This is a genomic window from Ruegeria marisflavi, from assembly GCF_025673445.1.
Classification (GTDB): Bacteria; Pseudomonadota; Alphaproteobacteria; order Rhodobacterales; family Rhodobacteraceae; genus Ruegeria_B; species Ruegeria_B marisflavi.
On sequence record NZ_JAOVQN010000001.1, the window covers coordinates 335,234 to 389,410 of the forward strand.

Below are 54,177 nucleotides of genomic sequence, written 5' to 3' on the forward strand. Positions count from 1 at the left end.
ACGCTCGGGGCATTGGTCCTATCCGGCGGTGCGGCCCCTCTTGCTGCGTGCCGGAGAGCTGACGCCGGTGGAAAAGGCCGAGCGTCGGGTGCTGGTTCTGTCTGATCCGGGGCGCGGTGCGGGAGCGATGCAGGCGACCGCGACCATTTATCTGGGATTGCAACTGTTGCTTCCGGGAGAGTCGGCGCCGGCACATCGCCACACGCCGTCGGCCGTGCGGATCGTGGTCGAGGGGCAAGGCGGTTATACCGTGGTCGATGGCGAGCGCCTGGCGATGGAGCCGGGCGATCTGGTGCTGACGCCGGGCGGCGAATGGCACGATCACGGGCATGACGGGGACGAGCCGGTGATCTGGCTCGACGCGCTCGACCTGCCTCTGTTCGTGCAGCTCGAAGGGTCTTATGCGATCGAGGGCGATTTGCAGGCGCAGCGCAACCGCCCCGATGCCAGCCAGGTCGAATACCGGGCCGCCGGGCTGGCCCCGTCGCGACGGCCGGGGCGGGGTGCGCGGCGCTATCCGATGATGCGCTATCCCTGGGCCGCGACCGAGGCGGCGCTGCGCCAGATGGCGGCCTATGGCGAGGGAATTGCCGAACTGGACTATATCAACCCCGAAACCGGAGAGGATGTGTTGCCCGCGCTTGGTTTCACCGCGATGATGCTGACGGACGGACAGGTCGAGGCACCGCCGCTGCGCTCGTGCTCTTCGGCCTTTCACGTGATCGCGGGCTCCGGGCGCTGTGAGATCGACGGGCAGGTCATCGAATGGGGGCCAAAGGACACATTCACCGCCCCGGTCTTTGCCCGCATCCGGCATCAGGCAGAGAGCGAGGCGTTTATGGTCCGAATCCACGACCGGCCGCTGCAAGAGAAACTTGGTTACTACGAGGAACGCGCCACATGAGCGACAGCCTGTTCACCCTGCCCCCGATACCGGGCATCCCGGTCCGCGGCGACAGCGGCACCTATCCGATCGGACGCATATTCTGCGTTGGCCGCAACTATGCCGCCCATGCCGCCGAGATGGGTAACGAAGTGGACCGCGAGGCGCCGTTCTATTTCACCAAATCCCCCGCCAATGCGATCCTGACCGGGGCCACCGTGCCTTATCCGCCGGGTACCGAGAATTTCCATTACGAGATGGAGCTGGCCTTTGCCATCGGCAAGCCGGTGTTCCGTGCCAGCCGGGCCGAGGCTTGGGACGCGGTCTATGCCTATGGCTGCGCGCTGGACATGACCCGGCGCGACCAGCAGATCCGCGAGCGCGACAAAAAACGCCCCTGGGATCTGGGTAAGGATGTCGAGAACGCGGCGGTCTTTGCCCCTCTGACCCGGGTGGCAGACTGGTCGCCCGAAGATGGTAAGCGCATCCATCTCGAAGTGAATGGCGCGGTCAAACAGGACGCCACCCTGTCCGAGCTGATCTGGAAGATTGACGAGATCGTCAGCCACCTGTCGGGCTATTACCATTTGCGTCCCGGCGATCTGGTAATGACGGGCACGCCTGCCGGGGTTGGCCCGGTCGTGGCCGGGGATGTGATCACCGGCGGCATTGACGGGCTGGATCCGATCGCGCTGACGCTTGGGCCGGCAGAGTAGCCTATGATTGCGAGGGCATCCTTGCTGCGGTTGAAAAGAATGGTGGGCGGGTCGCTGATTCCAGCCTGTCCAGAGGGACATTAAACATGGCGCCAATCAAGTGATGAGCCAGATCGCATCCAAAAGCACGCTGGCCTATTAGTGACGATCCAAAATGCAATGGTACGGACCATGTCGGAAGAAAAGTGGTACGATTCGATCAAGCTGTTTTTTGGCGGCGCCCGTCTGATCGGGGCCTTTTGAGAGGAGTGTAGCAATATATTGCAAGTATGATAGTAATGAGCATTATATTGCTTAGAGAGGGTCAAAGGGAGGATAACATGACCTATCGGAGAAAGATTCTGGGTCTGATCGGTGGTGCTGCGGTTGCGGCTCTGGCGACCGGGTTCGGCGCCGGCACCGCGCTGGCGCAAGAGGTTACGCTGAAGCTGCACCAGTTCCTGCCGGCGCAGGCAAATGTGCCGAAACTGGTGCTGGATGTCTGGGCGGACAATGTCGAGAAGGATTCGGGCGGCCGCATCAAGGTCGAGCGCTATCCCTCGATGCAACTCGGCGGCAAGCCGCCGGAGCTGATGGACCAGGCCATAGACGGTGTGGCCGACGTGGTCTGGACTGTGGTCGGCTATACGCCGGGCCGCTTCCCCTCGACCGAGGTGTTCGAACTACCCTTCATGATGACCAATGCCCGTGCGGTCAGCCGTGCCTATTGGGAGATGTTCGAAAAACACATGAAGGACACCGAGTTTAAGGATGTGCACATTCTGGGCACCTGGGTTCACGGGCCCGGCATGATCCATACCAAGGATCCGGTGGAAAAACCCGAGGACCTGCAAGGCATGAAGATCCGCGGCGGTTCGCGATCGGTCAACTCGCTGCTGACCAAACTGGGCGCGACCCCGGTCGGCATGCCGGTTCCCGCCGTTCCCGAAGGACTCAGCAAGGGTGTAATCGACGGCACAACCATTCCGTGGGAAGTCACCACGGCATTGAAGGTTCCGGAACTGGTGGAGAACCACACCGAGTTCTCCGGAAAGGCGCTCTATACCCTGACTTTCGTTCTGGCGATGAACAAGGCCAAGTACGACAGCCTGCCGGATGATCTGAAAGCCGCTGTCGACAAGAACTCGGGTCTTGATTTCTCGGTGTTTGCGGGCGGCACACAGGCCGATTCCGATGGGCCAGCCCGCAAGGTTGCCGAAGACCTGGGCAACAACATCATCACCATCGACGAGGCCGGGGTGGCCGAATGGCGCGCGCTGGCACAGCCCATTTATGATGAGTGGGTCGCCGACATGAACAGCAAGGGCATCGACGGTCAGGCGCTGATCGACGAAGCGCAGATGCTGATCGAGAAGTACACACCGGATTACGCGAACTGATCCGGAGAAGAACCGACCCCGCGGCACGCAGCTGCTGCGGGATCCCCTTTCGGCGAAAGACGAAAAGAACAGATGCACAAGCTGATGATGGGGCTGGCCAAGGCCATGGCCATTTTGGGTGGGATCGTGCTCAGCGCCCTGATCATGCTGACCTGCGTGTCCATTCTGGGCCGTCTGCTCAACGGTGCGTTTCACGGCAGTTTCATGACCGGGATCGCGCCGGAATTTTCTCACTGGATGATCCAGCTGGGCGTGGGTCCGGTGAACGGCGATTTTGAACTTGTCGAGGCAGGGGTTGCCTTTGCGATCTTCTGCTTCCTGCCGTTCTGTCAGATTACCGCTGGCCACGCATCTGTCGACATCCTGACGAATTCTTTTTCTCAGGGCGTGAACCGGTTCTTGCGCATGGTCACTGAGACCGTGTTCGCCGCCGTCCTGATCCTGATCGCGTGGAAACTGGGCGACGGGATGATCAGTAAACGAAGTTACGGCGAGACGACCCTGCTATTGGAATTCCCGATATGGTGGGCCTATGCGCTGAGTTTTCTCGCCTCTCTGGCTGCGGCCGTGGTCGGCTGTTACATGGCTGGCGTGCGTTTAGTCGAGTTCTTCACCGGGCGCGTGATCGTCTGGGATGGTGTGGAGACAGGCCATTGACCACGCTTGAAATCGGGATCGCGTCGTTCCCTGCCCTGATGGTTCTGATCTTTCTGCGCGTGCCGATCGGGCTTGCCATGTTCCTTGTCGGCCTGATTGGGCTGGTGCTGGTGACCGACGGAACTCAGGTCGCTTTTGCCCGGTTGAAGAACGAGACCTATACGACCTTTTCCAGCTACTCGCTGACCATCGTGCCGATGTTCCTGCTGATGGGCCATTTCGCCACCCTTGGCGGTATGTCGAACGCCCTGTTCAAGGCGGCCGAAGGCTGGCTGGGCCACCGCAAGGGTGGTGTTGCCATGGCCGCCATTGGTGCCTGCGCGGGGTTTGGCGCGATCTGTGGATCGTCGCTGGCCACTGCGGCCACCATGGGCCGTGTCGCCCTGCCAGAGTTGCGGCAGTATGGCTATGCCGGCGGGTTTTCTACCGCCACGCTGGCCGCAGGCGGTACGCTGGGAATCCTGATCCCGCCATCGGTAGTGCTGGTGATCTATGCCATTCTGACCGAACAGAACATTGCCAAGCTGTTTCTCGCGGCTTTCATTCCCGGAATCATGGCGGCGGTCGGCTACCTGATCGCTATCTCTGTCTACGTGCGGCTCTACCCCGAAAGCGCGGGCACCCGGCCACCCGTTCCCTATTCCGAACGGTTTGCCGCTTTGGTCCAGGTCTGGCCAGTTCTTCTGGTGTTTGGTCTTGTTGTCGGCGGTATCTACCTTGGCTGGTTCACACCAACCGAAGGTGCCGCCGTCGGTGCGCTGGGGACCGGCGTGATTGCTTGGCTGAACGGCGGCTTGACGCGGGCCTCGCTGACCGAAAGCTTTCTGGTGACAGCGCGTTCTACAGCAATGATCTTTTTCATCGTGCTGGGTGCGGCCTTTTACAACGGGTTCCTTGCCCTGACCCAGGTGCCGCAGGAACTCTCGAACTTCGTGGTCAGTCAGGGATACAGCCCGTGGACGGTACTGGCGCTGATCCTCGTCTTCTATCTGGTGTTCGGCTGCCTGATGGACAGTCTCAGCATGATCCTGTTGACCATCCCGATCTTCTTTCCGGTGATATCCGCAATGGACTTCGACCTTGTGTCGCTGGCCGCCATGCAGGCCGACGCCGCGATGGAGGTTCTCAAGGCCGGCGTTCCCGAAGAGATGAGCGCTGAGACCCTGGCAGGCATCAAGGATGCCATCGCCAGCGGTGCCGAACTGACTCGCGACCAGATGAAGGAGCTGGGCATCCGCGTCACCCGTGGCATGGCCAACCGGATGGAGGCCGAGCACGTGGCGATCTGGTTCGGCATTCTGGTGCTGATCGTGGTCGAGGTCGGGCTGATCACGCCACCTGTCGGCATGAACCTGTTCATCATCAACGCGATGGATCGGGCGACCCGCATGGTCGATACCTACAAGGCGGTAATGTTCTTTGTCGCGACGGACCTGATCCGTGTTGTCATTCTGGTCGCGTTTCCCGCGATCACACTGTTTCTGCTGGGATAGGTCAGGTCTGCCCCGGCTCTGCGCGACCGGCCTGACCGCAGGCCGCGACGCGGCATGTGGGAGGAGACGATGACGCATTACCTGGCGCATGATGTTCGGCGCGAGGATCGCGCGGATGGCGCGGTCCTGCTGCGATCCGGGCATGAAGCAGTATCGCCTGACCGAAAGACTGCCGATTGGTTGCACCGCTGGGCCGGGCACACGCCCGATGCTGTGTTTCTGGCAGAACGCAGCGGGGCGGGCTGGGCCGAGTTGCGCTATGACGCGGCGCTGGAGCGGGTTCGCGCCGTGGCGGCAGGTCTGCTGGCGCGTGGGCTGATGCCTGGGGATCGTATCCTGATCATCTCGGGCAACAGCGTGAACCATGGAGTGTTGGCGCTTGCGGCGCAGTATGTGGGCCTTGTGCCGGTTCCGGTGGCCGAACAGTACTCGCTGATCCCCGGTGCACTGAAACAGCTACGCTATGTGATCGGGCTGATCGACCCGGCGATGGTTTACGCCGAGGATGGTGCGCAGTTCGCAAATGCGCTGGCGATGGACGAGATAACAGGCCACCGGATCGTTGTCGGACGAAATCCCGGGCCGGGTATGAGCCTTCTTGCCGATCTCGAACGCGAAACCGCCGATATTGATACCGCAGCCAAGGCAGTCGGCCCCGAGACGGTTGCCAAGATCCTGATGACCTCGGGCTCGACCTCGAACCCCAAGGGTGTACTGACCACGCAAAAGATGCTGTGCGCCAACCAGGCACAATACACCCGCGCCTTGCCGTTTTTGTCGGAACGTCCCCCGCGACTGGTTGATTGGCTGCCTTGGAATCACGTCTTTGGCGGATCGAATAATTTCAACCAGATGCTGGCCTTTGGCGGTGCGCTTTACATCGACGGGGGCAAGCCCGCCCCGGCCCTAATCGGCAAGACGTTTGAGAACAACCGCCTGATGAACGGCACCATCGCCTATAACGTACCGGTGGGTTTTGCCCAGCTGCGTGACGAGATGCGTCGGGACCCTGCGTTGAAGCGCCATTTCTTTGCCGATCTCGACATGCTCTTCTATGCGGGCGCATCTCTGCCTGCAGATGTCTGGCGCGACCTGAGCGATATGGCCGCCGAAGTGCGCGACACCCAGCCCCTGATCACCACCTGCTGGGGCATGACCGAAACCGCGCCCGCCTGTATCTTTCAGCATGTACCGGCCAACCTGCCCGGTATCATCGGTGTGCCGCTGACCGGTGTGACGGTCAAGCTTGTTCCGGCAGATGGCGGGGGTCACGAGTTGCGTGTGCAGGGGCCCAACGTCTTCTCCGGCTATCTGGGCAACCCGGAAAAGACAGCCGAGGCCTTTGACGAAGAGGGTTTCTTTCGCACCGGCGACAAGGTTTCGCTGGTTGACGCCGAGGATCCGAACAAGGGGCTTCGGTTCGACGGGCGGATCGCCGAGGAGTTCAAGTTGACTACCGGGATATGGGTGCCTGCCTCCGATCTGCGGCTAGAGGTTCTGGCGGCATTGGCCCCCTTGGCGGCGGATGTGGTCTTGACCGGCGAGGGACGTGGCGAGGTTGGCGCGATGATTGTTCCGTCGCCCGCGCTGGTGCAGGGCCTCGACGCGCGCGATGGCGCTTGTCTTCCTGGGGAACAGGCTGAGGAGATCGCCAAGCGCCTGTCTCGTTTGAATGCGGGTCGTGGCAGCGCCACTACCGTTGCACGCGCCCTGATTCTCTCGGATCCGCCATCAATGGCGGATGGCGAGGTTACTGCCAAAGGAAACCTGAATTTCCGCAAAATCTTGATGCTCCGGGCCGAACTGGTCACCCGATTGCACGAGGATCCGGACGAAGCAGTCATTTTTGTGCATTAAGATGCATAATTTTTGCGAGATGAATAGGCAATATCTTGCATAAATGACTTTTGAATGCATGATGATTGTCTAAGAGGGAGGCGCGCGGGACCGTGGAGGAGAGCCGTCCGCGTGCGGCCTTGGGTATTCACCGGGAGGAGAACGGGATGAGCGGAAACGCCGCGCATTACTTTGTGGATCGGCACATTGACGAAGGGCAGGGCGATCGTCCCGCCTTTCGCGAAGCCGCAGGGAAAAAGCGTCGGATCACTTATGGCGAGCTGGCCACGGAGAGCGGCCGTGTCGCGGGTGCCCTCGCCCGCGCCGGTATCCCGCGCGAGGCGCGCGCCGCGATGCTGGTGTTGGACCAGGTGGAATTTCCGACTTTGTTCTGGGGGTGCCTGAAGGCGGGCGTGGTGCCGGTGCCGCTGAATACATTGCTGGCGACCTCTGTCTACGATGTTATCCTGAACGATAGCCGGGCCAGCATTCTGTTCGTGTCCGAAGAGCTTTGGCCGGTGGTGCAAGCCGCTGCCGAGGCTTCGCCGTATCTGACCCAGGTTGTGGTCATCGGTGCGGCGCCCGAGGGCACGCAGGGTTATGAGGATTTCGTGCGTGACGCCGATATCCTGCCCACGGTTCAAAGCTCGTCCGACGATGTCGCCTTCTGGCTCTACTCCTCGGGGTCGACGGGGCAACCCAAAGGCGTTCGGCATGTGCATGGCAGCCTCAAGGCAACGGCGGATACTTACGGCGCGCAGGTGCTTGGGATAGAGCCCGATGACCTGGTCTTTTCCGCAGCTAAACTGTTCTTTGCCTATGGGCTGGGCAATGGCATGACCTTTCCCATGTCGGTCGGGGCAGAGACGATCCTGTTTAATGGGCGCCCGACGCCAGACGGGGTGCGCGACATCATCGCCGCCCAGCGGCCAACCGTGTTCTGCGGTGTGCCAACACTGTATGCAGCGATGGTCGCAATGCTGGACCGCGAGGGCGTGCCGGATGTGACGTTGCGCCGCTGCATCTCGGCCGGTGAGGCTCTGCCAGAAGAGATCGGACGATCGTGGCGCCGGCAGTGGGGCGTCGACATTCTGGATGGTGTTGGCTCGACCGAGATGCTGCATATCTTTCTGTCGAACGCGCCGGGGGATGTTGTTTATGGCACTTCGGGTCGCGCCGTGCCGGGCTATGAGGTACGGCTGGTCGACGAAAGCGGCGCAGATGTCGGGCCGGGTGGTTTGGGAGAGTTGCTGGTGCGCGGTGCCTCGGCGGCGGACGGCTACTGGAACAAGCGCGACAAGAGCCGCGCCACCTTCGAGGGCGAATGGACCCGCACGGGCGACAAGTACGAGCTGACGCCCGAGGGTCGCTATGTCTATTGCGGGCGTACTGACGACATGTTCAAGGTCTCGGGTATCTGGCTGTCGCCGTTTGAGGTGGAGCAGGCGCTGGTGGCACATCCGGCCGTTCTCGAGGCGGCGGTGGTGGCGGCGCGCGACGCCGATGGACTGGAAAAGCCAAAGGCCTTTATCGTGCTCAAGACGGCAGAGACCGAAGGGCTGGCCGACACGCTGCGCGACTTCGTCAAGGAGAAGGTGGGTAAGTGGAAACACCCCCGTTGGATCGAGTTTGTTGACGACCTGCCCAAGACCGCTACGGGCAAGATTCAGCGGTTCAAATTGCGCCAGGAGGGGTGAGAGATGGAATGGTGTTCTGCGCCAACAGAAAAGCTGCGAGTCAACGGCGCGGCGCTGGAATACGCTTGCTACGGCCCCTTGCCGTCCGAGGCGCCGACAATTGTCCTGTTGCACGAGGGATTGGGCTGCACTGCCCTGTGGCGGGATTTCCCAAGCCGGCTTGCTGAGCGCACCGGGCTTGGCGTACTTGTCTATTCGCGCCAGGGCTATGGCAAGTCCGATCCGGTATCTTTGCCGCGACCGTTGGACTTTCAGACCCGCGAGGCGTTGGATGTCCTGCCTGGGGTTCTGGACGTTACGGGCGTCGATCGCGCCATTCTCTTTGGGCATTCCGACGGGGCGACAATTGCGGCGATCTATGCCGGCAGCGTCGAGGACCGGCGCGTGCGCGGTCTGATCCTTGAGGCGCCGCATTTCTTTACCGAACCGAGCGGGCTGGCTTCGATTGCGGCCGCGCGCGAGGCATATGAAAGCGGCGATTTGAAAGCGAAGATGGCCAAGTACCATCTTGACCCTGACGGAGCCTTCAAGGGTTGGAATGGCGCCTGGCTGGATCCGGGTTTTGCCGCATGGAACGTGGCCGAGGTGATCGACTATTTCCGGGTTCCGATACTGGCCATTCAGGGGCGGCAGGACCAATATGGTACAATGGCGCAGATCGAAGAGATCGAAAACCGCGCTTACTGCCCGGTCGATACGCTGATCCTCGATTGCGAGCATGCGCCGCATCAGGAGTCCCCGGAACCGGTGCTGGATGTGGTGGGCGAGTATTGTGCCCGGCTGATCCGTATTGAGGCCGCCCAGGTCATTCCCGCCTGAACTATGGCGTTGTGTCTGTCATATCCGGCTTATGTCCCCGGTCGGACAGCTCGCCCGCCTGAGGACACGTTTCTCGATTTGCGCAAAAGCGTAACGGCGGGAATGATGGAGGAAGAACTGGCCGCCAGCCCAGCCTGGAGGGCGGGTTGGCAATTCTACGGCGCGGGCTACTTCTGGGAGGCGCATGAAGTCTGGGAACCCGTCTGGATGCAGTTGCCGCCGAATTCCGCCGCGCGTCATATTGCGCAGGCGGCAATCCAACTGGCGAATGCAGAGCTCAAGATGCAGATGGACCGCCCCCGGGCTGCACGGCGTCTCTGTGCTCTGGTCCGGGAACATGCCGGCAGGACAGGGGGAGAACGGGCGATGGGGCTGTGTTCTGACGATCTGGTGGCGCTCGTCGAAAAGGTGGAAAAGCGACTCACAAGTAATGCAAAATAATGCACAAATCGCCTGATCTGTTATGGAGTCTTTTGATTTTTTTAGTAAGGCATTGATATTGAAGAAACAAAAGATGCATTATTTTGCTCAATACCTCTTGCCAAAGCGCATGTGGGCATTAAAATGCACCTCAACCTCAAGTTTTGGAGTCTAACATGACCCACCGTATCGACTTTCAAACCGATCCCTCCCGCTATCGTCATTGGCGCGTGGAGTTCGACGGCGAGATCGCCAATCTCTACATGGATGTGGATGAGCAAGGTGGGTTGTTCCCGGGATATGAGCTGAAGCTCAACTCTTATGACCTCGGGGTTGACATTGAGCTTGCCGATGTTGTCCAGCGGATGCGGTTTGAGCACCCCGAGGTCAAGGTGGTGGTCATGCAATCGGCCAAGGACCGCGTGTTCTGTGCCGGTGCCAATATCCGCATGCTTGGGGGCGCTAGTCACGCGCACAAGGTCAACTTCTGCAAGTTCACCAACGAAACGCGAAACACGTTCGAGGCCGCCGAGGCCGACAGCGGCCAAAAATACATCGCCGCAGTCAAGGGCGCCTGTGCGGGTGGCGGGTACGAGCTGGCTCTGGCTTGCAACTACATCATACTGACCAATGACAGCTCTTCCTCCGTGGCTTTGCCCGAGGTTCCGCTGCTGGCCGTTCTGCCGGGCACCGGTGGGCTGACCCGCGTCACGGACAAGCGCAAGGTGCGTCGCGATCTGGCCGATGTGTTCTGCTCGGTCGAAGAAGGTGTAAAGGGTCAGCGCGCCGTTGATTGGCGGCTGGTGGACGAGATCGCGCCGAATTCGAAGTTTGATGAGGTTGTGCAGGAACGCGCCCGCGAATTCGCCGCAGCCAGCGCCAAGCCTTCTGGTCTGACGGGGATCGAACTTACGCCGCTCGACCGCCGCTTTGACGAGGGCGGTTCGGTCACCTATTCCTCAGTTGAAGTCGCAATCGATCGGGAAGGAGGTCGGGCAACGCTGACCATCACAGGCCCGTCCGATCCGGCTCCGGCCTCGGTGGCGGAATTGCAGGGGCAGGGGGCCCAAGCCTGGATCCTGCGCGCCGCCCGCGAACTGGACGACGCCATCCTGCATCTGCGCCTGAATGAACGTCAGATCGGCACCCTGGTGTTCAAGACGCAAGGTGACCCGACTGCGGTTCTGGCGCACGAAGCGCTTTTGCTGGCCAACCGCGACAACTGGCTGGCCAACGAAATCCTGCAGTATTGGAAGCGCGTCCTGAAGCGTGTGGACATGACTTCGCGCAGCCTGGTCGCCATTGTCGAGCATGGCTCTTGCTTTGCCGGGCCCTTGGCGGAACTGCTCTGGGCCGTGGACCGGTCTTACATGATGCTGGACGAGTTCGAAGGCGACAATCGCCCGCTTGCGACTATCACTCTGAGTGAAGGAAATTTCGGCTCCTACCCGATGGGGAACGACCTGACGCGCTTGCAGACCCGGTTCCTGGGTACTCCGGAAACCGTCGATACCCTGCGTGGCCATGTCGGCGAGGCGCTGGAAGCCGCTGAAGCCGAACAACTGGGCCTGGTGACCTATGCTTATGACGATATTGACTGGGAGGATGAAGTGCGCATCTTCCTGGAAGAGCGCGCGAGTTTCTCGCCCGATGCGATGACGGGGATGGAGGCGAACCTTCGGTTTGCCGGTCCCGAAACGATGGAAACGCGCATCTTTGGCCGCCTGACTGCCTGGCAGAACTGGATCTTCCAGCGCCCGAACGCGGTCGGTCCTGATGGTGCGCTGCAACGCTACGGCACCGGGGTGCGTGGCGACTACAACATGGAACGTGTCTGAGGAGGGAAGCAGATTTTTTCCGAAAATCTGTTGAAAAATCTTTGAAAGATTTTTTCCCGCAAGGAGGAAAGCAATGCTCGACCTGATCAACGTAAGTTACGACACCCAGATCCCCAACAACGTGGGGCTGAGCCAGGACAAGAAAGTGCTGAAGGCGCTGGAGAAATGGCACCCCGGCTATATCAACTGGTGGAACGACCTGATCCCGCAGAATTTCCAGCAAAGCATGGTCTATCTGCGCACCGCCGTTTCGGTGGACCCGAAAGGCTGGGCCAAGTTCGACTATGTGAAGATGCCCGAATACCGTTGGGGCGTGCTGCTGGCGCCGCAGGTTGAAAACCGCACAATTCCCTGTGGAGAGCACTACGGGCAACCTGCCTGGCAGGAAGTGCCGGGTGAGTACCGCAATCTGCTCAAGCGGCTGATCGTGATCCAGGGCGATACAGAGCCGGCCTCGGTCGAACAGCAGCGCTTGCTGGCGCTGACCGCGCCTTCGCTCTACGACATGCGCAACCTGTTCCAGGTGAACGTCGAAGAGGGCCGCCACCTCTGGGCGATGGTCTATCTGCTGCACAAGTACTTTGGCCGTGATGGGCGCGAAGAGGCCGACGACTTGCTGCGCCGCCAGTCGGGCAGCGAAGAGGCCCCGCGGATGCTGGGCGCCTTCAACGAGGAAACGCCGGACTGGCTCTCGTTCTTCATGTTCACCTATTTCACCGACCGCGACGGCAAGATGCAGTTGGAAAGCTTGGCGCAGTCGGGTTTCGATCCGCTCAGCCGCACCTGCCGCTTCATGCTGACCGAGGAAGCACACCACATGTTCGTGGGTGAAACCGGCGTCGGCCGCACTATCGAGCGGACCTGCCAGGTGATGAAAGAGAACGGGATCGACGATCCGTTCGATGTGGACCGTATCCGTGGCCTCGGCGTGATCGACCTACCGTTGATCCAGAAGAAGCTCAATCTGCATTACACGCTGTCGCTGGATCTCTTCGGTCAGGAAGTTTCGACCAACGCCGCAAACGCATTCAACGCCGGTATCAAGGGCCGCTACATGGAGGCGCGCATCACCGACGATCACCAGTTGCAAAGCGATACCTACGTGGTCTGGGATCTGGTCGACGGCAAGGCAGTGCAAAAGGAAGTACCTGCCCTTACCGCGATCAACATGCGCCTGCGGGATGATTACACCAAGGACGCCGCGGGTGGTGTCGGCCGCTGGAACAAGATCATCGAGAAATACGGCATCGACTTTGAATTGAAGCTGCCGCACGAAGCGTTCCATCGCAAGATCGGCGTCTTTGCCAACCTTCCTTTCGATCCCGAAGGCAAGGTTGTGACCGGGGCCGAATATGACAAAGGCCTGCCCGAGTGGCTGCCAACCCACGCCGATGGCGACTATATCCAGTCGCTGATGAAGCCGTGCTACGAGGCAGGGCAATACGCCCGCTGGATTGGCCCGCCGAAGGTTGGCATCGACAACAAGCCAGGCGATTTCGAGTATGTGAAGCTTCACATGGCCTGAATTTGTTCACAGGCGGGAACCGTGGGCGGAAACAATTTGTGACCCGCCTGCGGATTGACGGACAGGGGTATTCTCCTGTTCGCTGATCCCAGCCTGATCGGAAAATGCGAGGACCCGACCATGCAGATTGACCGTTCGAAATCCGATACCCCACGCCTTCAGGCGCTGGCCGGCCAGATATCTGCATTGCAAGGTCCGTGTGTTGGGTGCTCTGACTGTGTGGGTCTGTGCAAGGCGCTGATCGATACGCTGATCGTTCCCGACATCGTTCTGACCAGGAAACAAGAGACCTCATGACACAGCCGATCAAGCAGCATCTGATCGACCCCGAAATCTGTATCCGCTGCTATACATGCGAAATGACCTGTCCCGAGCAGGCCATCGAACATGACGACATGAATGTCGTCGTGGACGTGGACAAGTGCAAGTTCTGCATGGATTGCATTCCGGTCTGTCCGACGGGGTCCATTGATAACTGGCGCGTGGTGGCCGAGCCATATTCGTTGGAAGACCAATATGCCTGGACGGATTTGCCCGCTCAGGAAGACGTGGCGGGTGACGATGCCGGGCTCGAAGCCCTGGACGACGCGGTCGCAGCGCTCTTGGCCGAGGCGCACAAGGGGGTCGGTGGCAAGTCACGCGCACCCGCCACGGCGGCCAAACCGACAATCAATCTCTATACGCTGGGCAAACCTGCCGAAGCGCGGGTGACCGGGAATTTCCGCCTGACTGCCGAAGGCAGCGACAGCGATGTGCGCCACATCATCCTGGATTTTGGCGGACAGCCTTTTCCCGTGCTCGAAGGTCAAAGCATCGGGATCATTCCACCCGGAACAGATGCCGAAGGCAAAGCGCGCCTGCCGCGACTGTACTCGGTTTCAAGCCCCCGCGATGGCGAAAGACCCAATTTCAACAACCTTTCGCTGACCGTCAAGCGAGAGCCGCACGGCGTGTGCTCGAACTTTGTCTGCGATCTGAAACCGGGCGATACCGTGCGGGTGACCGGCCCGTTTGGTGCGACCTTCCTGATGCCATCGGATCCGAATGCGCATTTGCTGATGATCTGCACCGGAACCGGTTCGGCCCCCTTCCGCGCTTTCACCATGCGGCGGCAACGGGAGAACCCCAAGCTCAAGGACTCCCTGACCCTCGTTTTTGGCGCTCGCCGACAACAGGAGTTGCCCTATTTCGGCCCATTGGGAAAGGTTCCAGAAAGCTTCATGGCCAAGCATTTTGCTTTTTCCCGGCAGGATGGAGAGCCCAAGCACTATGTGCAGGACAAGCTGCGCGCCGAGGCAGACCGCATTGGCCAGTTGCTGCTGGATCCGTCGACCCATATCTATGTCTGCGGTCTGAAGGCGATGGAGCAGGGCGTGGAAGAAGCGCTAAAGGACATCGCGCGGGCACGGGGCATTGTCTGGACCGAATTGCGCGACCAGATGCGCGACCAGGGACGTTTCCATGTGGAGACCTACTAAGGGCCTGCTCTGGGGCCATCTGCTTGCGGATTGGATTGCACCCGTGGGCCCCCTGCCGTAATATTGCGCAATATTTTGCACAAAGCTGCAGGTAGCATGACCGAGATAACCAATTTCCGCGGCGAAACGGCGTCAAACGGACCGGCAGACAGTACAGAAGCTCAGGTTTCGGCCCTGATCGCTAGGGTTGGGGACCGGGTTCGGGCTGCCCGGCAGCGGAAGGGAATCCCACGGCGTGTCCTGTCTGAGGCTTCCGGTGTCTCGCCGCGCTACCTGGCGCAACTCGAAGCGGGCGAAGGGAATATATCGATCGGTCTCTTGTTACGGGTTGCAATCGCGCTTGATCACCGGATCGAATGGCTTGTGGGCCAGGATGATCCATGGACCTCCGACGCGCTGCGCGTCGCCGATCTGTATCGGGTCGCAAAATCCGATGTACAACAGGCCGTTCTGCGCGCGCTCAGTCCTGAACCGGCCGAGGCGATCCGAGCGCAGCGGATCTGCCTAGTCGGTCTGCGAGGCGCGGGAAAATCCACCCTTGGGGTCCGCTTGGGGGCCGAGTACGGTTTGCCCTTCGTGGAACTCAATGACGAGATCGAGGAGCAGGCCGGCATGCCCGTGGGCGAAGTCATGGCGCTCTACGGGCAGGAAGGATACCGCAAGCTCGAAGCGCAGGCGGTCAGTCGGGTTGTGGCCAAACACGAGGCGATGGTTCTGGCCGTGGCGGGCGGCATCGTTGCCGAGCCCGAAACCTACAACATGCTCTTGACCCATTTCCACACGATCTGGCTGCGCGCCGACCCTGAGGAGCACATGGAACGGGTCCGCGCCCAGGGAGACGAGCGCCCGATGGCCGGAAACCCCGAGGCGATGGAGCAGCTGAAATCCATCCTTGCCAGCCGCGAAATCCTCTACGGCAAGGCACTGGCCCAACTCGATACATCGGGTCAGTCCGTCGAAACATCTCTTACGCAACTAAAGGCATTGGTAAACGACCGCGGCTACCTTGGATAGGCCCTGGCAGGCAGCCGGTTCATGCTTCTTTCTGGTTGGAAATACTCCTGGGGGTCTGGGGGGCTGGCCCCCCAGCCTCAACGCTCAATGCGGTGCCCTGATCCAGTCCGCAGCAAACACGACCCGTTCGACGCCTGCCAGGCGACGAACTCGGTCAAGTTCGGCTTCCAGCTTCCGGGTACGGGCCTCTGACCAGCGCAAACCACGCTCTGGCCAAAACGCTCTGACCCGCAACTCGCTACAGTCTCGATGTGCCTTCATGTCGATGCGACCGACTAGGCGGTCACCCTCAAGCAAAGGGAAGACATAGTAACCATAGACCCGCTTCGGTTCCGGGACAAAAACCTCGATCCGATAATGGAAGTCAAACAGTCGTTCCGCGCGTTTCCGGTCTCGCAGAGCGGGGTCAAAGGGGCTAAGCACCCGGATCCGGCCCGGCGCCTGCGGAGCGATGGCCGCCTGCTCGCTCACATCCGGCCTGGCCAATACCTTGCGCCAGCTGCCGTCGGCGCTCTGAATCTCGATCTGTTCCAGATTTCCGCGCGACAGTTCGCCTTCCGCCCAAACCTTCGTCTCGGCCGGGCTGGCGCTGTCCCAGAACGCGGCCAGCTCGCCCGTGGTGGCAAAGCCCAGACGGTCAAGGGCCGCGTTGCAGAGCCAGTCGATCGTAATAGCCGGGTCGCAGTCGATTGCCCCGGGGCAGAGGTGCTCTTCGATCACGCGTTCGGTCAGGTCATAGCGTTTCTGAAACCCTTCCCGCCCGATCACCGTCAGCGCCCCTGAGCGCCAGAGATATTCCAGCGCGGTTTTGGAAGGGTGCCAGTCCCACCAGCCGCCAGATGACTTCTCTTCGTCCTTGCCGACATCCGAGGAACCGACCGGTCCGTGATCGCGGATATGATCCAGCACCGCGGCGAACTTGGCCTCGAAACCGTCCCGACGCCAGTTCTTCCAGCGCGCGCGCAGCAAGTCGGCATCGCGTTCAAACCGCATATGCCAATGCGGGTAGAACGCCATCGGGATGACGGCGGCATCATGGGTCCAATGTTCGAACAGCGCCCGGTCATGTTCGTAAAGCCGTTTCAGATCGGGCGGGCGATAGGTGGGGCGACGCGAGAACAGGATCATGTCATGCGCCCGCGCAACGGTGTTGATGCTGTCGAGCTGCACAAAGCCAAGCCGGGTGATCAGGTCCAGCAAGTCGGCACCGCGCGCCGGGCCGCTGGGCTGTTCCGCCAACCCGTGCCGGTCCAGGAACAGTGCCCGCGCCGCGCGGTTGTCGAGCCGTTGCAGCGCCACAGCCTCAGCGCCGCTTCAAGGTGTCGCCATAGCTGATCTTGGGCTCCAGCGTGATCCGCGTCTCGATTTCGGCCTCGGGGTCCTCCAGCCGTTTGGCGATGATCTCGGCGGCCTTGCGCCCAATCTCCAGCCGACAGGCATCCATCGTGGCCAGCTTGCGCGGCAAACCTTGGAGAAGCTCCACATTGTTGAAGCCCGCCAGGCCGATCTGGCCGGGAATGTCGATCCCCTGTTCGAGCAGATAGAGCAGACCGCCCGCCGCGATCATGTCATTGGAGTAATAGAGGAAATCGAGGTCCGGCGAGCGTTCCAGCATGGCCTGCGTCATCTCGCGCCCCTTGGCCAGCGCCGAACCGCCGGAGTAGAACTCGCGATCCTCGATCTCGACCCCGTTCTTGCCCAACACCTCGGTGAAGCCTTCGAACCGTTTGCGGGCGCGGTAATCGAGCGGCATCTTGGTGCCCATGAAGCCGATCCGGCGATAACCCGCCTTGAGGATCGCCTGCGCCATCTCGCGCCCGGCGCGGCGGTGCGAAATGCCCACCATCGCATCGACCGGCTTGCCGTCGCTATCCATGATCTCGACCACCGGAATGCCGGCCGCATCCAGCATGGCGCGCGCCGCTTCGGAATGCTCCAGCCCTGCGATGATCACGCCCGAGGGGCGCCACGAGAGCATCTCGTAAAGCACCTTTTCCTCTTTCTCGGGGAGATAGTCGGTGACCCCGACCACCGGTTGCAACTCAGTGTCTTCCAGCACCTGGTTGATGCCGGTCAACACCTCGGGGAACACCATGTTCGACAGGGACGGGATAATTACCGCCACGAGGTTGACCCGGTTTGACGCCAGCGCACCGGCGATTTTATTTGGAACGTATCCCAGTTCCTTGGCTGCGGCGAGCACGCGGGCACGGGTTGCATCCGAAACATCCCCCCGATTGCGCAATACGCGGCTGACGGTCATTTCCGAAACCCCCGAAGCTTCGGAGACATCTCGAAGGGTGAGCGGGCGTTTTGTGTCGGTTGTCAACGGCGTACCTGCACTGATTTGATTTATACTTGGATGCTAGCGCGAACAGGTCGGCACGTTCAACTGCTACGCATTGTCCGATGACAAGCCTCTCAAACCTCGTTAGAGAGGGCCCCGGCGGCCCCGTGGCTCAATTGGATAGAGCAGCCCCCTCCTAAGGGGCAGGTTACAGGTTCGAATCCTGTCGGGGTCACCAGCATCTGGCGAAGAGAATATCCCTCAGGGGGCGCTCACCCAGGCGATGAAGGCCGGAACGGTCAGGATGGATGCGGCTGTCGACAGCAGGATCGCGGCCGAGACACGTTGCGGGGCGACGCCGTAATGCGCGGCCAGCATATAGACGTTGCCAGCGACCGGAAGCGCTGCTGCGGAAATGGCCACCGAGGCGGTGAACGCATCGACCGGAAACACCCACAGTACCGCAAGCGCCACCAGCATTGGGTGTACGATCAGCTTACAGAAACTCAGCCAGGCCGCGATCTGTACCCGTTCGGCCGACCGCTCGGCCAGAGAAGCACCGATGGCGAACAAGGCGCCGGGGGTTGCAGCACCCCCAAGGATGGTCAGGAAGTCGTTCATCGGGGCGGGTACCGGCAACTCGATGGCCGACCACGCCAAGCCAGCAGAGATTGAGACGATCATCGGGTTCCTGACCAGCCCGAGACCGATCAGGCGCAGGGTGGCAAGGGTCAGGCGCCCGTCGCGTCCGCCGTTGATCAGGATCACGATGAGAGACGAGAACACGACCAGATCGACCGAAAGGATCAGCATGATCGGCCCGATCGCCGCTTCGCCAAACAAGAGCGCAAGCATCGGCAGCCCCAGAAATCCGGTATTGCCAATGGCTGCACATTGCGCCTCGACTGCCGCCGTCGGGACGTCGAGACGCCTCAGAAAAGCGACCAGCATCCCGATGCCGTAAACGCCTGCAGTACCCCAAAGATACCCGGCGACGAGCTGGCCATCGAAAATCTCGTTGAATGGCAGGTTGGCGGAGAACCGGAATAGCATCGCCGAAAGGGCGAAGAAGAACACGAACTTGGTCAGATAAGCGGTGGCTTCAGGGCTGAAGAAACGGCTGCGCCCGGCCCAGAAGCCCAAGCCAATAATGGCAAAGAACGGGAGTGTGCGCAGAAAGATCTCGACCATGTTCGATCTGGTAACATTTTCTGACCTGATGGCAAGAGTGGCCGTCTAGCCGCTGCCGATAAGGACACCAGCGGCCAAGACCAGCGCACCGCCAAGAACAACCTGGAAGGCCGCGCGAAAGAACGGGGTCTCCATATACCGGTTCTGAATCCAGGCGATGGCCCAAAGCTCGAAGAAAACGATGATCACTGCGATCGTCGTTGCGGTCCAGAAATCAGGGATCAGGTAAGGCAGCGCGTGACCCAGGCCGCCGAGTGTGGTCATCACGCCGGACGCGATACCGCGTTTGACCGGGGAACCACGCCCCGAAAGCTCGCCATCGTCCGAGGCGGCCTCGGTAAAGCCCATCGAGATACCGGCGCCGACAGATGCGGCCACGCCCACCAGGAACGTGGTCCAGGTGTCCTGTGTCGCAAAGGCGGTAGCAAAGATCGGAGCCAGGGTCGAAACCGATCCGTCCATCAGGCCGGCAAGGCCCGGCTGTACCCAGGTCAGGATGAACTGGCGCCGCGCGGTGGCTTCCTCTTGTGCGCGGCTGTCCTCATCAAGATGAGCCTCCTCCAACTCGGTTGCGGTGGCTTGATGGCCGGCTTCCGCCGCTGCCAGATCCCCCAACAGCTTGCGTGTGGCCGCATCGGTCGAGCGCGCGGCGGCGGCAAGATAGAAACGTTCGGCGTCACGCTCCATTGCTTCGGCCTCGGTCCGGATACGTTCGATCCCGAGGTTCTCAACCAGCCAGACAGGGCGGCGCGCGTAGTAGCCCGCCACATGCTCGCGCCGGATCAGCGGAATTACCGAACCAAACCGACGCTCGTGCAGAGCGATCAACTGTGCGCGATGTTCATCCTCTTCTGCGGCCATGCCATCGAACATGCGGGCCGACGCGGGAAAGTCGGCACGCAAAAGCTCGGCATAGGACCGGTAGATGCGCGCATCGTCTTCTTCCGAGGAGATCGCCAGTGCGATGACTTCCTGCTCGGACAGGTCGCGGAAATGTTTGCGATAGGAAAGAAAGCGCATCCGGCATCCCAACTGGTTAGAATGATTCTAAGATATCATCGGCCGACAGGCTTGCAACCCGTTTGGCCCGAATCGTTGAAACTCTAGCCCCTGCTCCATACGTTGGAAAAACAGAATATCTGAGGAGTGAGGATGACGCAGGCCGCAACCATCGTGCGTACCGGGCGCAAGTTCGAGCAAGTGCTGAGAGGTGCGCGCGAGGTCTTTATGGCGGACGGCTTCGAAGGTGCAAATGTCGACGACATCGCACGCGCAGCGGGTGTGTCCAAGGCAACGCTCTACAGCTATTTCCCCGACAAACGGCTGCTGTTCATCGAGGTGGCGCAGACTGAATGCCAGTTGATGGCCGAACGCATCCTGTCGATGATCGACGAATCCCGCCCGGCGCGTGAAGTTCTGACAATCACCGCGACACAGCTGGTTGCGTTTCTTACTTCCGATTTCGCACAACAGGTTTTTCGCATCTGTCTTGCGGAACGCGACCGCTTTCCCGAATTGGCCCGCGCCTTTTACGCGGCGGGCCCCGAGAACGGGCAGCGCCGCATCTGCGAATATCTCGAAAAGGCGGTCTCCAAGGGCGAGTTGCTTGTCGAAGATATCCCGATGGCCGCCGAGCAGTTCTCGGAGTTGTGTAAGACCCGGCTTTGGACCCGGGCAGTGTTTGGCATCCAGAACCGCTTTTCCCAGGTTGAAATAGACGAAGTGGCCCTCCAAGCCGTCGACATGTTCATGGCGCGCTACGGCGCCTGAACGCAAAAACGCCCGCCAAAGGCGGGCGTTCCAGCAAATCCGTTTCCGGGTTTGATCCGGATCAGCGACGCAGGCCCAGACGTTCGATCAGCGACGCGTAACGTGCTTCGTCCTTGCCCTTCAGGTAATCCAGCAGCTTGCGGCGCTGAGCCACCAGCTTGAGCAGACCACGGCGGCCGTGGTTGTCTTTCTTGTGGGTCTTGAAGTGCTCGGTCAGGGTCGCGATGCGCGAGCTGAGGATTGCAACCTGGACTTCCGGCGAACCGGTGTCACCGTCCTTGGTTGCATATTCTTTCATCACGCGTGCTTTTTCTTCAGCGGTAATCGACATCGGGGTCTCCTTGTGAGGTTAGAGTGAATGGCGCAGGCCGGGATGTCGTCCAGCACAGGCCCATGGAGATTGACCGCACAGGACAGGAATCCATGGCGGATGCGGGCGTATACGCGTTTATTTTTCGAAGGGCAAAGAGAAATTTCCCGAACCTTCAATTCGGCCAGTTTTGTTGTGCAAGAACGTTCTCGCGGATCAGCAGAACATCGGACGGAAGGACTTCGTTCTCGCTGTGCAGAACCGCGATCTGCTCGCCCTCGACGATCACCCGGGTCAAACCGGGCTGGTCCGGGTCCTTGCTGATCTCGATGACGGGATCGGTATCGCTTTCGGTATTCCAGATGACCTGCAATTGATCGACACCCGGTTCGAAATCCATGATCTGGACAGGGTCGCCGTCTGCAACCCAATGACCGGCAAAAACCGCATCTTCACCTTCGCCGGTTGTGACGATATCGCCTGCGCCGGCAAAGATCGTGTCCTGTCCGTCCCCACCATTCAGGTAGTCGACATCCTGATCGCCTGCGGCAAGTGGCGCATGGTTCGGCCCCTCGACACCGAATAGGACATCGCTTCCAAAACCGCCGAACAGGCTGTCCGCCCCGGTCCCTCCGGCCAGCGTGTCGTTGCCGTGGCCACCATGCAGGGCATCATTGTCCGCGCCCCCGTCTAACCGGTCGTCATCCTGCCCGCCATGAATGTTATCCTGGCCCGCGCCACCTTCCAGCAGATCGTCACCAAAATGCCCGAACAGGCTATCGTCCCCGTCCCCGCCGTCGAGCATGTCGTCACCATCCTCGCCATGGAGCAGATCATCGCCCGCGTCGCCGTCGATCAGATCGTCACCTTCCGCCCCAAAGATCGTGTCGTTTCCATCCTGGCCGGACAGCGTGTCGTTCGCGTCGTAACCGTTGATTTGGTCATTGCCGGTTCCCCCGGCGATGGCGTCCATCTCTTCCGTTCCGGGAAGTAGGAGATACTCGGTCAGATCGCCGGTTTCGCTTCCTGTTGCGGCATCTGAATTCAGTTCCACAAGAAGTTCGGTGTTATGTTCCGGAACAAAATCATCGTCACCACTGGCCTCGCCCGACAGATTGTCATCGGTGCCCGACGACATGAGAACCATTCCCCCGACGGCGGCCAGCCCCAACAGACTTGCGAGCATCAACATGGTGAACTCCGAACACCCCTTACCCCGCCCGAAGATATCTCATGGCGGGGGAGATCAGGTCAAAGCCTTTTGGATCAGATGGTTAACAGGATTGGTCAAGCCCAAAGCGTGGGCTGCTGGCTATATCCGATGTACAGTGGATGTTTGGGGTGGCCATCCTTGGTCAGCCCAAGGTGAAACAGCGGCAACCCGGTTTTCCGAAGCAGCCGTTCGACATCAGGCCCACGATCCAGATGTGCGCCATGCGCGCCCCAGGCGGCCACAATCTGATCCGCCCAATCCGCGCCCTCGAGGATGGTGCGGTCGTTCTCTGGCCCGACTGGATCCTGTGCCGCGCGCATCTTGCGCGGATCTGTGTCACGCCAGGCAAAGATATTGGTGACCTGGAAGGCGCCAAAGCCCAGCGTGCGCGCCCGCCTCTCGCAGCGTTCGACCGTGGGGTCGTTCTGCACCTCGGTCGCGGTCGAGGGATTCAACATCACGAACAGCGCCTTGCGCCCGGCCGGTTCCCAGACACGGGTCAGGCTGTAGCGGTAGCGTTCGCAGTCGGAATAGACGGCGGTTGAGGGCGCATCGCCCTTGGTATGGGAACGGGTGATCATCGCCCTGCCCTAGCACGCGCGCCACCCGGCGTCACGCCCCACCGCTTACTCGGGCCCGGCAAAGACCCGAACCGGATGCAGTTCGCCGGATTTGTAGATGCCCACCGCAACGGCGCGCCCCTCAAACGAGGCCCAAGCCTCGTCGCCATATTCGGCCTCGCCGGGATAGACCATGCCCGGATTGCCGTTGCGCAGGCGCTGAACACCCTCGGGGCTGCATTTCAACTCGGGCAGGTCGGCGAGGCCCTCTTCCAGGGGGCGCAGATAGCTGTCGAGTTCGGGCGTCTTGGCCAGAGCGTCGACCTGCTCGAGGGTGATGCCATCCTCGGCCTCGAAAGGGCCCGACCAGATGCGGCGCAGTTCGCGCACATGGCCGTGACAGCCCAGCGCGGCACCCAGGTCGCGGGCGATCGAGCGGACATATCCACCCTTGCCGCAGGTCATCTCGAGCACCACGTGATCGGGGTCGGGCCGGTCCACCATCAGCAGTTCCTCGACCCAGAGCGGGCGGGCGGCCAGGTCCACATCCTCGCCATCGCGAGCCAGCTTATAGGCGCGCTGACCGTCGATCTTGACCGCCGAGAACTTGGGCGGAACCTGCATGATGTCGCCGAGGAACGGCGCCAGAGCATCCTTGATCTGTTTATCGGTGGGGCGCAGGTTGCTGGAAGCGATCACTTCGCCTTCGGCATCGTCGGTATTGGTCGCCTGGCCCAGGCGGACGGTAAAGACATAGGCCTTTAGCGCATCGGTGATATAGGGAACGGTCTTCGTGGCCTCGCCCAGGGCGATGGCCAGAACGCCGGTGGCCTCAGGGTCGAGCGTGCCCGCATGACCGGCCTTGTTGGCGCCCAGCGCCCAGCGCACCTTGTTGACGACGGAGGTCGAGGTGATGCCGGAGGGCTTATCCACCACCAGCCATCCCGAGATATCGCGCCCCTTGCGTTTGCGTGCCATGTCGCCCTCATCCGATCCAAGGCGCGCCGGTTAGCCCATTGTGAAGAGGCTGTCAAACCGCGCGTCAGGTGCGGTCATGGAGCGCTAGCCACCACGCCCACGATAGGCCCCATCGAAAAGCCCGGATCCGAACGTCCTAGTCGCGGCGCATAAAGGCGCGAGATGTTGCCGTCGAAATACAGGGCATTCGTTACTTTCAGCACATCCCGGAACAGGCTGCCGAATTCATGGAACGTGACGGCGTTGCTGGAAATGGCAAAAACCGCCCTCGTGCCGTCCGCGCTGGTGCCGACGCCGTTGCGGATGTAACGCGACGTCGAATCCGGCAGGAACCGCGGATGCAGCGCGCCGTCGATCACCAGCATCGGCCCGGACTGGGTGGCATAGGCGCAATCGGGCCGGTCCGCATCATAGGCCAGTGTCTCGATCACATCGGCGCGTCCCGGGCGAATGCAGAAAACGCCGTTGGGCAACAGGCCAAAATTGCCTGGTCCCGCATTCGGGATAAGGCGCTTCTGTTCCTCGCCTTTTTCGACGTAGTGACCGACTGGCGAGCGGTCGGGGTGATACATGCCGGCGTTCATCGCAAAGGCCAGCCGTTTGCCCTCGGATTGCAGAGCCGAATCCACCGCCGAAAACTGCCCCAGAAGCTTGCCCTGGTCATCGTTGAGGAACAGGCGCAATTCTTCGGTGCGTGGATCGACCTCGCACACGGTGTACAGATTGCCCTGATGCGTCAGGTCGCGGCATTCCACCGCCGCCGCAGGCCCCGCCACGGCAAACGCCAGGACAGCCGCGACGTGCCGGATCACTCGTCCAGATCGCGGCGCACCGCGTCCTGATCGAATATCCGCCGTGTCTCATCGAGCCGATCAAAGGTTTCGTCCAGCCGGAATCGCAGATCCGGGGTGAACTTCAACCCCAGCTTCTTGCCGACCACCCGACGCAGCTCGTTCTTGTTGCGCGCGAGGAGTTGCAGCACATCCTCCTGCCCCTTGCCGCCCAGCGGCAGCACAAAGGCGGTCGCGATCTTCAGATCGGGCGAGATGCGCACTTCGCCCACGGTGATCGACAGACGGTTCAGGTCAGGATCGTGCACGTCGCCGCGCGCCAGCACCTCGGACAAGGTGCGGCGGATTACTTCGCCGACGCGCAGCTGCCGCTGTGACGGGCCGGGACCATCATGAAACTTGTTCTTTGCCATGGTTTCGATCTACGCCCAAAGCCGGGCTTTGCCAAGCGGCCCTGAACAGGCTAGGACGCATAAGGCCAAGTACAGGAAGGACACGCCATGACCCATATTCCAGGTATCGTGATCACCGGAGCGTCGGGCCGTATGGGGCAGATGCTGGTGCAAACCGTGGCCGCCAGCGACAAGGTTCGTCTGGTGGGCGCGGTCGAGCGTCCGGGCCACGACTGGATCGGCCGGGATGTGGGCGAGGCGATGGGCGGGCAGCCTCTGGGCGTCACCGTCACAGACGATCCGCTCGAGGCATTTGCGCGTGCGCAGGCGGTGATTGACTTCACCGCGCCCGCCGCCACGCTGGAGTTTGCCGCATTGGCCGCGCAGGCCCGTTGCGTGCATGTGATCGGCACAACCGGCATGACACCTGAGCAGATCGCCGCGCTGGAGCCCGCATCGCGCCACGCGGTGATCGTGCGTGCCGGCAACATGAGCCTTGGTGTCAACCTGTTGGTGCAATTGACCAAGAAGGTCGCTGCCGCGCTGGACGAAGATTTCGATATCGAAGTCATCGAGGCGCATCACCACCATAAGGTCGATGCGCCCTCGGGCACCGCGCTGATGCTGGGTGAGGCCGCCGCCGAAGGGCGCGGCGTGGATCTGAAGGATGTGTCGGATCGCGCCCGTGATGGCATAACCGGTGCCCGTAGGCGAGGGGCCATCGGTTTCCACGCTATTCGCGGCGGCGATATCGTGGGAGAGCACGACGTGCTGTTTGCCGCGCCGGGTGAGCGAATCGTGCTCCGCCACATCGCCACCGACCGGGCGGTGTTCGCCCGTGGGGCGCTCAAGGCCGCGTTGTGGGGGCAGGGCAAGACGCCGGGCCATTACGATATGGTCGATGTTCTGGGGCTTTGACATCGGCACCGGAGAATGCCCAAGTTTTAGTCGTTTCATGTGAATTGCGGTGACGCGTTCGGCAATGCCATTGTCTTTCGGTTAGGCTGGCATAAACTGACCCCTATGAAACAAGGTCAATTGTTCGACGAAATGTGGGGGCAGGACGGCGCGCTGCGCGAGGCCTATTCCGATTTCAATACCTGGTTCGCGGGCCAAGAGCCCTCTCGATTGCGCAAGAAACAGGCAGAAGCAGAACGGCTGTTCCGGCTGACTGGCATCACCTTCAACGTCTATGGGCGGGCCGAGGCGACAGAAAGGCTGATCCCCTTCGACATCATTCCGCGCATCATCTCGGGGCGGGAATGGTCGCGCCTCTGCCGTGGCATCGAACAGCGGGTTCGGGCGATCAACGCCTTTCTGCACGATATCTATCATCGCCAGGAAATCATCCGCGCCGGTCGGTTGCCTGTTGAAATGATTGCGAAGAACGCGGCGTTTCTGCCGCAGATGATCGGCGTTTCGCCGCCGGGTGGTGTCTATACGCATATCGTCGGTATCGATCTTGTGCGCACCGGCCCTGACGAATTCTTCGTGCTTGAGGACAATGCGCGCACCCCATCGGGCGTGAGCTACATGCTGGAGAACAGGGAGACCATGTTGCACATGTTCCCCGAGTTGTTCTCGCAAAACCGGGTTCAGTCGGTTCAGAACTATCCAAGGCAATTGCGCCGTTCGTTGGCGGCTTGCGCCCCGGCGATGTCCGGGGACAGGCCCACCGTGGCGGTGTTGACACCGGGCATCTACAATTCGGCCTATTACGAACACAGCTTCCTGGCCGACAAGATGGGGGTCGAACTGGTCGAAGGCCATGACCTGCGGGTGGTCGATGGGCGCGTCGCAATGCGCACGACCCGAGGATACCAGCCAATTGATGTGCTTTACCGCAGGGTCGACGACGATTTTCTGGATCCGCTGAATTTCCGTCCCGATTCGGCGCTGGGCGTTCCCGGTATCCTGGATGTCTATCGCTCCGGCGGGATCACCATTGCCAACGCCCCCGGCACCGGTATCGCCGACGACAAGGCGATCTATTCCTACATGCCCGAAATCGTCGAGTTTTATACCGGCGAAAAGGCTCTCTTGAAGAACGTGCCGACGTGGCGCTGCAATGACCCTGAAAGCCTCGCCTATGTGCTCGACAACCTGGCCGAGCTGGTGGTGAAAGAGGTCCATGGTTCGGGTGGCTACGGCATGTTGATCGGCCCGACGTCTTCGAAACGCGAACTGGAGGAGTTCCGCAGGAAACTCAAAGCCAAGCCCAGCAACTATATCGCCCAGCCGACGCTGTCCTTGTCGACCGTGCCGATCTTTACCAAAGCAGGGCTTGCGCCCCGGCATGTCGATTTGCGCCCTTTTGTCCTGGTCTCGCCGCAAGGTGTCGATATCACCCCCGGCGGCCTGACACGTGTGGCGTTGAAAAAGGGCAGCCTTGTGGTGAACTCCTCGCAAGGGGGCGGCACCAAGGACACCTGGGTGCTGGAGGACTAGGACATGCTGGGAAAAACCGCAGGCGGCCTCTTCTGGATGTTCCGCTACCTCGAACGCTCGGAAAACACGGCACGCCTGATCGAGGCGGGTCAGCGTATCGCGCTCACCCGCTCCAATTCTGCCGATGACGAATGGGCCAGCGTGCTGCAATCGGCAGGCGCCTATGGCGGATTTGTCGATATCCACGGCACCGAGATCAGCCGCGATGGCGCCATCGACTGGATGTTGCGCGACCCGGACAACCCGTCTTCGGTCCTGAATATGGCCGAGGCCGCACGTAACAACGGCAAGACGGTCCGCACGGCGCTGACGCGCGAAGTTTGGGAAAGTATCAACGAGAACTGGATGACGCTGCGCGATGCGCTGGCGCGCAAGGTCCCTGAACGTGATCTGCCCGATGTGCTTGCCCTGATCCGGCAGCGCTCGGCTTTTGTGCGCGGCGCCATGCATGGCACCATGCTACGCAACGACATCTATGATTTCGCCCGGATCGGCACGTTCATGGAGCGGGCCGACAACACCGCTCGGATTCTGGACGTGAAGTATTACGTGCTGCTGCCCTCGGTGGTCGCGGTTGGAACGTCGATCGACAATGTTCAGTGGCAGACCATCCTGCGCTCGGTCTCGGCCGAAGGCGGGTTCCACATGACATTCGGCCAGGATGCCCGGCCACGGGAGATTGCGCAGTTCCTGATGCTTGACAAGCGGATGCCGCGCAGCCTGGCCTTCTGTGTCGGCAAGATCCGGGACAACCTGGGATATCTGGCCGATGACTATGGCGCGCGTCTATCCTGCCATGATCTGTGTGACCAGTTGGCCGAACACACCATGTCGCATACCATTGACGAAATCATCGAGATGGGACTGCACGAGTTCATCAGCGATTTTCTGAAATCCCTTGCCTCGCTCGGCAGCCAGATCGAAACCGATTACAGGTTCTACAACTGACCCATGCGCCTCAGCATCAGCCATACCACTCGCTACGCCTATGACCAGCCGGTCCCATATGCCTTGCAGCAATTGCGGGTCACGCCAAAGTCCGGGCACGGACAGACCGTCCACAATTGGACGGTGACCGTAGAGGGCGGGCAAAAGGAAGCAAGTTTCGAAGACCAGCACCACAACATTGTCGACCTGATCAGCTTTGCCCCGGGCACCACCCAGATCGCCGTGCATTGCAGCGGAGTGGTCGAAGTCGAGGAGAACCACGGCGTCATCGGTCAGCATGGCGGCTATATGCCGATGTGGATGTTCCTGCGCGAGACTGATGTCACCAAAGCCGGACCCATGGTCCGCAAGCTGGTCTCCGGTGTGTACGGCGAGCCGGGCAGTCTGGGCTGGATGCACGCGCTTTCGGCCGCCATTCACGGGGCGGTGGCCTATGAAACCGGAAGATCCGAGGTCGGCTGGACAACCGAAGATGTGCTCAGCGCCGGGCATGGTGTCTGCCAGGACCACGCGCATGTGTTCATCGCCTGCTGCCGTCATATGGGCATACCCGCCCGCTATGTGTCGGGCTACCTGATGATGAACGACCGCATCGAGCAGGAAGCGACCCACGCCTGGGCCGAGGCCAACGTGGACGGGCTGGGCTGGGTCGGCTTTGACGTGTCGAACGGCATTTCCCCCGACACCCGCTATGTGCGTGCTGCAACAGGGCTGGACTATGCCGAGGCGGCTCCGGTATCAGGGACGCGGTTCGGCACCGCGGGCGAGACCCTTACGGTGCAGGTTCAGGTCCAGCAGCAGTAAAGGCATGCGATGACATATTGCGTAGGGATGCGGCTCGGTCACGGGCTGGTCTTCATGTCGGATACCCGCACCAACGCGGGAGTCGACAACATCTCGACCTTTCGCAAGATGTTCACGTTCGAGGAACCTGGCGAGCGTTTCATCACCATCCTGACTGCAGGCAATCTCGCCACAACGCAGGCGGTGATTTCCATCCTCGAGGAACGCACCAAGGCCCCCGCCGATCGCAGTCCTTCGATCATGGAGGCGCCCTCCATGTTCCAGGTGGCGCGGCTGGTTGGCCAAACCCTTCGCGAGGTGATCGCGGCCAACGCCGAGACCGGTCAGCGGGCCGATGCGGCCTTTAACGCGACGATGATCGTCGGCGGCCAGATCGCGGGCAATCCGCCGCGCCTTTTCCTGGTCTATCCCGAAGGCAATTTCATCGAGGCCGGCGACGATACCCCCTATTTCCAGATCGGGGAAACCAAGTACGGCCGCCCGATTCTGGTCCGGGCCTATGAGCCGGATATGAGTTTCGAAGCTGCGGTAAAACTGCTGCTGGTCAGTTTCGATTCCACGATCAAGGCAAACCTGTCCGTTGGTTTACCGCTCGACCTGCAACTCTACGAGACCGACAGTTGCAAACAGGGGCTGACGCGCCGGATCGACGCCGAAGACCCCTATTTCCAGACCATCTCGACCGGCTGGGGTTCGGCCCTGAAACTCGCCTTCGACAGTCTGCCTGACATCACGCTCTGATCTGCCGCCCACAGGAGTAGACGGCAGCGACAGGCCTTATCCCTTCCGGCGCGGCGGGGCGTCGCCGCCGCGACCTGCCGGTTTGCCCGTGGGGCGTGCGCCAGGCTTGGCTGGTTTGCCGGAACCGGGCTTGGCAAACCGTGCGGGTTTTGTGCCTTCCGAACTGTTGCTCCGGAAGGGTTTGCCGCCCTCGGGTTTCGCGAAACGCGCCGGTTTTCCACCTTCGGATTTGCCACCGCGAAACGGCTTGTCGCCTCCCGGTTTACCGGGGCGGGACTGTTTGCTGCCATCCGGCTTGGCGAACCGGGCCGGTTTGTCCCCATCCGGCTTTGCCGCGTGGAAAGGTTTGCCGCCACCGGGCTTGCCTGCACGGAATGAACGGCTGCTGTCCGCTGCGGCGGACGAAGCCGGGCGCGCGCTCTTGAACGGTTTCTTGGCAGCGGGCTTCGCCTCGACCAGTGCCGCGCGCTCGGCAGGTTTGTCCGATACCGGTTTGGGGCGCGGCTTGGCCGTCTCCTGTGCAACTACGTCTTTCTTCGGTTCCGGTGCCGCAACGGGCGCTTCGCGAGCGGTATCGCGCGGCGGGCGCGATTCCTTTCGGGGTGGCCGGGGTGTCCGCTCTGTATCGCGGTCAAAACGCTTCTTGGGCGCACGCGCACGCGGTTCGTCGGCCGGCGCGCCGTCCATCGCCCTTGCGGTAATCTCGCCTTCGAGCACACCATTTGGACCAATATGGGCAAGGAAACCCTGAAGCGCGGCCTCAGCCAGTTCCACATGGGTCTCGTCCGCCTGCATCCGGATCTTGCCGATCTGGCTCTTCTCCAGGTTACCTGCGCGGCAGAGCAGCGGCAACAGCCAGCGCGGTTCTGCCCGCTGATTCCGCCCGACCGACAGAGCGACCCAGGCCGACGGCCCAAAGCTCGCCGCAGGATCGGTGCGAACAGGCGCGCGGTTCAGTTCTTCGGGCGCGGTCAACCCGGCGCGGTGCAACCGCAAACAGGCGATCGCGATCTGTTCGGCGCTGAACCTCTGCATCAGATCGGCGGCGAAACGGGTTTCATCCTCGGCCACTTCGGCGGTCCACATCGGATCGTCCAGCAGCCGGGCCTCGTCTTTGGCCAGAATATCGTCGGGCGTCGGCGCAAAGGTCCATTCCGCCTCGATCTTGGCCCATTTCAGCAGCCGCTGCGCCTTTTTGGCGATCTTGTCCGACACGATCAGCGCCGAGATGCCCTTGCGCCCGGCCCGGCCGGTCCGGCCCGAACGGTGCAGCAGCCCTTCGGTGTTGATGGGCAAATCGGCATGGATGACCAGATCCAGGTTCGGCAGGTCGATACCACGCGCGGCGACATCGGTCGCCACGCAGACCCGCGCCCGCCCGTCGCGCATGGCTTGCAGCGCATGGCTGCGCTCGTCCTGGCTCAACTCGCCAGACAGGCTGACCACTGCAAACCCACGGTTGGCAAACCGCGCGGTCAGACGGGCGACGGCGGCGCGGGTATTGGCAAACACGATGGCCGTGGGCGCATCGTGGAACCGCAGCAGGTTGATGATGGCATGTTCGGCGTCATGCGCCGCCACCTGTACCGCCTGATAGGCGATATCGGCGTGCTGGCTCTTGGCCGAAATCGTCGAAACGCGCACGGCCTCGCGCTGATAGGTCTTGGCCAGCTCCGCGATGGCGGGCGATACGGTGGCCGAGAACATCAGCGTGCGGCGCCCAACGGGCGCCTCGCCTAGCATGAACTCCAGATCCTCGCGAAAGCCGAGGTCGAGCATCTCGTCGGCCTCGTCCAGCACCACGGCGCGAATGTCGCTCAGGTCCAGCGCGCCGCGCTCGATATGGTCACGCAGGCGGCCCGGCGTGCCGACTACGATATGCGCGCCGCGTTCCAGCGCCCGCCGTTCGGTCCGGGCATCCATGCCGCCGATACAGGTGGCCACGCTGGCGCCCGTGCGGGCATAGAGCCAGATTAGCTCGCGGCTCACCTGCATGGCCAGTTCGCGGGTCGGCGCCACGATCAGCGCCAGCGGCGCGGCAGGCGGGTCCAGGCGAAGGGCTTCACCCAGCAGTGTCGGCGCGATTGCCAGGCCAAAGGCCACGGTCTTGCCCGAACCGGTCTGCGCGGAAACAAGCAGGTCCGCTTCGGTCAGTTCAGGCGCAGTGACGGCCTGTTGCACGTCGGTCAGCGTGTCAAAGCCGCGTTCGGCCAGGGCATCGAAAAGTGGGGAAGTCATCAGGGGAATGTCCAGCAGGGCGCGGGACTCACCCGTCGCAAAGACTGCGCATATAGGGGAGGCGGGCCTGTTTGTCCATGCCTTGTTCTCGGGAAGGATTGCGCAACGCCAGTGGCTTCTGTTTGCTGGGGACCGGGAGGAAGCTCAACATGAAACTGACAGGAAAACGCGCCGTTGTGACCGGCGGCAGCCGGGGTATCGGGCGCGGTATCGTCGAGGCCTTGTTGGCGGAGGGCGCCGAGGTCTGCACCTGCGGACGGGGGGGCAGGCCCGAGGACCTGTCTGCTCATGTACTCTGGTATCAACTCGACGTGTCAGATCCGGCAGCGGTGGAGGTGTTGGCCCGGTCTGTGGAAAGCATTGATATTCTTGTCAACAACGCCGGTGTGCAGGTCGAAAAGACGGTCTCCGACAGCACGGACGCAGACTGGGACCACGTGATCGGCACCAATTGCCGGGGCGTGTTCAACATGTGCCGCGCATTCATCCCCCGGATGCCGTCGGGCGGCAGCATCGTCAACATCGGCTCGATCTCGGGCCAGTTTGCCGATCCGTCGATGGCGCTCTACAACGCGTCCAAGGCTTTCGTGCACGGGCTTACCCGTTCCATCGCCGTCGATCACGGCCCGGATATCCGCTGCAACGCGATCTGCCCCGGCTGGATCGAGACCGGCATGCTCGACGCCGCGTTCGAGGCATCCTCGGATCAGTCGGCGGCACGCCGCGATGCGCTGGCGCGGCACGCGGCGCGTCGGTTTGGCCGACCTGAGGATATCGCCGCCATGGCCGTCTGGCTTGCCTCGGAGGAGGCATCCTTTGTTACCGGGCAACTCTTCACGGTCGATGGCGGGTTGACGGCGGCGTCACCGATCAACCCGGCGCTTTACTGAACCTCGCGCCAGACGTGATCGGCGCAGGCCAGATCCTGCGCCGCGATCCCGAGCGAGCGGTAGAGCGTGATGGCATCCGGGCCACTGCGCCCCGACACGGTTCCGGCCAGAACCTCGCCAATCTCTCCGCGCACATGATCCCTGGTCATTGCACCCGTCTCCAGCGCCAAGATGATCTCGCGCGCCTGGGCAAAGGCCGAGGGACGATAATCGGTGAAAACTTCCGATTTCAGCAGCAGCGCCTCGTCGATCTCCTGCATCGACGGGATCGAGGCGCCGACCGCGTTCACATGGGTGCCCGGCCCGAGCCAGTCGCCGTGCAGAACAACCGAAGCCGAGGAAGTCAGCGTGCAGACGATGTCAGCCCCACGGACCGCCTGCTCTGCATCTGGTGCGGGGGTGAAGGCGATGTCGGGATAGTGCACCGACATCCGGTTTGCGAAAGCGGCGGCGCGGTCGGGCATGCGCCCGGCGATCCTGATTTCGGAGATCTGGCGCACCAGTGTCAGCGCCGCGATATGGCTTTCGGCCTGTTCGCCCGTGCCGATCAGCGCCAGCACCCGCGCGTCAGACCGGGCCAGCGCCCGTGTCGCCACTGCCGTGGCGGCGGCGGTGCGGATCGCGGTGATCGCATCTGCATCCATCGACACGCTGGGCCGCCCGGTTTCCGGGTCGAACAGAAGCACCGCGCCGATATGCGAGCTGAGTCCCTTTGAAGGGTTTCCGGGAAACAGGCTCAGGACCTTGACACCATATGTCACCGGGTCGGTCAGCGCGCCGGGCATGACGCCCAGACGGTTGGTCCCGTCGATATCCATCACCGTGCGCAGCGGCAGGTTGGCCTTGCCCTGCGAGACCCGGATCATCGTCTGTGCCACGACTTCGATCGCATCGCGCATCGACAGGTGCTGGCGGATTTCTTCGGCGGAAATGATCTTCATATCAGGCTCTCCTCTCCGGCAGGCCAGATCGTTTGGCCAGCCGGCAGGCCCAGCACCCCGCGCAGCAATGCGGTATAGGCGTCAGGACGGGTGACATAGGGAAAGTGGCTGGCCGCCCGGAACCTGTAGGCGCGAACAGGGTCCAGCGCGGCGCGCAGGCTCTCGCGCATCGGTGGCGAGATCAGATGGTCGTCGTCGCTTTGAACAGTAAAGATGCGGTCGCGCGGCAGGCTTTGCGCGGGCAGGTCCGGTGCGGTTTTCAGCACCTGCAAGCGCGCGCGCAATTCGTCTTCGGGAATGCGCCCGCGCACCTCTTGCAGCAAGAGCGACGCCAGATCGCGATAGGGATGATCGGGCGTTTGCCAGCCGGTCAATCCGGCCTCGAACCCCGCGCGCAGCTCGTCGATTGGCGTGTAGGCAAGGTCCAGCGCATAGGGTGGCACCTGGTCGACCCCGCGAACCGAGGCCAGCGTGTTGGCCGCCACCAGCCCGCCGCACAGCGCCGGTTCGGTGGCGGTCAGATACTGCGCCAGATAACCGCCCAGCGACGAGCCGAGCACGGTCGCGCCCTGCATTCCGGCATCCGCGATCAGTTGCGTGAGATCGGTCGCCCAATCCGCGATGCCACCCGAGGCCGGATAGCTCACCGCGAGGATGCGCGCCTCGCTCGACAGTGCGGCGATCTGTTGCCAGAAGATATCGGCCCGGCCCAGCGTGCCGGGGATCAGCACCAGTGCGGGGCCGCTGTGCCCCATCCGGATCACCCCCCAGTCGCGGCCATTGACAAGATGGTGGGTTTCCGGGTGCAGGGCCGTAAACTTGCCGCGTTCGGCTATCAGGTCTCGCTCTCCCAAACCTCAGCTCTTTGTCGCCATCTGCGCCAGGGTCAGGCAAGTGCGTGTGGCGGTTGCCATATCCTGTACCGAAATCCATTCCAGCGGCCCGTGGATACACTGCATGCCGGTAAAGACATTCGGTGTCGGCACTCCCATCTCGGTCAGACGGGATCCATCGGTGCCACCGCGGATCGGGACCGAGATCGGCTCTATCCCTTCGGCCTTGGCCGCCGCGCGGGCCAGCTCGACGGGCGTCATGTCCTCTTCCAGCCAATAGCGCATGTTACGGTATTGCGGATAGATCTCGCATTTGATCGCCGCGCGCGGCTCTCCCGCCTGCACGGCGGCGCAGACCTGGCGCAGCAATTCGCCCTTGGCGGCCAGCCCGTCCCGCTCGAAATCGCGCAGGATGAACTTGATCACCATCTCGGACGAGCCGCCCTCCATGTCGGTGGCATGGATGAACCCGTCGCGGTCGGCGGTGGTTTCGGGCGTCATGGTCGCCTGTGGCAAGGTCTGCACGATCTTCGAGGCAAGGTGGATGGCGTTGACCATCTTCTCCTTGGCCCAGCCGGGATGGATCGACACGCCGGTCACCGTCACCACCGCGCGGTCGGCCGAAAAGCTTTCATATTCGATCTCGCCCACTTGCCCCCCATCCAGCGTATAGGCGAAATCGGCGCGCAGGTCCTTGGGCAGACACTCGCTCACCCCGCGCCCGATTTCCTCGTCGGGGGTAAAGGCCATGCGGATTGGGCCACGCGCGATCTCGGGGCTGTTCAGCAGATGCCGCGCCATGGTCATCACGATGGCCACCCCCGCCTTGTCATCGGCACCGAGCAGTGTGGTACCCGAGGCGGTGATCAGGTCATGACCAATCTTTTCCGCCAGATAGGGGTGCTCGGCGGGCGACAGCACCAGCGCGGGATCGTCGGGAAAGGTGATGTCGCCACCGTTATAGCCGCTGATCACGCGCGGCTTCACGCCGCTGGCGTTGAATTGCGGCGCGGTGTCCACATGGGCAAGGAACCCAACGGTCGGCCCCGGCGCGGTGCCGGGGATGGTGGCCAGCACGACGCCATAGTCGGTCAGTTCCACATCCTGGGCGCCCATTTCGGTCAACTCGTCGCGCAGCAGGTGCAGCATGTCGAACTGGCAAGCGGTGCTGGGAGAGGTGGGCACGCTCTCGTCGCTCTGGCTGTCGATGGCGGCATAGCGCACGAGACGGTCCTGAAGTTCCTGGTCGAATGGGTTTTGCATGTCACCTCCTGCGGTTGCCGCGATCAAAGGCGCAGCTCCTGGACAAGTCAAGCGGGCCGCTGGGGCGCCGCAGGGTGTCGGAAAAAGACGGGGTCGGTCGGCCAGTACGCTTTACCTCTGCGCCCTGTCCCGCTAGCCATGGCGGGGAACCAGTGGGAAAGGACCGTGTCATGATCGAAACCGTCTCGGAAAACGCCTGTCTCGGCGGTGTACAGGGTGTCTATCGCCATACCTCCTCAGCCACCGGCTGTGACATGACCTTTGGCCTGTTCCTGCCGGCTGAGGCCAAGGACGGCCCGGTGCCGGTGCTGTGGTATCTGTCGGGTCTGACCTGCACCCATGAAAACGCCATGGTCAAGGCGGGTGCGCAGGGATGGGCCGCCGAACAGGGAATCGCGCTGGTCTTTCCCGACACCTCGCCGCGCGGCGAGGGCGTGGCCGATCACGAGGATTACGATCTGGGACAGGGCGCGGGCTTCTATGTGAACGCCACTCAGGAGCCCTGGGCCCCGCATTTCCGCATGTGGGATTACGTGGCCGAGGAACTGCCCGCGTTGGTGGCCGAACATTTCGCCATCGACCCCGAGCGGCAGGCGATCACCGGCCATTCCATGGGCGGGCACGGGGCGCTGACACTGGCAATGAACCTGCCGGGCCGCTATCGCTCGGTTTCGGCCTTCGCGCCGATCTCGAACCCGACCGCCGCCGACTGGGGCCGCAAGCAGCTGACCGCTTATCTTGGGGATGACGAGTCGACCTGGGCCAAGCATGACGCGACATTGATGATGAAACAGGTGGGCTTTGACGGTCCGATCCTGATCGACACCGGCACCAGTGACCAGTTCATCGACCTGCTTCGCCCCGAGGCGCTGGCCGCCGCCATCGCCGAGCGCCGCCAGCAGGCCACCCTGCGGCTGCAACCGGGGTATGACCATTCCTATTTCTTTGTCTCCAGTTTCATGGAAGACCACGTCTCGTTCCATGCCGAAGCACTCTATCGCGATTGAGCAGCGGAATGAGCACGTTCGACTATGACCTGATCATCATCGGGTCCGGCCCCTCGGGCCGGGCCGCCGCGATCCAGGCAGGCAAGCTGAAACGCCGGGTGCTGGTGATCGACCGCAAGGACCGGCTGGGCGGTGTCTCGGTCCATACCGGCACCATTCCGTCCAAGACGCTGCGCGAAACGGTGCTGAACCTGTCGGGCTGGCGCGAGCGGAGCTTTTATGGCCTGTCCTACCGGGTCAAGGACCGGATCAGCGCTGAGGACCTCAAGGCGCGGCTGCACATGACGCTCGACTACGAGGTCGACGTGCTGGAACACCAGTTCAACCGCAACCATGTGGATACGCTGAACGGGCTGGCGCGCTTTGTCGGCCCGCACGAGATCGAAGTCGCGACCGAGGCCGGGGATACCACTCGCCTGACCGCATCGAAGTTCCTGATTGCCACCGGTACCAAGACCTATCGCCCTGATTATGTTCCATTTAATGGGCGTACCGTCGTCGATGGCGACGAGTTTCTGGAGATGGCCGAGATCCCCCGTTCGCTGGCCGTGATCGGCGCCGGGGTGATCGGGGTAGAGTATGCCACCATGTTCTCGGCGCTGGATGTGCGGGTGACGCTGATCGAACCGCGCGAGACGTTTCTGGACTTTATCGACCGCACCCTGATTCAGGATTTCACCCATCAGATCAGGGAAAATGGCGTCGATCTTCGGCTGGGCTCGGCGGTAGAAAAGATCGAGGATGCAGGCGATCATGTCGAGATCAGCCTAGCCAACGGGCGCCATGTGCGGGCCGAAATGCTGCTGTTTGCCGCCGGGCGGATGGGCGCGACCTCGGCGCTGAACCTCGACGCGGTGGGGCTGAAGACCGACCACCGCAACCGGATCACGGTGGAGCGAAAGACCTATCAGACCGCCGTGCCGCATATCTATGCCACCGGCGATGTGATTGGGCATCCGTCGCTGGCCTCGACCTCTTTGCAGCAGGGAAGGGTGGCGGCCTGCCATGCGCTGGAGACCCCGACGCTGCCGGAAAGCCCTTGGTATCCTTACGGAATTTACTCGGTTCCCGAGATGTCGACCTGCGGCATGTCCGAGGAGGAATTGCAGGAGCGCGGCATTCCCTACGAGGTGGGCGTGGCGCGGTTCCGCGAGACCTCGCGCGGGCATATCATGGGGCTGGAACATGGTATGCTTAAGATGCTCTTGTCCTTGAAAACAAGGCGGGTTCTGGGGGTGCAGATCGTCGGCGAAGGGGCCACCGAACTGATCCATATCGGGCAGGCGGTGATGAACCTGAAGGGCACGGTGAACTACTTCGTACAGAACACGTTCAACTATCCCACGCTGGCCGAAGCCTACAAGATCGCGGGGCTGGATGCGTTCAACCGCATGCCGATCCCCAAGGAGTTCAAGGTGCGCCGCAAGGAGGGCACGCAACCGGAAAACCCGGAGAATTGACCGTTTTGTACCTGTCCCGGAGGGGCAATTGACCGTTTTGTACGTAGGTATCGACGCCTGCCGGGGGAGTAGGGAACCCTTCGGATGACCGGCCCGGCTGCCGGTTTGCTCTCAGAGGGCGCCATCGGTCGAGAAGCGCTGCGCAAACCAGCGTGAGACCGACCGAAGAAGATGACAGATTGCGATTTCAACGGCCTCTTTTGGGGCCGCGGCAAACTGGTCTTTTCGCGCGTTTGCCTCGGCCTCCAGGCGCGCGCGCCTTTCCGCAAGATATCGTTCTTTCCGGATTTCGTGGCGCCCAAGAGCAACTCTGCCGTGGCCGTATTCAGAAGTGATGTCCTGATTGGTTCTGAAGTGATGGCGTTCAAACATTTGTCCGTTCTCCTGATCCATATGCGTTTCTGCTGTAAGTTCAGGGTACGGATTTTCGAATTTGGGAGAACGCGTGTATCTTTGAATGAACCATTCCAGAATCCGGTTCAATCGACTCATGGACAAGTTTCAGTGTATGCGCGCATTTCGTGAAGTTGCCCAGCAAGGCGGTTTCGCCGCCGCCGCCAGGGTGCTCAACTCTTCTCCGCCGTCTGTAACCCGTCTGATTTCAGAACTGGAAGAGGACCTTGGAATACGGCTTTTTACCAGATCAACACGCAACGTCAGCCTGACCGAAGAAGGTGAATTGCTGTTGCGTCGCGGTGTAGCGCTGGTTGACGAGCTGGATGCCGTAACCGACGAAATTCGTGACAGCCAACACACTCCGCGCGGGCATCTGCGCGTCAGCAGCGTGGTTGCATTTGGACAGGAGCGGGTCGCACCCGCGATCCCGGCATTCATGGAAATGTACCCGAACGTCCGGGTCGAGTTGGAGATTTCCAACCGAAAGGTCGATCTCGTGCAGGAACATTATGATCTGGCAATTCGTATTGGCGGCTCTGACGGGCTGGAAGTCTCATCGCTGAAAGCCCGAAAGATTTTTTCGCAGAAACTGGTTTTTGTCGCCACGCCTGAATACATAGCGCGGCACGGGGAGCCGGAGACACTGGACGCGTTAGAGCAGCATCTGGTGGTCAAGCAGGTCAGCGGAAACTGGGGGCGCGAAAATGATTTCTGGTATCACGGCGAAAAACTCTCGTTCAGCTTGCCGGAAAGGTTCGTGGTCAACTCTCCGAATGCCGCGCGGAACGTTGTTCTGACTGGCGGTGCCATTGGTCTGATCAACGATTATCTGGTCGCGGGGATGATATCAGACGGCCGACTGGTTCGCATATTGCCTGAATTCCAGACGCTCGATCAGCCGGTTTACGCGGTGTTCGTGCACAGGAACTACATGCCGGCCAAGGTGCGGGTGTTCATCGATCACCTTGTCAATGTGCTTGGCGCACCGGTCCAGTAAGTGGACTCAGCATCGAGGTCCGAGCGCGGGGTCCTGGACCGGGTACTTGTCTTTGCGGGGTTTCCTGCCTTCTAACCAGCAGCAAGAGCCTGTAGAGAGCCCGACATGACAACGCTTTACATCGACGCCGACGCCTGTCCGGTGAAATCCGAGGCCGAGCGGGTCGCCACCCGGCACCAGCTGCGCATGGTCTTGGTGTCGAACGGGGGCTTGCGCCCCTCGGCCAATCCGCTGGTCGAGACGGTGGTGGTGCCCGAGGGGCCGGACGTGGCCGACATGTGGATCGCCGAGCGCGCCGGGCGGGGCGATGTGGTGGTCACCGCCGATATCCCGCTGGCGGCGAAATGCGTGGCGGCGGGGGCGCGGGTGCTACGGCACAGCGGCGAGGCATTCACCCCGGCCAATATAGGCCAGCAACTGGCGATGCGCGACCTGATGGCCGATCTGCGCGCGGCCAACCCGCTGGGTATGGCGGGCGGCGGCAAGCCGTTTTCCAAGGCCGACCGCTCGCGGTTTCTGGATGCGCTGGAGCGTGAGATTCGGGCGGCCCTGCGGGACGGGCAGAACTAGCCGCGCAGGTTTGCGCGGATCTCTACCTGATGTTTGTCGACGTCGGGATCTTGGCGCTTGAGCTTTGCCTCGGCCACGGCCTTGCGCGCGAGCAGCTCGGATTTATGTACCTGAATGTGCAGGGCGGCGGTTTCGCCAAGCGAGCGGCTGATCGACTGCGCCGATTGCCCGGCTGAAAGGGCCGACTGACCAAGGTTGCGGGCCGAGCGCCCGACAGTGCTTCCATAGGGGCGTATCCGGTGGAAGAGGAAGAGGATCAGGTAGACGATCAGAACCGCAACCGCGCCCAACACCCAGATTTGAGCGCCCACGATGGCGCCCGATGTCGCGTGTTTGATGCCGGCCTCAAGATGCAGGGCGGCGCTGCTGGCCGTCGCTGCCTCGACCTGGGCTTCGGTGAGAGACCTTGGCGGAACCGGTTCCCGAGTCCGGTTCAGGTTGCCGTGACGGTCGAACCCGAACTTATCCCGGGTTCGGGAACTGTACGGGGATATTTCGACCATGCCGAGTGATGCATCAAAGAACATGCCGCAGTACTCGCCCGGCTCGACGATGCACAGATGTGCGGGGACTGTTCCGTATTGGTGGTCCGAGTATGTTTTGGGCGTGGCTGTAAGCAGCCCGATAGCGCCACCCCCCGCGACGAGTGCGAGGAGTGCGGCGCAGGACAGGACCGCGACTGAAATCAATTTCCTCAAGGGGCGAAATCCCGTTCCAAGTCTACAATTAACGCATCTACCTTGTTGCGAAAGCGTGACCGCAATATGGCTGGCGCGAGGTGTGACGAAGGAACCGGAAAAATCGGGCGTCGGCGGGCTGGATAGAGCCGCATATTGTGGCACAATTTGACCCCAGGAGCGTGCGGAGGGAGCTATGGAACACCAAACCACACATGTGACTGGCGGCTGCCTGTGTGGCCGGATCAGGTACGAGGCGGAGGTTTTCCTGTACAACGGGTATATCTGCCATTGCACGATCTGCCAGCGCAGTACCGGCCAGCCTGCCGAGATCACGGTGCTGATCAAGGCGGGCACGTTGCATTATGTTGGCGAGGAACCGCGCTATTACGTGTCCTCGGGCGACGGCAAGCGCGGCTTTTGCGCCGAATGCGGGGCGCGCATCGTCTGGCAGGCATTGCGGGCCGAGGATGACTGGTTGACGAATGTCACGGTGGGCAGTCTGGACCGCCCCGCCGAGGCCAGGGTGACGCGACATATCTATGCCGATACGCAACTGCCCTGGTACCATGTCTGCGAAGAGCTGCCGAAACTGACCGGGCAGGATGCCGACGTGCTGATCGAGATGCTGCGACAGGAGCATCGCCCGGACCGGGCCTGACCCAAAGGGAGGGGGCGAGGCTTTGCCTCGCGGTCCTGAGTGAGTGCCCGGACATGAAGGGGTTACGGGGCCGTGCCTGCCGTGCGTTCATCGTGTTGTGATGGTTCGCTTTTGAGTTTTTCTGACCAGAAAGAAGCGGGTTGGGTTCAGCCCCCCGGTTCGGTTCCGCGCTTGCCCCTGCCGGTCATTTCGGACACTGGTTGGCGGGCAGGCAAGGGAGCGGGCGGATGAGCGGCGAGGTCAGGGTGAACGTGCTGGGCCTTTTGGCCGCGATGGGGGCCGGGATCTGCTTTTCCGTCATCGACGTGGTGTTCAAGTTCTTTTCCGGCGACTATCCGCTGTATCAGATGGTGCTGATCCGGTCGGTCGTGGCGATGGTGGTGCTGCTTGCGGTGTTCGTGCCGCTGGAGGGCGGGGTGCAGGTGCTGCGCACCCGTCAGCCGCGCCTGCATATGGCGCGCAGTTTCGCGGTGCTCTGCGCCAATCTGTTTTTCTTTACCGGGCTGGCGGTGATGCCGCTGGCCGAGGCGGTGGCGATCGCCTTTGCCACGCCGCTGATCGTGACCGCCTTGTCGGTGCTGTTCCTGCGTGAGCGGGTGGGACCGTGGCGCTGGGGCGCGGTGTTTGCCGGATTCCTGGGCGTGCTGGTGATCATGCGGCCGGGAACCGAGGCGTTCCAGCCGGCGGCGGTGCTGCCGCTCTTGGGCGCATGCGGCTATGCCACGCTGCATGTGCTGACACGCCGGGCGGGCGGCGCGGACCGGGGGGCGACGCTGACCTTTTACCCCTTGCTGGCGTTTCTGGTGGTGAGCGCGCTGGTGGGGCTGACGCTGGGCGACGGGCGGTTTGCCAGCGGCGACAGCGCGGCGCTGGATTTCATCCTGCGGGAATGGCGCTGGCCCGCGCCGGAGCACTGGAAGTATTTCCTGGCGATGGGGGTCGTGGGGTCCATCGGTGGTTATCTGACGGCGCAGGCCTATCGGTTGTGCGAGGCGGGGCTGGTGGCGCCGTTCGAATACATCGCCATGCCGATGGCGGTGCTGTGGGGCGTGCTGATCTTTGGCGAATGGCCGGACAAGGCGGTCTGGGCCGGTTCCGGGTTGATCATTGGCGCCGGTCTTGTTTCAGTCTGGCGCGAGACACGGCGTGGCCGCACCCCGAGCCGTCCGCGCCCCAGGTCGCAGAGTTGAGGAATTTGTTATGACCATCGAGGCCGTCATTTTCGACATCGGCAACGTTCTGATCGAGTGGCAACCCGAGCGATATTATGACCGCACCATCGGCGTGGCGCGGCGGCAGGCGATGTTTGCCGAGGTGGACCTGCACGGGATGAACGACCTGGTGGATCAGGGGTATCATTTCACCGACACGATCTATGACTGGGCCGAGAAGTATCCCGGCTGGCGGGACGAGATCCGGGCCTGGCATGACAGTTGGATCGAGCTGGCCACGCCCGAGATCCCGCATTCCGTGCGCCTGATGCGGGCGCTGAGGGCGCGGGGCGTGCCGGTCTTTGCGCTGACCAATTTCGGAGTGCAGAATTTCGATTACGCCTGCACGGTCTATCCGTTCCTGTCCGAGTTCGACCGGGCCTATGTCTCGGGCCGGATGCGGATGGTGAAGCCGCATGCGCCGATCTATGCCGCGGTCGAGGCCGATTGCGGGCTGGCGCCGGAGCGGTTGCTGTTTGCCGATGACCGGGCCGAGAATATCGACACCGCCCGCGCCCGTGGTTGGCAGGTGCATCATTTCACGGGACCCGAGGGCTGGGCCGCGCGCCTGGTGGCCGAGGGGTTATTGACCGAAGGAGAGGCCGCATGAGCATTATCCATATTCCTTTTGCCGAGGGCGAGGCCAAGCTGGACTGGCTGGAACTGACGCGGGCGCTGGCCGATGGCCACACCCTGCCCAAGGCGCAGATCGGCGATACGTTCCTGTATCGCGATCCCGATACGATGCTGACGCGGTCAGCCTGGATCGACGGGCTGGGCATCGCGGTCAAGACCGCCAATATCTTTCCGCGCAACCCCGAGCGGGGCGATCCGATGATCAACGGGGCGGTGAACCTGTACAGCGACCATGACGGGGCGCTGTCGGCTCTGGTGGATTTCCACCTGGTGACCAAGTGGAAGACGGCGGGCGACAGCCTGCTGGCGGCGCTGCGGCTGGCCGATCCTGACGCGCGCGAGGTGCTGGTGGTGGGCGCGGGCACCGTGGGCCTGTCGCTGTGCGAGGCGTTTGGGGCCGGGTTCCCCAAGGCGGCCCTGAAGATGTGGAACCGCACTCGGTCCAAGGCCGAGGAGGTGGCGGCGCGGTATGACGGGCTGGAGGTGGTCGACGATCTGGCTACGGCGGTGAACCGGGCCGACATCATCGTCACCGCCACCATGTCGAGCGAGCCGGTCATTCGCGGCGAGTGGCTGCGCCCGGGTCAGCACCTGAACCTGATAGGCGCCTATCGGCCCGACATGCGCGAGGCCGATGACGAGGCGATGCGCCGTGCGCGCATCTTTGTCGACAGTTTCGACACCACCGTGAACCACATCGGCGAGCTGATGATGCCGCTGGCCGATGGGGTGATTGCGCGGTCGGATGTGCTGGCCGATTTCTACGAGCTGGACGCGTTCAAGGCGGGGCGGGACGACATCACGCTGTTCAAGAACGGTGGCGGGGCGCATCTGGACCTGATGACCAGCCGTTATATTCTGGACAAATGGCAGGGTCAGGGGTGATCTGCCTGTCCGTCTGACGGCCAGTCGGGAAAGCGGTTGTCAGGCGTTGGCCCTACGGGCGTCTGCCGCCTCGTCGATCAGCCATTGGCGCACCGCGCGCACGGGTTTGCGCCGGTGCGCGCGGCTGTTGACGGCAAGGTAGTAGCCGCCGAAGGGCAGCGCCACCGGCGCAAGTTCGACCAGCGCGCCCGAGCGGCGTTCGGGTTCGCACAGGTTTTCGTCCATTAGCACGGCGCCAAGGCCCGAGACCGCCGACTGGATCGCCAGGAGCGCACTGAGCGGATGGGGCAGGTCGAGCGGGGGAAGCTCGGCCAGCCCGGCCTGTTCGAACCACACGGGCCATAGGTGGAAGGTCGCTTCCTCGATCAGCGGGCCACGGGCCAGTGTGGCGAGATCGAGCCGGCCATCCGTCATCGGCGCGAAACCGGGCGCGGCATAGGCGTGGACCATGGAGGGCAGCAGCAGGTCGTAGCCCTGCGGTGGGTCGGATCGCAGGTAGCGCAGGCCGATGTCGAAATCATGAGCCTCGATATCCATGACCTGGGTGCTGACGGAGATTTCGAGACTGATGTCGGGGTGCAACGCCCGGAGCTTGCCCAACCGGGGGACCAGCCATTTCTGCGCGATGGTGCTTTCGGTGGTCAGCGTCACCTTGCCCTGTGGCGGGACCGAGAGCGCCTCGGTCGCCTCGGCGATGAGATCGAAGGCCGGGGTGATCTGTGCCAGATAGGCGCGGCCCTGATCGGTGAGTTCGACGCCGGTGTTACGGGTGCGAAAGAGATGGACGTTGAGCCGCTGCTCCAGCCCCCGAACATGCCGCGATATGGCGGAATGCGACACGTTCAGCTCGGCGGCGGCCCGGGTGAAGCTGCCCAGCCTGCCTGCCGCCTCGAAGGCGCGCAGGGCATTCAGCGGGGGCAGGGTGCGGGACATGACCCTTTGTGACTTTTTGGAACAATGGCTGTCAAGGAACGGCGTTTGAGCGGCCACGCCGGACGGGCGCAAGATGGGGTCAGGTCATCGACGGAGGTTTGACATGGCACATCTGGATCATCGGTCGGGCATCTTTGTTCAGATTTCACCCCGGCATGTCGCCGGATTGTTCCGGGGCTTGGGCCGCCGGGTGTTGGGCGGATTCGGGGCGCTGTTGCGCCCCGCGCCGGGTGCAGAGCAACTGTCGCCCAGGTTGCGGCGGGATGCGGGGCTGGACGATCCGCGCGCAGAGTGGGAGGCGGCGCGCAAGGCGCCGCTGATCCGGGGTTAGGCCGGAACTGCCGCGCGGTTCTCGCGGATCGGCAGGTGGACGATGGCGCTGAAGGCACCGACGCCGACCCCGATCCACCAGACCATGGTGTAATCGCCGTAAAGGTCGTACATCCGCCCGCCGAGCCAGACGCCGAGGAACCCGCCCAGCTGGTGGCTGAGGAAGATGATGCCATAGAGCGTGCCCATGTAGCGCAGCCCGTAAAGATGCGCGACAAGGCCCGAGGTCAGCGGCACGGTGGCAAGCCAGAGCGAGCCCATCGCAACCGAGAACAGGATCACCGACAGGGGCGTGATCGGCAGCAGGATGAACACGGCCCCGATCACCGTGCGGGCGGTGTAGATGCCCGCCAGCAGGTATTTCTTGGGGAAGTGCTTGCCCGCCCAGCCCGCCGTCAGGGTGCCCGCGATATTGGCCAGCCCCACCAGCGAGATCGCCACCGCACCCAGCGCCGAGGTGGTGGTGATCCCCATCGAGTGCAGCACGCCGCCGGGCAGGATCGGGCCGCACATCTCGGTCACGAAGGCGGGGAAATGCGCGGTGATGAACGAGAGCTGATAGCCGCAGCTGAAAAAGCCCAGAAAAATCAGCGTATAGGACGGGTCGCGAAAGGCGCGAGACAGGATCTGGCCCATGCTCTCTTGCAGCTCGGCCTTGCTGGCCGGTTCGGGTGCGCGCAGCATCGGCAGGGTCAGCACCAGCGCCAGGATCGCCACCGCAAAGACGATGAACACCTGTTGCCAGGGCAGGAAGGTCAGCAGCCATTCCGCCGTGGGCGCGCCGATCACCTGTCCGACGCTGCCTGCGGCGGTGATGAGGGCAAGGCTCATCGAGCGGTTCTCGTCGCTCGACGCCCGCGCGACCACCGCGAGGATCACGCCAAAGCCGGTGCCCGCGATGCCAAACCCCACCGCCCAGGCATAGATCTGATGTTCGAGCGGTGTGGTCGACCAGGCGCTGAGCACCATGCCGCCAGCATAAAGGAGCGCGCCGAGAAAGATCGCCTTGCGGTCGCCGATCTTTTCCGAGATGGCGCCAAAGATCGGCTGGCCGATGCCCCAGGCAAGGTTCTGGATGGCGATGGCCAGCGAGAAATCCGAGCGCAGCCAGCCGAACTCCTCGGCAATCGGGATCTGGAACACGCCAAAAGAGGCCCGGACAGCAAAGCTGACGGTGATGATGACGCAGCTGACGATCAGGATCGGATTGATCAGGCGGGCCGAACGGTCCATTGGCGGTCTCCGGTATTCTTGTCCGGCGGACCCTAAGTCCAAACGCGGCGGCGTCAATTCAGGAGTTTTGCGGGCATCATTAACGAAAATTGATGCGAGCGGTGGAAAGGCGCCGCTTTTCAAGGCGGGGCAGGTTGGGTATGGCTGCAAAATGACCGCTGTTTCCGCTCTTTACGCCGCCCGTGTCGCCGAGGGCGCCCTGCATGCCGATACCGCCCAGGAGGCGGCGCTGGCCGAGTTCGACCGGATTTTCGAAGCGCTGAGCGCCCCGGTAAAACGCGGGTTGTTCCGCAAGGCGCCGCCGCCACCTCAGGGCCTCTACCTGTGGGGCGGGGTCGGGCGTGGCAAGTCGATGCTGATGGATCTGTTTGTCGAGGCGCTGGGCGATACGGTGCCGGTGCGCCGGGTGCATTTCCACGCCTTCATGCAGGAGATCCACGCGGGCATGCACGAGGCGCGCAGCAAGGGCGTGGCCGATGCGTTGGCCCCTGTCGCCGATGCGGTGATCCGCTCGGTCAAGGTGCTGGCCTTTGACGAGATGCAGATCACCGATATCACCGATGCGATGATCGTGGGGCGCCTGTTCGAGGCGCTTTTCGCGGCGGGGGTGGTGGTGGTGACCACATCGAACCGGGTGCCGGACGATCTGTACAAGGACGGGCTGAACCGGCAGCTGTTCCTGCCCTTCATCGAGCTGATCAAGGAGCGGATGCGGGTGTGGGAGATGATCTCGCCCACCGATTACCGGCAGAACCGGCTGGAGGGGGCCCGGGTCTATTTTACGCCCATTGGCCCGTCTGCACGAGGCGAGATCGAGGCGATCTGGCGCGATCTGACCGGGGGGGCGGGCGGGCCGCTGATACTGAAGGTTAAGGGCCGCGACGTGGAGCTGCCGGCGTTCCGCAACGGGATCGGGCGGGCCAGTTTCTATGATCTCTGTGGGCGGATGCTGGGACCGGGCGATTACCTGGCCGTCGCCGAGGCGGTCAAAGTTCTGGTACTCGAGGACATCCCGCGCCTGAGCCGCAACAATTTCAACGAGGCCAAGCGGTTTGTGACCCTGATCGACGCGCTGTATGAGGCGCGGGTGCGGCTGATCTGTTCGGCGGCGGCCGAGCCGGAGATGCTCTATGTCGAGGGCGAGGGCACGTTCGAATTCGAACGCACCGCCTCGCGCCTGCGCGAGATGCAGGACAAGGATTGGGGCGTCTAGCGCGGTCTTGTTCGGGGTTGTCAGGGGGCGCTGCCCCCGCCGCCCTTCGGGCGACTCCCCCGGAGTATTTCGGACCAGAAAGAAGCAGGATTGGATAACATGCCGGGATAAGGCGCGCTGTGACGTTCTTGCCTGAAGTGCCGCGAAGGCGGAACCGACCCAACGATCACGGATTGTTCAGGTTAATGCGGGGAAGGGTTTGCTTTCGATCGCTCGAACTCCGTTTCGCTGGCGGATGTTTTGTTGAAAAACCGCGCTTTGCTGGTGGTGGCGGAGTGAATGACGGCGATACCGCTCTTTCCTTCCGTGTATGGCCCGGCGGTTCGCGTCAATAGGTGCCGCGCATCACGGTGCGCGGCAAACGGCAGGAGATCGGCCAAGCAGCCCGCCCGCGATTTTGCTTGTCACGGCACGCAAGTTGGCGCTTGAGCACAAGGGCGTGGCAATGCTTGGCGAAGATACGTTGACCCACAAGCGAAAAGACAGGGAAGGGTCGACCTTGACCCTGGCAGCGGAAATTAACCGGAGACAAAGCTGTCAGAGTTTCGGAACGAAAAGCACCGGAAACAAAGGCGTTCGACATTGAACAAATACGCCGTGCCAGTTTGGGGGCGGGTGGGGCATCACGTTATCGCAACCCATTGCGGTTGAAGAAGATAATGCCGCTCAAAACCCGCTAATCATCGACCCGGCGTTTGCCGTGCGACTTCGGAAAAAAGGGTTCCAGACGCACCATCCGCACGTCGGTCAGCCGAAAGGATCACTTGTGTCACCGCTCTGTTTTCGGAGCCATGAGCCGCGCAAAGCGATGGAAATCAATGCATCCCGAACCTATGAAAGTTTACTTTTGTCGCGCTCATCTGCGAACTTTGGGGAACAACTCCGTTCCTGACGCCATAGCTGATACCTAGAAAAATCGGAAAATGAAGTTTCTTTCTTTTAAATTTTTCAACCTATCGGAACGTGTTTTCTTAGCGGCTAGTGGAGCCTTTCGCTTTGCTTGCGGCCTTCAACCCTGCCGGCAAGTGACGTTCAACGTGGAAATCTGGCTCTGTCGCAAGGGAGTAGACCATGAAAAAACCGATGCTGAGACTGGTGGCAGTTGCCCTCACCGCATGTGTGGGGTCTGTATCAGCCGTATTTGCCGATTACCCTGAAAAGCCGGTGTCATTCATTGTTCCGTGGCCTCCGGGTGGTGAAGAGGATGTGCTGACCCGGATGATCGCTACCGAATTCCAGAACATGTATGGCGTGCCCGCAGCCGTAGTGAACAAGCCGGGCGGCGGTGGCGGGCCGTTTCCCGGTGCGCTGGAGGTGGCGGCTGCGCCCGCCGATGGGTACACCGTCGGTTCGTTTGTGATCGGGGTGCCGGTGGTCGGACCCTCTCTTGGGATTCCGGAACTGACACCGAACCCGTTCGTTCCGGTTGGAGTCTTTATGACTTATCCTTTCCTGATCGTGGCGGGAAAGGATGCGCCTTACAGCACGATGGAAGAGCTGGCGGCCTATGCTCAGGAGAATGATGTTACGCTTGGCCACTTTGGTGCCGGGCTGGTTCCGACGCACGTCACTTTTGGCCTGGCCGAAGAGCTTGGCTTTGAATTCGGCTCAGACGCGGCTTATGACGCGCTTGATTGCAATACGCTTGCGTCTGGCGATGTGGATGTCATGAACTCTGTTGCGGCGTTGGTTGCTCCATGCCTGTCCGACATCAAGGTCCTGGCCAGCGTCACGGACGAACGGGTTTTTCTGACCCCCGATGCCCCTACGGTTTCGGAAATTGTGCCCTCGCTGGATATCGTCCTGTGGAACGGTCTGTTTGTCCCTATCGGAACGCCCGAGGACATCATCGCCAAGATCGAAGCCGCCGCTATCCGGGCAATCCAGAGCGAAGAGGCAAAGACCTATGTGCAGACGAATGGGGCGCAGATCTATTGGAAGAACCGCGCCGAAGCCGAGGCATTGATCAAACGGGATATCGAAACCTTCGGTGCGCTGACCTCCAAATAAGCGGCATCGCGTTGCAGCGTCGCGCTGGAAGGCGCTGCAACGCTATTTTGCGCCATGTGCATCCAGCAAATCGGAGATAAAGACATCTACGACCTTGTTGTCGCGTCCACCGCGCCTAGTGATCAGGTGAAAGTCCAATTCGGTTCCGATCCTGTCTGGCAGGAGCGAACAAACCAGACCTTTATCTTGCCATATCTGTGCGAAATGCGTCGGCAGGAACCCAAGGTACTGCCCTGACAGCACGAACAGCATGGCGGCATCCATGTCCTCGGTAAACACGGATGGGGCGGGCATGGAGGAAGGTTTCTTGAGGATCTGTTCCAGGGCGGTGCCGGACGACACCATGGAGTGACTGCCAAGGTCCCGCAGCAGGCGATCTTCGTCGGTAATCTGCGCCAATGGATGATCGCGAGCGCAATAGAGCGCGACATTCTCGGTGAATAGCCGGGTATAGTCCAGCCCCGGTATGCGGGCTGGAAACAAGCCGATGCTCAGATCGTAGCGACCATCCAAGGTGCGGCTTTGCTGTTCGGCCGAGCGCGTTTCTTCGAGCCGGAAGGTCACCTTGTTGGGGCGTGTCTGAAACTTGCGGATCGTGTTCGGCAGACGGAAGGCAGGATTGGTGGCCATGTTTGCCTGCAATCCGATCTTTACCTCTCCGACCAGTCGGTTCTGTATCTCGGCGGCGGTCAGGTTGAAGTTGCTGAAAGCACCCAAAACCGTTTGTGCGGCCTCATAGACCGCTTTCCCTTGGTCGGTGATGCGGAACCCTGAGCGACCACGCTGGCACAGGGTCATGCCCAGCTGCTCTTCGAGCTCTTTCATCTGAATGCTGATCGTGGCCGCCGACATATTCAGAACGCCCTGTGCCGAGACAAACCCGCCGCAATCGACAACCGTCACAAACACCCTGAGCTTGCGGATCGAGTTTTCGTGGAGGCTCAGCACGGTTTGTTTCTTTAGAGATCGAAAAATATGGTTTCTATATTTTGGATTTATCGAAGTGATTTTTCCATGAAAATCTGACCTTGCCATAAACCTTGGATAGGAAGTTACCGTCATGACTGCGATAAACCTCGACCGCCTGCGCGCGCTGGCGGAAAAATCCGATCTCAACGACCAGGTGCTGCAGGCCTATCTGGACAGCGGAGTGGCGCATGGCGGCGACAAACGGGAACATGTGGCCCCCTATGCGGGAATCTCCTCGTTTTTGCGTGCGCCGTTACAGGATGGGTTTGCCGGTCTAGATATCGCGATACTTGGCGTTCCCTTTGATCTGGCAGTGACAAACCGGCCTGGTGCCAGATTCGGACCTCAGCAGGTCCGGGAGTTTTCGGTTCTGGCTGCGGGTCCTAAAAACCATGCGACCGGAATTATTCCGGGCACTTTGGCGCGTTTCGCCGATTGCGGCGATGTCCCGATTGCGAGCACCTACAATCTGGAACAGGCAACTCGGGAAATCGAAGATTACTACCAAACGGTCGCTGACGCGGGCGTTCTGCCGCTGTCGGTCGGCGGCGATCATTCGATCAGCTATCCCATTCTCAAGGCTGTCGGTCGCGATGCGCCTGTCGGACTGATCCATATCGATGCCCATGCCGATACCGGGGGGCCATTCAACGGATCCAGGTTCCACCATGGCGGGCCGTTCCGCAATGCAGCACTGGCCGGCGTCCTCGACCCGGAACGCACGGTTCAAATCGGCATCAGGGGCCGCGCGGAACCGCACTGGGATTTTTCCTATGACAGCGGCATGCGGGTGATCCATATCGAGGAATTTTACCAGATGGGCCTGGCAAACGTGTTGGAAGAGGCCCGCAGCATTGTTGGCACGGGTCCCACATACATCTCATTTGATGTCGACAGTATCGACCCGGCTTTCACGCCGGGAACCGGCACGCCGGAAATTGGCGGGTTGCTGCCACGCGAGGTTCAGGCATTGATCCGGGGGTTCCAGGGGCTGAACCTGGTCGGGGCGGATGTGGTCGAGGTTTCTCCGCCATACGACCGAGCGGGAAACACCGCCCTGGTCGCAGCAACGATCCTGTGGGAACTGCTTTGCATTCTCTCTTTTGCGGTATCTCGAAGATGATGAGAGCATGTGATCGAAACGGAGCAGTGTGAATGGCGGCGTTGGCACTTTCAACTGGTCAGCCCGGCTCCTGCCTATTTCGATTGGCAGACTTGCCGTTGCGCTAAACTGTGGCACCGGCTTCCCATTAGGTTCCAGACTCATTGATCGCCAAAGCCAGAACATGACGGTTGCAGCGAGGGCGACTGCGGAGAGGAAGGTTTTGGCGCACCTGTCGTAGCGGGTCGCGATGCGGCGCCACTCCTTCAATCTGCCGAACATGATCTCGATGCGGTAACGCCTCTTGTAACGATGCTTATCGTAGCGGACGGCCTTGCCTCGCGACTTTCGGCCCGGGATGCATAGGCGTATCCCTTTGTCTTTCAACGCTTCCCTGAACCGGTCCGCATTATAGCCCCGGTTCGCGATCATCCAGTCGACAAAGGGCAGACTGCCCAGCAGGGCGGCGGCTCCGGTGTAGTCGCTGACCTGGCCTGCTGGTATGAAGAACTTCAGGGGCCGCCCCTTGGCATCGGTGACGGCATGCCGCTTGGTGTTGAGCCCGCCCTTCGTTCTGCCAATCAGACGCCCGCGCTGGTCGGCGGAAGCCAGTCACTCCATCGAAGCCGACGACCTCGCGCCAGACGCCCCGTGCCAGCCCGAGGCAGTCGCATCCGACGCCCTTGAGGCTCGCTTGGTCATGATACGGCGTGCCCAGCCAGAACCGTGCAATGGCGATAACGGGCTCGGTAGTAGTTCTATGTTTTTGGATGATCACCACGAGCGTAGTTTCTTGCAATACAAGTTGTGTAGTGATCGGAGAGATGCGCATGCGAAAACTGTTTGCTTTCCCCATTTTTCTGGGGCTGAGCGTCGCCACTCATGCTCAGCCAGCCCTCGAATGTCCCCCGGGGCCTTTTGAATGTGTTCCATGGAACCCGCCCGGAGGCGGGGGAAACCCTGCGCCGCCGCCGCCACCATTCTTCGAAATTCAACCTAGGTTCATTCAGCCCGAGAGCTTCCAAGGATATGTGGCACGAGGAGATGGCGCCACACTGCAAATTACAGAACAGGCCGCGCCAGAAGCGGTACGTGACGTGTTGGAGCGATATCAAGGTTCCATGGATTCGGCCAAACGGCTCTGTTGCACAAATCGGCTGATAGTCGAGGCTCCCCTTTCCCCGGACAGAGTCATCCCACGGGTTTCGTGATGGGTATGCCGAGCGCGGTATAGCCGTTGAGTACGGCGATGCGGACCTGGAGCTCTGCGACCTGACGGTCGAAGTCCCGTGCCATGAACCGCTGGCCCAGCAGTTTCACACAATGCATCTTCGTCTCGACGCGGCTTCGGCGGTGATATCCGCTCCATCGTCGCCAGAGGGCGCGGCCCAGGTATTTTGACGCCCGCAGGGCTTCATTTCGGGCCATGGCTCCGGCGGTGACGGTCTTCCACGGCTTTGCATTCTTGCGGGGCGGGATGACAGCGTGCGCGCCGCGGTCGGCGATGGCGTCGTGGCACTTGCGGGTATCGTAG

54 protein-coding genes, 1 tRNA gene and 3 pseudogenes (1 of these 58 running past the window's edge) are annotated in these 54,177 nt (G+C 61.8%); 34 read left to right on the forward strand and 24 right to left on the reverse strand.

Translation table 11 applies throughout. The features are described 5' to 3' along the window. The 14 genes from OEZ49_RS01595 to OEZ49_RS01660 form a co-directional block, all read left to right on the forward strand. Positions 1–904, forward strand: the 3' portion of a protein-coding gene (locus tag OEZ49_RS01595) for a cupin domain-containing protein (RefSeq protein ID WP_263386688.1). The gene continues 131 nt to the left of window position 1, outside the view; 904 of the gene's 1,035 nt are visible here — the last part of the coding sequence; its start codon lies beyond the left edge, outside the window; it ends in the stop codon at positions 902–904. After that, complete coding sequence (locus OEZ49_RS01600) at positions 901–1,599, forward strand: fumarylacetoacetate hydrolase family protein (RefSeq protein ID WP_263386689.1); 699 nt, start codon at positions 901–903, stop codon at positions 1,597–1,599. Before OEZ49_RS01595 ends, OEZ49_RS01600 begins: the two co-directional genes overlap by 4 nt. 320 nt (positions 1,600–1,919) lie before the next feature. Continuing rightward, the gene (locus OEZ49_RS01605) at positions 1,920–2,978 is read left to right on the forward strand and encodes a TRAP transporter substrate-binding protein (RefSeq protein ID WP_164130878.1); all 1,059 of its coding nucleotides are present in this window, start codon (positions 1,920–1,922) and stop codon (positions 2,976–2,978) included. A 72-nt stretch (positions 2,979–3,050) separates the two neighbouring features. Further along, complete coding sequence (locus OEZ49_RS01610; protein WP_263386690.1) at positions 3,051–3,635, forward strand: TRAP transporter small permease; 585 nt, start codon at positions 3,051–3,053, stop codon at positions 3,633–3,635. After that, positions 3,632–5,128: a TRAP transporter large permease gene (locus tag OEZ49_RS01615; protein ID WP_263386691.1), complete on the forward strand. Its 1,497-nt coding sequence runs from the start codon at positions 3,632–3,634 to the stop codon at positions 5,126–5,128. The genes OEZ49_RS01610 and OEZ49_RS01615 overlap by 4 nt, the downstream gene beginning before the upstream one ends. Before the next feature lie 69 nt (positions 5,129–5,197). Further along, entirely contained in the window at positions 5,198–6,985 is a 1,788-nt protein-coding gene (locus tag OEZ49_RS01620; protein WP_263386692.1) for a feruloyl-CoA synthase, read from the forward strand. Between the two features lie 146 nt (positions 6,986–7,131). Beyond that, positions 7,132–8,661: a benzoate-CoA ligase family protein gene (locus tag OEZ49_RS01625; RefSeq protein ID WP_263386693.1), complete on the forward strand. Its 1,530-nt coding sequence runs from the start codon at positions 7,132–7,134 to the stop codon at positions 8,659–8,661. A 3-nt stretch (positions 8,662–8,664) separates the two neighbouring features. After that, entirely contained in the window at positions 8,665–9,480 is an 816-nt protein-coding gene (locus OEZ49_RS01630; protein ID WP_263386694.1) for an alpha/beta fold hydrolase, read from the forward strand. A 105-nt stretch (positions 9,481–9,585) separates the two neighbouring features. Continuing rightward, the gene (locus OEZ49_RS01635) at positions 9,586–9,921 is read left to right on the forward strand and encodes a DUF309 domain-containing protein (protein ID WP_263386695.1); all 336 of its coding nucleotides are present in this window, start codon (positions 9,586–9,588) and stop codon (positions 9,919–9,921) included. Positions 9,922–10,076: 155 nt separating this feature from the next. Beyond that, the gene (gene boxC, locus OEZ49_RS01640) at positions 10,077–11,738 is read left to right on the forward strand and encodes a 2,3-epoxybenzoyl-CoA dihydrolase (protein ID WP_263386696.1); all 1,662 of its coding nucleotides are present in this window, start codon (positions 10,077–10,079) and stop codon (positions 11,736–11,738) included. A gap of 73 nt (positions 11,739–11,811) precedes the next feature. Next, positions 11,812–13,263 carry a benzoyl-CoA 2,3-epoxidase subunit BoxB gene (boxB, locus tag OEZ49_RS01645; protein WP_263386697.1) on the forward strand — a complete coding sequence of 484 codons (1,452 nt, stop codon included), beginning with the start codon at positions 11,812–11,814 and terminating at the stop codon, positions 13,261–13,263. A 120-nt stretch (positions 13,264–13,383) separates the two neighbouring features. Further along, complete coding sequence (locus tag OEZ49_RS01650; protein ID WP_263386698.1) at positions 13,384–13,560, forward strand: hypothetical protein; 177 nt, start codon at positions 13,384–13,386, stop codon at positions 13,558–13,560. Continuing rightward, positions 13,557–14,741: a benzoyl-CoA 2,3-epoxidase subunit BoxA gene (gene boxA, locus OEZ49_RS01655; protein WP_263386699.1), complete on the forward strand. Its 1,185-nt coding sequence runs from the start codon at positions 13,557–13,559 to the stop codon at positions 14,739–14,741. The genes OEZ49_RS01650 and boxA overlap by 4 nt, the downstream gene beginning before the upstream one ends. A 96-nt stretch (positions 14,742–14,837) precedes the next feature. After that, a complete protein-coding gene (locus OEZ49_RS01660; protein ID WP_263386700.1) occupies positions 14,838–15,755 on the forward strand; it encodes a helix-turn-helix transcriptional regulator in 918 nt (305 codons plus the stop codon). Positions 15,756–15,839: 84 nt separating this feature from the next. On the opposite strand, the gene OEZ49_RS01665 is transcribed toward OEZ49_RS01660, so the two are convergent. Together OEZ49_RS01665 and OEZ49_RS01670 are read right to left on the reverse strand one after the other, a co-directional pair. Further along, positions 15,840–17,054 (reverse strand): winged helix-turn-helix domain-containing protein, encoded by a 1,215-nt coding sequence (locus tag OEZ49_RS01665; RefSeq protein WP_263386701.1) that lies wholly within the window; start codon positions 17,052–17,054, stop codon positions 15,840–15,842. Positions 17,055–17,058: 4 nt separating this feature from the next. Next, a complete protein-coding gene (locus OEZ49_RS01670; protein WP_164130900.1) occupies positions 17,059–18,084 on the reverse strand; it encodes a LacI family DNA-binding transcriptional regulator in 1,026 nt (341 codons plus the stop codon). Between the two features lie 119 nt (positions 18,085–18,203). Here OEZ49_RS01670 and OEZ49_RS01675 point away from each other — a divergent pair. Beyond that, positions 18,204–18,280 (forward strand) — tRNA-Arg (locus tag OEZ49_RS01675). Positions 18,281–18,303: 23 nt separating this feature from the next. On the opposite strand, the gene OEZ49_RS01680 is transcribed toward OEZ49_RS01675, so the two are convergent. Beyond that, positions 18,304–19,233, reverse strand: coding sequence for an AEC family transporter (locus OEZ49_RS01680; RefSeq protein ID WP_263386702.1), 930 nt, complete (start codon positions 19,231–19,233; stop codon positions 18,304–18,306). A gap of 45 nt (positions 19,234–19,278) precedes the next feature. Beyond that, positions 19,279–20,253, reverse strand: coding sequence for an iron exporter MbfA (gene mbfA / locus OEZ49_RS01685; protein ID WP_164130904.1), 975 nt, complete (start codon positions 20,251–20,253; stop codon positions 19,279–19,281). 132 nt (positions 20,254–20,385) lie between these two features. Here mbfA and OEZ49_RS01690 point away from each other — a divergent pair, with 132 nt between their 5' ends. Beyond that, positions 20,386–21,003 (forward strand): TetR/AcrR family transcriptional regulator, encoded by a 618-nt coding sequence (locus tag OEZ49_RS01690; protein WP_263386703.1) that lies wholly within the window; start codon positions 20,386–20,388, stop codon positions 21,001–21,003. A gap of 61 nt (positions 21,004–21,064) precedes the next feature. On the opposite strand, the gene rpsO is transcribed toward OEZ49_RS01690, so the two are convergent. From rpsO to rbfA, 6 genes are all read right to left on the reverse strand, one after another. Beyond that, positions 21,065–21,334, reverse strand: a complete 270-nt coding sequence (gene rpsO, locus OEZ49_RS01695; protein ID WP_093028924.1) for a 30S ribosomal protein S15 — start codon at positions 21,332–21,334, stop codon at positions 21,065–21,067. 154 nt (positions 21,335–21,488) lie between these two features. Continuing rightward, positions 21,489–22,505, reverse strand: coding sequence for a calcium-binding protein (locus OEZ49_RS01700; RefSeq protein ID WP_263386704.1), 1,017 nt, complete (start codon positions 22,503–22,505; stop codon positions 21,489–21,491). Between the two features lie 95 nt (positions 22,506–22,600). Next, positions 22,601–23,107: a DUF1643 domain-containing protein gene (locus OEZ49_RS01705; protein ID WP_263386705.1), complete on the reverse strand. Its 507-nt coding sequence runs from the start codon at positions 23,105–23,107 to the stop codon at positions 22,601–22,603. Positions 23,108–23,152: 45 nt separating this feature from the next. Continuing rightward, positions 23,153–24,064 carry a tRNA pseudouridine(55) synthase TruB gene (gene truB, locus OEZ49_RS01710; RefSeq protein ID WP_263386706.1) on the reverse strand — a complete coding sequence of 304 codons (912 nt, stop codon included), beginning with the start codon at positions 24,062–24,064 and terminating at the stop codon, positions 23,153–23,155. A gap of 74 nt (positions 24,065–24,138) precedes the next feature. Then, complete coding sequence (locus OEZ49_RS01715) at positions 24,139–24,876, reverse strand: phosphodiester glycosidase family protein (protein ID WP_263386707.1); 738 nt, start codon at positions 24,874–24,876, stop codon at positions 24,139–24,141. Beyond that, positions 24,873–25,268: a 30S ribosome-binding factor RbfA gene (gene rbfA, locus OEZ49_RS01720; RefSeq protein WP_263386708.1), complete on the reverse strand. Its 396-nt coding sequence runs from the start codon at positions 25,266–25,268 to the stop codon at positions 24,873–24,875. The genes OEZ49_RS01715 and rbfA overlap by 4 nt, the downstream gene beginning before the upstream one ends. A gap of 87 nt (positions 25,269–25,355) precedes the next feature. Between rbfA and dapB the strand changes: the two genes are divergently transcribed. The 5 genes from dapB to OEZ49_RS01745 all read left to right on the forward strand — a co-directional run bounded on the left by dapB (position 25,356) and on the right by OEZ49_RS01745 (position 30,188). Next, positions 25,356–26,165 carry a 4-hydroxy-tetrahydrodipicolinate reductase gene (gene dapB, locus OEZ49_RS01725; protein ID WP_263386709.1) on the forward strand — a complete coding sequence of 270 codons (810 nt, stop codon included), beginning with the start codon at positions 25,356–25,358 and terminating at the stop codon, positions 26,163–26,165. Positions 26,166–26,270: 105 nt separating this feature from the next. Further along, positions 26,271–27,695, forward strand: coding sequence for a circularly permuted type 2 ATP-grasp protein (locus OEZ49_RS01730; RefSeq protein ID WP_164130919.1), 1,425 nt, complete (start codon positions 26,271–26,273; stop codon positions 27,693–27,695). A 3-nt stretch (positions 27,696–27,698) separates the two neighbouring features. Then, positions 27,699–28,643 carry an alpha-E domain-containing protein gene (locus tag OEZ49_RS01735; RefSeq protein ID WP_164130920.1) on the forward strand — a complete coding sequence of 315 codons (945 nt, stop codon included), beginning with the start codon at positions 27,699–27,701 and terminating at the stop codon, positions 28,641–28,643. A gap of 3 nt (positions 28,644–28,646) precedes the next feature. Beyond that, entirely contained in the window at positions 28,647–29,447 is an 801-nt protein-coding gene (locus OEZ49_RS01740) for a transglutaminase family protein (protein ID WP_263386710.1), read from the forward strand. Between the two features lie 9 nt (positions 29,448–29,456). After that, positions 29,457–30,188, forward strand: a complete 732-nt coding sequence (locus OEZ49_RS01745; RefSeq protein ID WP_164130922.1) for a proteasome-type protease — start codon at positions 29,457–29,459, stop codon at positions 30,186–30,188. 36 nt (positions 30,189–30,224) lie between these two features. Here OEZ49_RS01745 and OEZ49_RS01750 read toward each other — a convergent pair whose 3' ends face one another. Next, on the reverse strand, positions 30,225–32,426 hold the full coding sequence (locus tag OEZ49_RS01750; protein WP_263386711.1) for a DEAD/DEAH box helicase: 2,202 nt from the start codon (positions 32,424–32,426) through the stop codon (positions 30,225–30,227). Between the two features lie 149 nt (positions 32,427–32,575). Between OEZ49_RS01750 and OEZ49_RS01755 the strand changes: the two genes are divergently transcribed. Continuing rightward, the gene (locus OEZ49_RS01755; RefSeq protein WP_263386712.1) at positions 32,576–33,316 is read left to right on the forward strand and encodes an SDR family NAD(P)-dependent oxidoreductase; all 741 of its coding nucleotides are present in this window, start codon (positions 32,576–32,578) and stop codon (positions 33,314–33,316) included. Here the strand turns inward: OEZ49_RS01755 and OEZ49_RS01760 are convergent. From OEZ49_RS01760 to pepT, 3 genes are read right to left on the reverse strand one after another with little or no spacing between them, the layout of a single operon-like run. Further along, positions 33,310–34,257 carry an ornithine cyclodeaminase family protein gene (locus tag OEZ49_RS01760; RefSeq protein ID WP_263386713.1) on the reverse strand — a complete coding sequence of 316 codons (948 nt, stop codon included), beginning with the start codon at positions 34,255–34,257 and terminating at the stop codon, positions 33,310–33,312. The two genes, OEZ49_RS01755 and OEZ49_RS01760, sit on opposite strands and share 7 nt — an antisense overlap. After that, a complete protein-coding gene (locus OEZ49_RS01765; RefSeq protein ID WP_263386714.1) occupies positions 34,254–35,111 on the reverse strand; it encodes an alpha/beta fold hydrolase in 858 nt (285 codons plus the stop codon). The genes OEZ49_RS01760 and OEZ49_RS01765 overlap by 4 nt, the downstream gene beginning before the upstream one ends. Before the next feature lie 3 nt (positions 35,112–35,114). Beyond that, on the reverse strand, positions 35,115–36,353 hold the full coding sequence (pepT, locus tag OEZ49_RS01770) for a peptidase T (RefSeq protein ID WP_263386715.1): 1,239 nt from the start codon (positions 36,351–36,353) through the stop codon (positions 35,115–35,117). 173 nt (positions 36,354–36,526) lie between these two features. Here pepT and fghA point away from each other — a divergent pair, with 173 nt between their 5' ends. Both fghA and sthA read left to right on the forward strand, forming a co-directional pair. Further along, on the forward strand, positions 36,527–37,360 hold the full coding sequence (gene fghA / locus OEZ49_RS01775) for an S-formylglutathione hydrolase (RefSeq protein ID WP_263386743.1): 834 nt from the start codon (positions 36,527–36,529) through the stop codon (positions 37,358–37,360). An 8-nt stretch (positions 37,361–37,368) separates the two neighbouring features. Next, positions 37,369–38,820, forward strand: coding sequence for a Si-specific NAD(P)(+) transhydrogenase (gene sthA / locus OEZ49_RS01780; RefSeq protein ID WP_263386716.1), 1,452 nt, complete (start codon positions 37,369–37,371; stop codon positions 38,818–38,820). A gap of 111 nt (positions 38,821–38,931) precedes the next feature. Here the strand turns inward: sthA and OEZ49_RS01785 are convergent, their stop codons facing one another. Next, positions 38,932–39,312, reverse strand: coding sequence for a hypothetical protein (locus OEZ49_RS01785; RefSeq protein ID WP_263386717.1), 381 nt, complete (start codon positions 39,310–39,312; stop codon positions 38,932–38,934). Here OEZ49_RS01785 and OEZ49_RS01790 point away from each other — a divergent pair. Continuing rightward, a complete protein-coding gene (locus OEZ49_RS01790; protein ID WP_263386718.1) occupies positions 39,311–40,213 on the forward strand; it encodes a LysR family transcriptional regulator in 903 nt (300 codons plus the stop codon). The genes OEZ49_RS01785 and OEZ49_RS01790 overlap by 2 nt on opposite strands. Before the next feature lie 105 nt (positions 40,214–40,318). Next, a complete protein-coding gene (locus OEZ49_RS01795) occupies positions 40,319–40,783 on the forward strand; it encodes a YaiI/YqxD family protein (protein WP_263386719.1) in 465 nt (154 codons plus the stop codon). On the opposite strand, the gene OEZ49_RS01800 is transcribed toward OEZ49_RS01795, so the two are convergent. Beyond that, entirely contained in the window at positions 40,780–41,481 is a 702-nt protein-coding gene (locus OEZ49_RS01800) for a hypothetical protein (protein WP_263386720.1), read from the reverse strand. The genes OEZ49_RS01795 and OEZ49_RS01800 overlap by 4 nt on opposite strands. 175 nt (positions 41,482–41,656) lie before the next feature. On the opposite strand from OEZ49_RS01800, the gene OEZ49_RS01805 reads away from it, so the two are divergent. The 4 genes from OEZ49_RS01805 to OEZ49_RS01820 all read left to right on the forward strand — a co-directional run bounded on the left by OEZ49_RS01805 (position 41,657) and on the right by OEZ49_RS01820 (position 44,853). Further along, a complete protein-coding gene (locus OEZ49_RS01805; RefSeq protein WP_263386721.1) occupies positions 41,657–42,121 on the forward strand; it encodes a GFA family protein in 465 nt (154 codons plus the stop codon). Positions 42,122–42,348: 227 nt separating this feature from the next. Continuing rightward, the gene (locus OEZ49_RS01810) at positions 42,349–43,311 is read left to right on the forward strand and encodes a DMT family transporter (RefSeq protein ID WP_263386722.1); all 963 of its coding nucleotides are present in this window, start codon (positions 42,349–42,351) and stop codon (positions 43,309–43,311) included. A gap of 10 nt (positions 43,312–43,321) precedes the next feature. Continuing rightward, the gene (locus OEZ49_RS01815) at positions 43,322–43,942 is read left to right on the forward strand and encodes an HAD family hydrolase (RefSeq protein WP_263386723.1); all 621 of its coding nucleotides are present in this window, start codon (positions 43,322–43,324) and stop codon (positions 43,940–43,942) included. Next, a complete protein-coding gene (locus OEZ49_RS01820; protein WP_263386724.1) occupies positions 43,939–44,853 on the forward strand; it encodes an ornithine cyclodeaminase family protein in 915 nt (304 codons plus the stop codon). Before OEZ49_RS01815 ends, OEZ49_RS01820 begins: the two co-directional genes overlap by 4 nt. 39 nt (positions 44,854–44,892) lie before the next feature. Here OEZ49_RS01820 and OEZ49_RS01825 read toward each other — a convergent pair whose 3' ends face one another. Beyond that, a complete protein-coding gene (locus OEZ49_RS01825) occupies positions 44,893–45,786 on the reverse strand; it encodes a LysR substrate-binding domain-containing protein (RefSeq protein WP_263386725.1) in 894 nt (297 codons plus the stop codon). Between the two features lie 103 nt (positions 45,787–45,889). Between OEZ49_RS01825 and OEZ49_RS01830 the strand changes: the two genes are divergently transcribed. Continuing rightward, entirely contained in the window at positions 45,890–46,117 is a 228-nt protein-coding gene (locus OEZ49_RS01830) for a hypothetical protein (RefSeq protein ID WP_263386726.1), read from the forward strand. Here OEZ49_RS01830 and OEZ49_RS01835 read toward each other — a convergent pair. After that, the gene (locus OEZ49_RS01835; RefSeq protein ID WP_263386727.1) at positions 46,114–47,349 is read right to left on the reverse strand and encodes an MFS transporter; all 1,236 of its coding nucleotides are present in this window, start codon (positions 47,347–47,349) and stop codon (positions 46,114–46,116) included. The genes OEZ49_RS01830 and OEZ49_RS01835 overlap by 4 nt on opposite strands. A 151-nt stretch (positions 47,350–47,500) precedes the next feature. Here OEZ49_RS01835 and zapE point away from each other — a divergent pair, with 151 nt between their 5' ends. Then, positions 47,501–48,562 carry a cell division protein ZapE gene (gene zapE / locus OEZ49_RS01840; RefSeq protein WP_263386728.1) on the forward strand — a complete coding sequence of 354 codons (1,062 nt, stop codon included), beginning with the start codon at positions 47,501–47,503 and terminating at the stop codon, positions 48,560–48,562. 182 nt (positions 48,563–48,744) lie between these two features. On the opposite strand, the gene OEZ49_RS01845 is transcribed toward zapE, so the two are convergent. Next, positions 48,745–48,942 carry a hypothetical protein gene (locus OEZ49_RS01845; protein ID WP_263386729.1) on the reverse strand — a complete coding sequence of 66 codons (198 nt, stop codon included), beginning with the start codon at positions 48,940–48,942 and terminating at the stop codon, positions 48,745–48,747. Positions 48,943–49,193: 251 nt separating this feature from the next. Beyond that, positions 49,194–49,298: pseudogene (locus tag OEZ49_RS01850) on the reverse strand (IS5/IS1182 family transposase); the annotation flags it as partial. A 335-nt stretch (positions 49,299–49,633) separates the two neighbouring features. Here OEZ49_RS01850 and OEZ49_RS01855 point away from each other — a divergent pair. Beyond that, positions 49,634–50,572, forward strand: a complete 939-nt coding sequence (locus OEZ49_RS01855) for a tripartite tricarboxylate transporter substrate-binding protein (RefSeq protein WP_263386730.1) — start codon at positions 49,634–49,636, stop codon at positions 50,570–50,572. Between the two features lie 42 nt (positions 50,573–50,614). On the opposite strand, the gene OEZ49_RS01860 is transcribed toward OEZ49_RS01855, so the two are convergent. Continuing rightward, positions 50,615–51,634: a LysR family transcriptional regulator gene (locus tag OEZ49_RS01860; protein ID WP_263386731.1), complete on the reverse strand. Its 1,020-nt coding sequence runs from the start codon at positions 51,632–51,634 to the stop codon at positions 50,615–50,617. Here OEZ49_RS01860 and speB point away from each other — a divergent pair. Further along, positions 51,633–52,664 carry an agmatinase gene (gene speB, locus OEZ49_RS01865; protein ID WP_263386732.1) on the forward strand — a complete coding sequence of 344 codons (1,032 nt, stop codon included), beginning with the start codon at positions 51,633–51,635 and terminating at the stop codon, positions 52,662–52,664. The two genes, OEZ49_RS01860 and speB, sit on opposite strands and share 2 nt — an antisense overlap. Positions 52,665–52,817: 153 nt before the next feature. Here speB and OEZ49_RS01870 read toward each other — a convergent pair. From OEZ49_RS01870 to OEZ49_RS01875, 3 genes and pseudogenes are all read right to left on the reverse strand, one after another. After that, positions 52,818–53,237, reverse strand: a pseudogene (locus OEZ49_RS01870) (IS5 family transposase); the annotation flags it as partial. After that, positions 53,209–53,415 (reverse strand): annotated as a pseudogene (locus tag OEZ49_RS23020) (hypothetical protein); the annotation flags it as partial. The pseudogenes OEZ49_RS23020 and OEZ49_RS01870, both read right to left, overlap by 29 nt. A 419-nt stretch (positions 53,416–53,834) precedes the next feature. Next, the coding region (locus OEZ49_RS01875; RefSeq protein WP_263386733.1) for a transposase at positions 53,835–54,177 on the reverse strand (343 nt) is incomplete at its 5' end.

Excerpts from the sequence above, each read along its gene's own strand:
- OEZ49_RS01600 (WP_263386689.1), top strand. The coding sequence starts at position 901 with ATGAGCGACAGCCTGTTCACCCTGCCCCCGATACCGGGCATCCCGGTC.
- OEZ49_RS01605 (WP_164130878.1), top strand. The coding sequence starts at position 1,920 with ATGACCTATCGGAGAAAGATTCTGGGTCTGATCGGTGGTGCTGCGGTT.
- OEZ49_RS01610 (WP_263386690.1), top strand. The coding sequence starts at position 3,051 with ATGCACAAGCTGATGATGGGGCTGGCCAAGGCCATGGCCATTTTGGGT.
- OEZ49_RS01620 (WP_263386692.1), top strand. The coding sequence starts at position 5,198 with ATGACGCATTACCTGGCGCATGATGTTCGGCGCGAGGATCGCGCGGAT.
- OEZ49_RS01625 (WP_263386693.1), top strand. The coding sequence starts at position 7,132 with ATGAGCGGAAACGCCGCGCATTACTTTGTGGATCGGCACATTGACGAA.
- OEZ49_RS01630 (WP_263386694.1), top strand. The coding sequence starts at position 8,665 with ATGGAATGGTGTTCTGCGCCAACAGAAAAGCTGCGAGTCAACGGCGCG.
- OEZ49_RS01635 (WP_263386695.1), top strand. The coding sequence starts at position 9,586 with ATGGAGGAAGAACTGGCCGCCAGCCCAGCCTGGAGGGCGGGTTGGCAA.
- boxC (WP_263386696.1), top strand. The coding sequence starts at position 10,077 with ATGACCCACCGTATCGACTTTCAAACCGATCCCTCCCGCTATCGTCAT.
- boxB (WP_263386697.1), top strand. The coding sequence starts at position 11,812 with ATGCTCGACCTGATCAACGTAAGTTACGACACCCAGATCCCCAACAAC.
- OEZ49_RS01650 (WP_263386698.1), top strand. The coding sequence starts at position 13,384 with ATGCAGATTGACCGTTCGAAATCCGATACCCCACGCCTTCAGGCGCTG.
- boxA (WP_263386699.1), top strand. The coding sequence starts at position 13,557 with ATGACACAGCCGATCAAGCAGCATCTGATCGACCCCGAAATCTGTATC.
- OEZ49_RS01660 (WP_263386700.1), top strand. The coding sequence starts at position 14,838 with ATGACCGAGATAACCAATTTCCGCGGCGAAACGGCGTCAAACGGACCG.
- OEZ49_RS01680 (WP_263386702.1), bottom strand. The coding sequence starts at position 19,233 with ATGGTCGAGATCTTTCTGCGCACACTCCCGTTCTTTGCCATTATTGGC.
- mbfA (WP_164130904.1), bottom strand. The coding sequence starts at position 20,253 with ATGCGCTTTCTTTCCTATCGCAAACATTTCCGCGACCTGTCCGAGCAG.
- OEZ49_RS01690 (WP_263386703.1), top strand. The coding sequence starts at position 20,386 with ATGACGCAGGCCGCAACCATCGTGCGTACCGGGCGCAAGTTCGAGCAA.
- rpsO (WP_093028924.1), bottom strand. The coding sequence starts at position 21,334 with ATGTCGATTACCGCTGAAGAAAAAGCACGCGTGATGAAAGAATATGCA.
- OEZ49_RS01700 (WP_263386704.1), bottom strand. The coding sequence starts at position 22,505 with ATGTTGATGCTCGCAAGTCTGTTGGGGCTGGCCGCCGTCGGGGGAATG.
- OEZ49_RS01705 (WP_263386705.1), bottom strand. The coding sequence starts at position 23,107 with ATGATCACCCGTTCCCATACCAAGGGCGATGCGCCCTCAACCGCCGTC.
- truB (WP_263386706.1), bottom strand. The coding sequence starts at position 24,064 with ATGGCACGCAAACGCAAGGGGCGCGATATCTCGGGATGGCTGGTGGTG.
- rbfA (WP_263386708.1), bottom strand. The coding sequence starts at position 25,268 with ATGGCAAAGAACAAGTTTCATGATGGTCCCGGCCCGTCACAGCGGCAG.
- dapB (WP_263386709.1), top strand. The coding sequence starts at position 25,356 with ATGACCCATATTCCAGGTATCGTGATCACCGGAGCGTCGGGCCGTATG.
- OEZ49_RS01730 (WP_164130919.1), top strand. The coding sequence starts at position 26,271 with ATGAAACAAGGTCAATTGTTCGACGAAATGTGGGGGCAGGACGGCGCG.
- OEZ49_RS01735 (WP_164130920.1), top strand. The coding sequence starts at position 27,699 with ATGCTGGGAAAAACCGCAGGCGGCCTCTTCTGGATGTTCCGCTACCTC.
- OEZ49_RS01740 (WP_263386710.1), top strand. The coding sequence starts at position 28,647 with ATGCGCCTCAGCATCAGCCATACCACTCGCTACGCCTATGACCAGCCG.
- OEZ49_RS01745 (WP_164130922.1), top strand. The coding sequence starts at position 29,457 with ATGACATATTGCGTAGGGATGCGGCTCGGTCACGGGCTGGTCTTCATG.
- OEZ49_RS01750 (WP_263386711.1), bottom strand. The coding sequence starts at position 32,426 with ATGACTTCCCCACTTTTCGATGCCCTGGCCGAACGCGGCTTTGACACG.
- OEZ49_RS01755 (WP_263386712.1), top strand. The coding sequence starts at position 32,576 with ATGAAACTGACAGGAAAACGCGCCGTTGTGACCGGCGGCAGCCGGGGT.
- OEZ49_RS01760 (WP_263386713.1), bottom strand. The coding sequence starts at position 34,257 with ATGAAGATCATTTCCGCCGAAGAAATCCGCCAGCACCTGTCGATGCGC.
- pepT (WP_263386715.1), bottom strand. The coding sequence starts at position 36,353 with ATGCAAAACCCATTCGACCAGGAACTTCAGGACCGTCTCGTGCGCTAT.
- sthA (WP_263386716.1), top strand. The coding sequence starts at position 37,369 with ATGAGCACGTTCGACTATGACCTGATCATCATCGGGTCCGGCCCCTCG.
- OEZ49_RS01790 (WP_263386718.1), top strand. The coding sequence starts at position 39,311 with ATGGACAAGTTTCAGTGTATGCGCGCATTTCGTGAAGTTGCCCAGCAA.
- OEZ49_RS01785 (WP_263386717.1), bottom strand. The coding sequence starts at position 39,312 with ATGAGTCGATTGAACCGGATTCTGGAATGGTTCATTCAAAGATACACG.
- OEZ49_RS01795 (WP_263386719.1), top strand. The coding sequence starts at position 40,319 with ATGACAACGCTTTACATCGACGCCGACGCCTGTCCGGTGAAATCCGAG.
- OEZ49_RS01805 (WP_263386721.1), top strand. The coding sequence starts at position 41,657 with ATGGAACACCAAACCACACATGTGACTGGCGGCTGCCTGTGTGGCCGG.
- OEZ49_RS01810 (WP_263386722.1), top strand. The coding sequence starts at position 42,349 with ATGAGCGGCGAGGTCAGGGTGAACGTGCTGGGCCTTTTGGCCGCGATG.
- OEZ49_RS01815 (WP_263386723.1), top strand. The coding sequence starts at position 43,322 with ATGACCATCGAGGCCGTCATTTTCGACATCGGCAACGTTCTGATCGAG.
- OEZ49_RS01820 (WP_263386724.1), top strand. The coding sequence starts at position 43,939 with ATGAGCATTATCCATATTCCTTTTGCCGAGGGCGAGGCCAAGCTGGAC.
- OEZ49_RS01825 (WP_263386725.1), bottom strand. The coding sequence starts at position 45,786 with ATGTCCCGCACCCTGCCCCCGCTGAATGCCCTGCGCGCCTTCGAGGCG.
- OEZ49_RS01830 (WP_263386726.1), top strand. The coding sequence starts at position 45,890 with ATGGCACATCTGGATCATCGGTCGGGCATCTTTGTTCAGATTTCACCC.
- OEZ49_RS01835 (WP_263386727.1), bottom strand. The coding sequence starts at position 47,349 with ATGGACCGTTCGGCCCGCCTGATCAATCCGATCCTGATCGTCAGCTGC.
- zapE (WP_263386728.1), top strand. The coding sequence starts at position 47,501 with ATGACCGCTGTTTCCGCTCTTTACGCCGCCCGTGTCGCCGAGGGCGCC.
- OEZ49_RS01855 (WP_263386730.1), top strand. The coding sequence starts at position 49,634 with ATGAAAAAACCGATGCTGAGACTGGTGGCAGTTGCCCTCACCGCATGT.
- speB (WP_263386732.1), top strand. The coding sequence starts at position 51,633 with ATGACTGCGATAAACCTCGACCGCCTGCGCGCGCTGGCGGAAAAATCC.
- OEZ49_RS01860 (WP_263386731.1), bottom strand. The coding sequence starts at position 51,634 with ATGACGGTAACTTCCTATCCAAGGTTTATGGCAAGGTCAGATTTTCAT.